We start from the raw sequence: 56,647 nt of genomic DNA on the forward strand, positions 1-56,647 counted from the left end.
TTCTTGGAGAAGGTCAGATCGGCCAGAGCCTTGTCGACCTTCTTGCCGCGGATCATCGCTGCAACGAGATTCAGTTTCTGCGGCGAGGTGCGAAGCATGCGCGATTTTGCCATTGCTTCGTTATCCGCCACGCGGCGCGGATTCTTTTCCTTACCCATGACGATTACTTCCTCTTGGCTTTCTTGTCAGCAGCGTGACCGTAATAGGTACGGGTCGGCGAATATTCACCGAACTTCTGACCGATCATTTCCTCGGTCACGGCGACCGGGATGTGCTTCTGACCATTGTAGACCCCAAAGGTGAGGCCAACGAATTGCGGCAGGATGGTGGAGCGGCGCGACCAGATCTTGATCACTTCGCCTTTGCCCGACTCGCGTGCTTTCTCTGCTTTTTTCAGCAGATAGGCATCGACGAAGGGGCCTTTCCAAACAGAACGAGACATATGTTAGCGACCCTTCTTCTTCGCGTGACGCGAGCGCAGGATATATTTATCCGTCGACTTGTTCGAACGGGTGCGTTTGCCCTTGGTCGGCTTGCCCCACGGGGTAACCGGATGACGGCCACCGGAGGTCCGGCCTTCACCACCACCATGCGGGTGGTCGATCGGGTTCATTGCAACACCGCGAACGGTCGGGCGGACGCCCATGTGACGCTTACGACCTGCTTTACCGAGGTTCTGGTTCGAGTGGTCATGGTTCGACACGGCACCGATGGTGGCCATGCATTCCTGACGCACAAGACGCAGTTCGCCCGAAGAAAGACGGATCTGAGCGTAGCCACCATCACGACCCACGAACTGGGCATAGGTGCCAGCTGCGCGCGCGATCTGACCGCCCTTGCCGGGCTTCAGCTCGATGTTGTGAACGATGGTACCAATCGGCATACCCGAGAACGGCATTGCGTTACCCGGCTTGATGTCGACCTTTGCACCCGAAACGACCTTGTCGCCGAGGGCGAGGCGTTGCGGTGCGAGGATATAAGCGGCTTCGCCATCTTCGTAGCGGATCAGCGCGATGAACGCGGTCCGGTTCGGGTCGTATTCGATACGCTCGACGATAGCCGAAACATCAAATTTGCGACGCTTGAAGTCAACGATACGGTAGAGACGCTTGGCGCCACCACCCTTGTGCCACATCGTGACGCGTCCGGTGTTGTTCCGGCCACCAGTCTTCGTCAAACCCTCGGTGAGGGCTTTGACCGGACGGCCTTTCCAAAGCTCCGAACGGTCGATCAGAACCAGCCCACGCTGGCCCGGCGTAGTCGGTTTATACGACTTAAGTGCCATGCTTTCTGTCTTCCGTTAGCTGAAGGCGGGTTGTACCGCCTTATGTGAAGGGCCCCTAAGGTCCCCAGATAACAACGCGATTTGACCCCGGACGAATCCGAAGCCTCTGGCGATGGGCGTAGCTACCAAATCAAACGCAATCCGTCTACTGCTGAATCCGATGTTTTGGCGCTTTCGGCCCTTATATTTAAGGACGCGGCCCAAAGGATTGAAGCATCTGGATTTTCCGGCACTCCGAGCCCGCCCAAAGCAAAAGCCCCCGCGACAGCAGGGGCTTTCGGTAGTCTTAAGGATCAACAGATCACAGACCGGTGGTCACGTCGATCGTGTTGCCCTCTTCGAGGGTCACATAGGCCTTCTTCACGTCCGAGCGCTTGCCCGCGATGCCGCGGAAACGCTTGGTCTTGCCTTTGGTGATCGTCGTGTTGACGGCTTTCACCTTGACGTTGAAGAGGGTTTCAACCGCTGCTTTGATCTCGGGCTTCGAGGAGTCTTTCGACACTTCGAAAACCACGGCACCGTTTTCCGACGCGAGCGTCGCTTTTTCGGTGATGATCGGCTTGACGATTACGTCGTAATGTTCGGGTTTCGCGCTCATTTCAGGCGAGCCTCCAGTGCTTCGACACCCGCTTTGGTGAGAACCAGGGTCTCACGCTTGAGGATGTCATAAACGTTGGCGCCCATCGACGGCAGAACATCGATACCTTCGATGTTGCGAGCTGCTTTCGCGAAGTTGTCGTTCACGTCTGCACCGTCGATGATCAGGACCTTTTTCCAGCCCAGTTCCTTAGCCGCTTTGGCCAGCGCTTTGGTTTTCGATTCGCCGAGGTTGATGTCCTCGAGAACCACCAGATTGCCGGTTGCCGCTTTGGACGACAGAGCATGCTTCAGACCCAGTGCACGGAACTTCTTCGTCAGATCGTGGGCGTGCGAACGCGGGGTCGGACCCTTGTACACACCACCGTGACGGAAGATCGGAGCCTTCTTGGAACCGTGACGTGCGCCACCGGTGCCTTTTTGGCGGTAGATCTTCTTGGTCGAGTAGGACACGTCCGACTTGCCCAGCGTCGAGTGCGTGCCGGCTTGTGCACGCGCACGCTGCCAGCGAACAACGCGGTGCAGAATGTCTGCACGCGGCTCGAGACCGAAGATGTCGTCAGCCAGATCGATATCGCCAGCTTTGCCAGCGTCGAGCTTGATCACATCAAGTTTCATGCTTCACCCCCTTCTGCCTGAGCTTCCTCGGCAGGAGCAGCCGCGCCTTTCAGAGCCGCCGGCATCGGAACGTTCTCGGGGAGCGGTTTCTTGACCGCATCCTTGATCGTGACCCAACCGCCTTTGGAACCCGGAACCGAACCCTTTACCAGGATCAGACCGCGCTCGGAATCGGTGCGAACGACTTGCAGGTTCTGGGTGGTCACACGCACGGCACCAAGATGGCCAGCCATCTTTTTGCCTTTGAAGACCTTGCCCGGATCCTGACACTGACCGGTCGAACCGTGCGAACGGTGCGAGATCGACACACCGTGCGATGCACGCAGACCGCCGAAGTTGTGGCGCTTCATCGCACCAGCAAAACCTTTACCGATGGAGGTGCCCGCGATGTCCACGAACTGGCCTTCATTGTAGTGGCTTGCTGCGATTTCCGAACCGACTTCGATCAGGTTTTCTTCGGATACGCGGAATTCGGCAACCTTGCGCTTGGGCGCAACGGAAGCTTTCGCGAAGTGACCACGCACAGCCGCGCTTACGCGCTTGGCTTTTGCGTCGCCTGCACCCAGCTGCACAGCAACGTAACCATCGCGATCGGTGGTACGTTGGGCAACGACCTGCAGGTTGTCGAGTTGAAGAACGGTAACAGGAACCTGCTTGCCGTCTTCAAGGAAAAGCCGGGTCATGCCCAGCTTCTTGGCGATAACACCAGTCCGCATCGTGACCTCCCTTATACCTTGATCTCGACGTCAACGCCGGCGGCGAGGTCGAGCTTCATCAGTGCGTCAACGGTTTGCGGGGTCGGGTCGACGATGTCGAGCATACGCTTATGCGTACGGATTTCCCACTGGTCGCGCGACTTCTTGTCGATGTGCGGACCACGGAGAACCGTGAATTTCTCAACTTTGTTCGGCAGCGGGATGGGGCCGCGAACCTGTGCACCCGTGCGCTTGGCGGTGTTAACGATTTCCTGCGTGCTGGCATCCAGTACGCGGTAATCGAACGCCTTCAGCCGGATGCGGATGTTTTGACCGTTCATATGTCATGCCTCTCGCATGGCGTGAAGGTTGAGAGGCAGACAGCACCGGATGTGACGCCTGCTTCGAACCTAAGATCTGATGGGTAGATCGAGCTGCGCGAATAGGCCGCCTGAAGGATTCTGTCAACCCATGCTGGGCGATTAGCGGTGATTTTCTCGTCTGGCCCCACCCTGCCCTGTGGACGGAGGGTCTCACGCGACCTTGAGGCGCAGAAAAGGAACAGTTTCAGGCCCGAGGTGTTGTGCCCCCAACGAACGCAGCTGGGGCATACACCCTATCTGATACCATATTCAAAGGAGGACACCATGCCGAAGATTACCGACAGCAAGATCCTGATTATTGCCACCGATGGCTTCGAGAAGACCGAGCTGACCGTTCCGCGCGACAAGCTGCGCGAGGCGGGAGCGACAGTCGATATTGCCTCGCTCGATGGTGCCCCGATCCGCAGCTGGGACGAAACTGACTGGGGCGAGATGGCGCAGGCCGAGCTTAGGATTTCCGATGCCAATGTCGACGACTATGACGCCATCATCCTGCCGGGCGGCCAGATCAACCCCGACGTTCTGCGCACGAAACCCGAGGCCGTCGATCTGGTGCGGGACTTCTACAACGCCAAGAAAATCGTCGCCGCGATCTGCCATGGGCCTTGGATGCTGGTTGAAGCCGGTGTTGTGAAAGACCGCAAACTGACCTCCTACCCCTCGATCAGGACCGATATCCTGAATGCTGGTGGTCACTGGGAGGACAAAGAAGTGGTCAATGATCAGGCACTGATCACCTCGCGCAATCCCGGCGATCTTGACGCTTTTGTCAACAAGATCATCGAGGAGGTTGAGGAGGGCCGCCACACCCAGCGCAGCAAAGCCGCCTGACCCAAAGCGCGCCGCCTCCCCGGGGTGGCGCGCCCTTATTGGCGCCCCATCGTCAGCAGCCGCCACATGAACAAAAGCTGCACCATGACCAGCCCGACGCACCAGAGACAGAGCCACATAAAGGCGTTGTCGCTGTTCAGTCCCGGCATGCCCCCGATATTGACCCCGAAGAGTCCCGTCAGGAAGCCCAGCGGCAGGAAGATTACCGAGACCACCGATAGGACAAAAGTATTACGGTTCACGCGGTCCGAAAGCTGGGTCGACAACTCCTCGCGCAGCACCTGCGCTTGATCACGCAGCTCGTCCATGTCCTCCGAGATTCGGGTCATTTTCACTGCTTCCTCTTCCAGCTCGCGCCGGACCTCTTCGGTTACCAAAGCACATTGCGCTTGGGAGGCCTTCAGTAGCGCCTCGCGTTGCGGCCCCAGATAGCGTCGCACAGCGATGACCTGAAGCCGCAGATCCAGCACATCGCGGCGCAGATGGTCCCCACCCTGCCCGTAGACCTTATCCTCGAGAGCTTCGGCATGCTCGTCGAGCTCGCTTTGGAAGGCGCCGATACGGCCAACGATATCCTCCGTCAGCCGCACGACGAAGAGCCCGGCATTCTCCGGCACTTGTCCCGACCGGATCGCGTCGTCCATACGTTCGATCGCCCGCACCCGCTTGCGCGCAATCGTTACGATCCGCTTGCTATCTGCATAGATGCGAAGGGACACCATATCCTCGCGATCCTCACCCTCGTTGAAATTGATCCCCCGCAGGATGATCAGCATCCCCTCTCCGATAACCGTCGTGCGCGGACGGGTATCGCGGTCCAGCAGTGCTTCGACAGCCTGCGGTTCAAGATAATCCAGCTCCTGCCGGATCCAGCTCTGCGCCTCGGGATGGGTGCCGTCCAGATGGACCCAAGCCAGCCGGTCATCGCGCAGCGCTGCAACGATATGGGCCTCGTCGGCATGTAGGAGGTCATTCGCGGAGGGATGGCCTGTCAGGATATGGGAAAGCTTGATCGGGCTGGTTGTCATACGGCGCGCTCCTTGGATCGTGGCGCATAGCTAGCGCCGGGCCCTGTTGGAGACAATCTCTTTTGCCCCTGCCCTCGCATAGCAAAAGGGCGGCCCTAGGGCCGCCCTTCCGTAAATCACATGATCCGCGTGGGATTATGCGAGGATTTTCGACACAACGCCTGCACCAACGGTACGGCCGCCTTCGCGGATTGCGAAGCGCAGACCATCTTCCATGGCGATCGGGGCGATCAGTTCGACTTCGAACTTCAGGTTGTCGCCCGGCATAACCATCTCGGTGCCTTCCGGCAGCGTAACGGTCCCGGTGACGTCCGTGGTGCGGAAGTAGAACTGCGGACGGTAGTTCGCGAAGAACGGCGTGTGACGGCCACCTTCCTCTTTGGTGAGGATATAGGCTTCTGCTTCGAACTTGGTGTGCGGCTTGACCGAACCCGGCTTGCACAGAACCTGACCACGCTCAACGCCTTCACGGTCAATACCGCGCAGCAGGGCGCCGATGTTGTCGCCTGCTTCACCACGATCCAGCAGCTTGCGGAACATTTCCACACCGGTGCAGGTCGTTTTCTTGGTGTCGCGGATACCGACGATTTCGAGTTCGTCGCCAACGTTGATCACGCCGCGCTCGACACGACCGGTCACAACGGTACCACGGCCCGAGATCGAGAACACGTCTTCGATCGGCATCAGGAAGGGCTGGTCAACAGCACGTGCCGGGGTCGGGATGAAGTCGTCAACGGCTGCGATGAGCGCGCGGATCGAGTTCTCGCCGATTTCCGGATCGCGGCCTTCGAGGGCTGCAAGTGCCGAACCTTTGACGATCGGAATATCGTCGCCGGGGTAGTCGTAGGACGACAGAAGCTCGCGGACTTCCATCTCGACCAGATCCAGCAGCTCTTCGTCGTCAACCTGGTCAACCTTGTTCAGGTAAACAACCATGGTCGGGATGCCGACCTGACGGCCGAGCAGGATGTGCTCGCGGGTCTGCGGCATCGGGCCGTCAGCTGCGTTCACAACGAGGATCGCGCCGTCCATCTGTGCCGCACCGGTGATCATGTTCTTAACATAGTCAGCGTGGCCGGGGCAGTCGACGTGCGCGTAGTGGCGGTTTTCCGACTCATACTCGACGTGTGCGGTCGAGATGGTGATGCCGCGTGCTTTTTCTTCCGGTGCGCCGTCGATCTGGTCGTAGGCCTTGAAGTCACCGAAATACTTGGTGATTGCTGCGGTCAGCGTGGTTTTGCCGTGGTCAACGTGGCCGATCGTGCCGATGTTAACGTGCGGTTTGTTACGTTCAAACTTTGCCTTTGCCATAATGGCCTCCTGTCACAGGCTACTGATCTAAGGGGTGCGCCCGCGGAGCTACCGCGGACGCATATCAGATCAGGCGTATTGTTTCTGGATTTCGTCCGAGATGTTCTGCGGAACGGCTTCGTAATGCGCGAAGATCATCGTGAACACTGCGCGGCCCGAAGACATGGAACGCAGGTTGTTGATGTAGCCGAACATGTTGGCGAGCGGAACGAAGGCGTTGATGACATTCGCGTTGCCGCGGGTGTCTTGCCCTTGAACCATACCACGACGCGAGGTCAGGTCGCCGATGATCGAACCGGTGTATTCTTCCGGCGTCACGACTTCCACTTTCATCATCGGCTCGAGCAGCTTTGCGCCGGCCTTACGAAGACCTTCGCGCATTGCGGCACGGGTTGCGATTTCGAAGGCGAGAACGCTCGAGTCGACATCGTGGAAGGCACCGTCAAGCAGAGCAACCTTGAAGTCGATAACCGGGAAGCCTGCCAGCGGACCGGAGTCCATAACCGACTGGATGCCCTTCTCGACGCCCGGGATGTATTCCTTCGGAACAGCACCACCGACGATTTTCGATTCGAACGAATAGCCTTCGCCCGGCTCGGTCGGAGTGATCGCCAGTTTCACGCGCGCGAACTGACCGGTACCACCGGTTTGTTTCTTGTGCGTGTAGTCGATCTCTGCCGCTTGCGAGATGGTCTCGCGGTAAGCCACCTGCGGAGCACCGATATTCGCCTCAACCTTGAATTCGCGCTTCATGCGGTCAACAAGGATGTCGAGGTGAAGTTCGCCCATGCCCTTCATGATCGTCTGACCGGATTCGAAGTTGGTCTCGACGCGGAAGGACGGGTCTTCTGCTGCCAGGCGAGCCAGGGCGATGCCCATTTTCTCTTGGTCAGCTTTGGACTTCGGCTCCACGGCGATCTCGATCACCGGCTCCGGGAAGGTCATCGTTTCGAGAACGACGGGCTTCGAGCTGTCACAGAGGGTATCACCGGTGGTGGTCTCTTTCAGACCGGCCAGCGCGATAATGTCGCCTGCAAACGCTTCTTCGATCTCTTCACGGTTGATCGCGTGCATCATCATCATACGACCGATGCGCTCTTTCTTGCCCTTCGTTGCGTTCAGGACGGAATCGCCCTTCTTCAACACGCCCGAATAGATACGGGTGAAGGTCAGCGAGCCCACGAAGGGGTCGTTCATGATCTTGAACGCAAGACCCGAGAAGGGTTCTGCATCGTCCGCGTGACGTTCGATGTTACGCGTTTCGGTCTCGTCGTCGGGTGCGAAGCCGGTATAGGCGGGCACGTCGAGCGGCGAGGGAAGGAAGTCGATAACCGCGTTCAGCAGCGGTTGGACGCCCTTGTTCTTGAAGGCCGAACCGGCGAAGACCGGAACGAACGAGAGCGACAGGGTGCCCTTACGGATCAGTTTCCGCAGGGTGTCCTCGTCGGGCTCGTTGCCTTCGAGATAGGCTTCCATGGCCGCGTCGTCTTGCTCTACAGCAATCTCGACGAGGTTGGCGCGCCACTCGTCTGCCATGTCCTGAAGATCGGCACGGATCGGTTCACGAGCCCAGCTTGCGCCGAGGTCTTCACCTTTCCAGACCCATTCTTCCATCTTGATCAGGTCGATGATGCCTTCAAGTTTATCTTCTGCGCCGATCGGCAGACACACGGGAGCCGGAGTGGCGCCGGTGCGGTCCTTGATCATCTTGACGCAGTTGAAGTAATCCGCGCCGATCTTGTCCATCTTGTTGACGAACACGATCCGCGGAACCTTGTAGCGGTCAGCCTGACGCCAAACGGTTTCGGTCTGCGGTTCAACGCCTGCGTTGGCGTCGAGAAGGCAGACTGCGCCGTCGAGCACGGCCAGCGAACGCTCGACTTCGATAGTGAAGTCAACGTGGCCGGGGGTGTCGATGATGTTGAAGCGGTACTTGGTGTCCGAGGTGCCTTCTGCGGTCGGATCTTCCTGACGCTGCCAGAAAGTCGTGGTCGCAGCAGACGTGATCGTGATGCCGCGTTCCTGCTCCTGCTCCATCCAGTCCATGGTTGCGGCGCCGTCGTGGACTTCGCCGATTTTGTGGGACTTGCCGGTGTAGTAGAGGATCCGCTCGGTCGTGGTCGTCTTGCCCGCGTCGATGTGGGCCATGATCCCGAAGTTGCGGTACCGCTGAAGGGGATAGTCGCGTGCCATAGGGCGTCCTTCCGTTGGATTTACCAGCGATAATGGCTGAACGCTTTGTTCGCGTCGGCCATCTTGTGCGTATCTTCACGTTTCTTAACTGCAGAACCGCGCGAATTCACCGCATCCAGAAGCTCGCCTGCAAGGCGCTCTTCCATGGTGTTTTCGTTACGACCACGTGCAGCCGAGATCAGCCAGCGGATTGCCAGCGCCTCGCGGCGTGCCGGACGAACTTCGACCGGAACTTGGTAGGTTGCACCACCCACACGACGCGAACGGACTTCAACAGCCGGCTTCACGTTGTCGAGGGCTTCGTGGAACACTTCGATCGGCTCGCGCTTGAGCTTACCTTCGACGCGGTCCAGCGCGCTATAAACGATGCGTTCGGCGGTAGATTTCTTACCGTCGATCATCAGGTTGTTCATGAACTTGGTCAGAACGCGGTCACCAAACTTGGCGTCCGGGAGAACTTCGCGCTTCTCAGCGGCGTGACGACGAGACATATGTGTATCCCTTTCCTACGATCACTTCGGACGCTTCGCGCCGTACTTGGAGCGACGTTGACGACGATCTTTAACACCTTGGGTATCCAGCACACCGCGCAGGATGTGGTAACGGACACCCGGAAGGTCTTTCACACGGCCGCCGCGGATCAGAACAACAGAGTGCTCTTGCAGGTTGTGCTTTTCGCCCGGGATGTAGGAAATGACCTCGAAGCCATTCGTCAGACGCACTTTGGCGACTTTACGCATAGCGGAGTTCGGTTTCTTCGGCGTGGTGGTGTACACACGCGTGCAGACGCCACGTTTTTGCGGGCACTGCTGGAGGTGCTGCGACTTAGAGCGCTGCACTTTCGGCTGACGCGGTTTGCGGATCAGCTGCTGGATTGTCGGCATTCGGTTCCCCGTTCGCTTTCTATCAGGTTGTCAATACTCGCCACCGGGATGATGGCGCCACTTCTCGACAGCGTCATGCGCCCATTCGCACAAACGCCAAATCGCAACCTTCGCGGGCTTTCGGCCTTCGAAGACTGCGTGCGAAACAAGGGGGGTCGGACATGGGTCCGGCCTAGGACCACCGCTGTTTCTGTCTCCCGCACGGTTTTCAAGCCCGAGGGGATGGGCGGCGTATAGGCTCTTGCCCCGCCCTTGTCAACTCGGACGATGTTACCCTGCGGGACTGTCCGTTTTGTCTGCTGCGGCCTTGCCTTCACGATAGTCCGTGCCGAGCTTCAGCATGCCCCAGAGCGCCCATGCGATTGTCAGCGAGATAAGGGCCGCAAAGGTCACATCCGACAGGAAATGCCGCCCCGTCACGACCCGCTGGGCCAGAACGAAAACCGACAGGGCCCACGCGATGCCGGTCGCCCATCCCTGCCCGCGCGGCCCGCACCAGCGTTTGGCCACAAACCAGACCGCCAGCGACAGAATCACGACCGCCGCCCCCTCGCCCGAGACAAAAGAGCAGTTGCGCGAGCACTGGTCGGCAAAGTGCCATGCGGGGGTGAAGAGATGCTCGCCGCCGAAATCGACAGTGCTAGCGGGACGAGCGCGGCCGGAATAGGTCTTGAAAAGCCCGTTCACAAGAATGACGGAGCCGAGGAAATAGCCCAGCGTGATCCACGCCCAATCCCGCAAACCCAGCCGCAAGACGGGCTTGCGCAGCACCGCACAGACCGGAACCATCACCAGCGAGACCAGCGCAAGGATCACCGACAGGTTCCAGATGCGTTGGCGCAGGAATTCGAGCACGGGGTCCAGCCAGCCGGCGGTGAACCCCTCCCCCGCCGTGTAGAAGAGGCCCGACACCCAGAGATCGAACCGGGGCGCCGCCTCGAAGAGGCAGACGGCCACCGCCCATGCGCCCAACAGCCAGAACCCTGCTCCACGATAGGATTCAATGCGCATAGAGACACTCCGCATTCACCGTCCAGGCTTTCACGTCATAGCGGGTCCAGTAGCCACCACGCGGCAGATCACGGGTCTCGCTCGGGCTGCAGCCCTCGGGCAGATCGCGATCCACCAGAACCACCTGCCCCAGCCCGGCGGGCATCGGGAACATCTGCTCGTAATAGCTGCCCGGACGGCCTTTGGACGGAACGGCATAGACCGGCACATCGCCATCGCGGTTCTGGTAGAAGAGATCCGCCAGGATATCGCGGTTTTCCGAAACGACCGGCAGGCCCGTCTCATGCCCGATCGCGAGAGCGGCGTGGCTCAGTTCGGCCCGCCCCAGATAGCGCTGCAGAAGCGGCTTGCCATCAATCACCGGCCACGGTGCCAACACGGTCAGCAGAGGCAGAAGGATACAGGGGATCAGGTTGATCGCCAGCGAGATCCGGCGCATACGCGGGCCAAGGACCGACACCGCAAGGATGGTCCCCGCGAAATAGGCGCCCACCGCCCAATTGGCATAGGCCCGGTCCAGAAGCGCCTGCACCAGCACCACTGCAAGCGCGGGCACCGACAGGAAGGCAAGCCCCGCCCGTGCGGAGGTGCCGCCGCGCAGATACCCCCACAGAAGCGCCACCATGGCAACCGGACCGAACACCCCGAACTGGCTGGCAAAGAACGTGCCCAGCGAGGCCCAGTTCAGATGTGCGCCCGTGCGGACCCAGCCCGCATTATCCATCGTGTGTTCGACCGTGGTCAGATCGTGGGTCAGGTTCCAGATCACATTTGGCGCGATCATCAGCCCGAAGGCCACCAGCATCAGCACGGCATTGCGCCAACCGGGACGGAAATCACGCAGGAACAACGCCGCCAGAAGCGCGCCGGGGATCAGATAGATCGCAGCATATTTCGCCATGAACCCCGCCCCTGCGCAGAGCCCTGCCAGAATGGCACTTCCTGCGCCGCGGGTCTGGCAGGTCTTCACGAAGAACAGGATCGCACCCGCAAAGAAGGGCGCCATGACCGTATCGGTCGAGATCAACAGCGATCCCAGCGCCACAAAGGGCAGCGTGACATAGGTCAGCGCCGTCCAGAACGCGGTGCGCGCATCGAAGAGCCGCGCCGCGGTCAGCCCCAGAACCAGAGCCGTGATCCCATGCAGCACCGATCCGGGCATCCTCACCCAGAAGGGGCTCGAACTGCCCGCCAGATCGGTCACGGCCCGGATCAGCCAGCCGATCAGTGGCGGTTTGGAATAATATCCGAAGTCGAAATTCTGGCCCCAGAACCAGTATTGCGTCTCGTCGACGAACAGCTCGGCCTTGTTGAAGGCCAGCGCCACCAGCCGCAGCGCCGTAATCAGCGCAACGATAGCAAAGGCTTGCGGTAGCCAGCCGCGTTCAGGCGTTCCGACGACGTTTCGCATAGATCAACCACAGATTCCGGGAATAGATCACCACGCCGAGCGACTGGCCCAGCACAAAGACGGGATCATGACGATAGATCGCGTAGGAGAGCAGCATCACCCCGCCCAAGAGCGAGAAATACCAAAAGGTCACCGGCATCACCGAATCCTGAGCCTTCTCGGACGCGATCCACTGGACCAGAAACCGCGCGGTAAACATCAGCTGCGCGGCAAGACCGAACAGGACCCATGCCAGCTCGGTGCCGTTATCGACATGGAACAGCTTCAACAGATGATCGATCATTGCGTCTCCTCCGCAACGGAAACTTCAGTCGGGCGAGCGGTCTTCTTACGCTTGAGAAGCCATGCGACGCCGCACAGATCGACAATTCCCACCATCGCCCGTTGGAAATTATTATAATTCGACTGTCCACCCAGACGTGCACGGTGCGTCACATCCACCAGAATGATTTTCAGCCCATCGCGCTTGAAGAGCGCGGGCAGATAGCGGTGCATATGGTTGAAGAAGGGCAGCGCCATGAACGCCTCACGGCGGAAGGCCTTGAGGCCGCAACCGGTATCGCGCGTGCCATCCTGCAGCACCCGCGCCCGCAAACCATTGGCGAATTTCGAGGCATAACGCTTGGACCATGTGTCCTGACGCCCGACCCGCTGCCCGGCCACAAGAGACGCTTGCGGATCGTTCAGTAGGGCATCCACCAGCTTCGGGATATTCTCGGGCGGGTTCTGGCCATCGCCATCAAGTGTGCAGCAGATTGCCCCGCGCGCGGCCAGCACGCCGCTATGGACCGCGGCACTCTGTCCGCCGGATCGGTCATTGGCCAGAAGGCGCAGACGGTGATCCACCGCCAGACGCTCGGTCAGGATACGCCGCGTGGCATCGGTCGAGCCGTCATCGATCACGATCACCTCGTAATCGTATCGCGCATCGCAGAAAGAGTGAATCTCCTCCACCAGCGCGGCGATGTTCTCGGCTTCGTTCTTAGCGGGAATTATTATTGTTAGCTCTGTCATCTACCGCAGCATTCGTCTCGTATCTGGGTTGTGCCACACCCTCGTAACAACGGGGCGACAGCGATCTCGTCGTGGATTCGCCCTGTGTCTAGCCGTCTGGCGGCGCTGGGGCTAGACACTTTAACGACAAAGGGCCCCGCTATTATAGCGGAGCCCCTTATTTCTTTCAGTCAGACGCGTCTTAGTCGCGGCTTTCCGGCGTTTCGACAACACCGAAATCGGCACCGGTATCGGTGTCGGCCGGTGCGGCAAGAGCCACGGCTTGTTCGGCCTCGGCGCGCTTGGCCTCGATCACGACGCTGTCGCGCTCGGTCGCCACACGACGGACCTGGCTGGTTGCCCCACCAGTCCCCGCCGGGATCAGACGACCCACGATAACGTTCTCTTTCAGGCCGACCAGCTTGTCGCGCTTACCTTGGACAGACGCCTCGGTAAGAACGCGGGTGGTCTCCTGGAAGGATGCCGCCGAGATGAACGAACGGGTCTGCAGCGAGGCCTTGGTGATCCCCAGAAGGACAGGCTCGCCATGTGCCGGACGTGCACCGCGTGCAAGCGCCTTGGCATTGACCTCTTCGAACTCGACCTTGTCGACATGCTCGCCCTTGAGCAGCGTGGTCTCGCCCGAATCCAGCACCTCGATCTTCTGCAGCATCTGGCGCACGATCACTTCGATATGCTTATCGTTGATCTTCACGCCTTGCAGACGATAGACGTCCTGCACCTCGTTGATGAGATACTCGGCCAGTGCCTCGATCCCCATGATGCGCAGGATGTCATGCGGTGCGGGGTTCCCGTCCATGATGTAGTCACCCTTCTGCACGAAGTCGCCTTCCTGCACCGGGATGTGCTTGCCTTTCGGCACCATGTATTCGACGGGCTCCAGACCTTCGTCGCGCGGGTCGATCGCGATGCGGCGCTTGTTCTTGTAGTCTTTCCCAAAGCGCACATAGCCATCGATCTCGGCAATGATCGCGTGATCCTTCGGACGGCGTGCCTCGAAGAGTTCGGCAACACGCGGCAGACCACCGGTGATGTCCTTCGTCTTCGCGCCTTCACGCGGGATACGCGCAACCACGTCACCTGCACGGACGTCCTGCCCCTCTTCGACCGACAGAATTGCGTCGACCGACATCGGGTAGGTCACCGGGTGGCCCATATCGTTACGGACGGGTTCGCCATTCGCATCAACGATGATGATCTCCGGTTTCAGGTCCTTCGCACGGGCGGAGGAGCGCCAGTCCGACACGATCTTCTGTGTCATACCGGTCGCGTCATCGGTGTCCTCGCGCAGCGAGATACCCGCGAGCAGGTCCACCAATTTGGCCTTACCGGCCTTCTCGGCGATGATCGGCAGGGTATAGGGGTCCCATTCGAACAGCTTGGTGCCGCGTTTGACGCTTTCGCCCTCTTTCACGAAGACATGGGTACCGTAACCGACCTTGTGGCTGGCCAGCTCCTCGCCATGATCGTTGACGATCACGATCTGCATGTTCCGGCCCATGATGATCTGCTCACCATTGGCGTTTTCAAGCAGCGACGGGTTGCGGAACTCGATCTTACCCTCTTGGCTTGCCTCGAGGAAGGATTGCGAGCCACCCTGTGCGACGCCGCCGATGTGGAAGGTCCGCATCGTCAGCTGGGTACCGGGTTCACCGATGGACTGGGCCGCGATGATACCGACAGCCTCGCCCTGGTTCACCATGGTGCCGCGCGCAAGGTCACGACCGTAGCAGAGTGCGCAGACGCCCTCATCGGCCTCACAGGTCAGAGCCGAACGGATACGGATCGACTGGACGCCAGCCTGTTCGATCTGGTCGGCTTTACGCTCGTCGATCAGCTCGTTACGGCGCACCAGCACCTCGTCGGAGCCCGGAACCAGAACGTCATCTGCAGCCACACGGCCCAGAACACGCTCGGATAGCGGTGCCACGACCTCACCGTCATTGACGGCGGCCGATGCGGTGATCGCGTTCTCGGTGCCACAATCATGCGCACGCACGATGCAGTCCTGAGCCACGTCCACCAGACGACGGGTAAGATACCCCGAGTTTGCCGTCTTCAACGCGGTATCCGACAGACCCTTACGGGCGCCGTGGGTCGAGTTGAAGTATTCAAGAACGGTCAGACCTTCCTTGAAGTTCGAGATGATCGGCGTCTCGATGATCTCGCCGTTCGGCTTGGCCATCAGGCCGCGCATCCCGCCCAGCTGCTTCATCTGCGTGACCGAGCCCCGTGCACCGGAGTGGGCCATCATATAGACAGAGTTCGGTTCCATTTCGGCGCCGTTCTCGTCGAACTTGGACGCAGAGATGGTCGACATCATGGCTTCGGTGACCTGATCGTTACATTTCGACCACGCATCGACAACCTTGTTGTACTTCTCGCCCTGAGTGATCAGGCCGTCCATATACTGCTGTTCGAAGTCCTTGACCTGATCGCGCACGTCATTGACGATTTCCCACTTGCTATCGGGGATAACCATATCGTCCTTGCCGAACGAGATACCTGCCTTGAACGCTTCCTTGAAGCCCATCGACATGATCTGGTCGCAGAAGATCACCGACTCTTTCTGGCCGCAATAACGGTAGACGGTGTCGATGACGTTCTGAACGTCTTTCTTCCGCAGCAGACGGTTCACCAGATCGAAGGGTGCCTTCGCGTTCAGCGGCAGGAGCGCGCCAAGACGCAGACGGCCCGGCGTGGTCTCGAAGCGGATGAACACCTCGTTGCCGGTTTCGTCGATCTGTTTCACACGGGCGTGGATCTTGGCGTGCAGATGCAACTCGCCTGCATTCAGCGCGTGCTCCATTTCCTCGATCGAGCCGAAGACCATGCCTTCGCCCTTCATGCCCTTACGCTGCATGGTGAGGTAGTAGAGCCCCAAGATCATATCCTGCGACGGAACGATGATCGGTGCGCCGTTCGCGGGCGACAGAACGTTGTTCGTCGACATCATCAGGACGCGCGCTTCCAGCTGGGCCTCGAGGCTCAGCGGAACGTGCACAGCCATCTGGTCACCGTCGAAGTCGGCGTTGAAGGCCGAGCAGACGAGCGGGTGCAGCTGGATGGCCTTACCTTCGATCAGCGTCGGTTCGAACGCCTGGAAGCCCAGACGGTGCAGCGTCGGTGCGCGGTTCAGGAAGACCGGATGCTCGCGGATCACCTCGTCGAGGATATCCCAGACTTCCGGACGCTCTTTTTCAACGAGCTTCTTCGCCTGTTTCACGGTGCTCGACAGACCTTTGGCCTCGAGACGCGAATAGATGAAGGGCTTGAAGAGTTCGAGCGCCATCTTCTTGGGCAGGCCACACTGGTGCAGCTTGAGCTCCGGACCGGTCACGATAACCGAACGGCCCGAGAAATCGACGCGCTTACCGAGCAAGTTCTGACGGAAGCGACCCTGCTTACCTTTAAGCATGTCCGAAAGCGATTTCAGCGGGCGACGGTTGGTGCCCGTGATCACGCGGCCACGACGGCCGTTATCGAACAGTGCATCGACCGATTCCTGCAGCATACGCTTTTCGTTACGCACGATGATATCGGGCGCACGCAGTTCGATCAGACGCTTCAAACGGTTGTTCCGGTTGATGACGCGGCGATACAGATCGTTCAGATCCGAGGTCGCGAAACGGCCACCATCGAGCGGAACGAGCGGACGCAGTTCCGGCGGGATCACCGGAAGAACGGTCAGCACCATCCATTCGGGACGGTTGCCCGACTCGAGGAAGGATTCAACGATCTTCAGACGCTTGATGATCTTCTTCGGTTTCAGCTCGCCGGTCGCTTCTTTCAGCTCCTCGCGCAGGGTCTCTGCGGTGGCTTCCAGATCGATCCCTGCCAGCATCTCGCGGATCGCTTCAGCGCCGATATTGGCGGTGAAGGCGTCTGCGCCATACTGGTCCTGCGCGTCGAGATACTCTTCTTCGGTCATCAGCTGGCCATACATCAGGTCGGTCAGACCCGGCTCGATGACAACGTAGTTTTCGAAGTAGAGGATGCGCTCGAGATCGCGCAGCGTCATGTCCAGCATCAGACCGATGCGCGAGGGCAACGATTTGAGGAACCAGATATGGGCGCAGGGCGCGGCCAGCTCGATATGGCCCATACGCTCGCGACGGACCTTTTGCAGCGTGACTTCCACACCGCATTTCTCGCAGACAACGCCGCGATATTTCATACGCTTATATTTGCCGCACAGGCATTCGTAGTCTTTGATCGGGCCAAAGATACGCGCGCAGAACAGACCGTCACGCTCGGGTTTGAACGTGCGGTAGTTGATAGTTTCCGGCTTCTTGATCTCGCCATAGGACCACGAGAGGATCCGTTCGGGCGATGCCAGAGATACCTTGATCTCGTCAAACTGCTTGGGCTGTGCCAGCGGATTGAACGGATTGGTAGTGATTTCCTGGTTCATCTGAAAATCCTTGTTAGAGGGCAGCAGAGGCGGGGGAAGTAAGGGGGAAGCCCCCCTTACTCGTCATCCTCCGCATCCAGGAGTTCCATGTTGAGGCCAAGGCCCCGGACCTCTTTGACGAGAACGTTGAACGATTCCGGCACGCCGGCCTCGAAGTTGTCCTCACCTTTGACGATCGATTCATAGACCTTCGTCCGGCCTGCCACGTCATCCGACTTGACGGTGAGCATCTCTTGCAGGGTGTAGGCGGCGCCGTAAGCTTCCAGAGCCCAGACCTCCATCTCCCCGAGACGCTGACCACCGAACTGCGCCTTACCACCGAGCGGCTGCTGGGTGACGAGCGAGTACGGACCGGTCGAACGGGCGTGCATCTTGTCATCGACGAGGTGGTGAAGCTTCAGGAAGTATTTCACACCCACGGTGACCTTACGAGCAAACTGCTCACCGGTCCGACCGTCGAAGACCACCGACTGACCCGAAGTGTCGAAGCCTGCACGACGCAGGGCGTCGTTGATGTCTTCTTCCTTCGCACCATCGAAGACCGGCGTTGCAATCGGAACACCCGTGCGCACGGCTTCCGCCGATTCCACGAAGCGCTCGTCTTCCATTGCCGCGAACTCTTCCTCGTAGGTCTCGTCGCCATAGCCATAACGCATTGCGTCACGAACAGGCGTCAGATCGCCAGACTTGCGATAGTCTTTCAGCGCTTCGTCGATGCGAAGGCCCAGACCGCGCGATGCCCAACCCATATGGGTTTCAAGGATCTGACCGACGTTCATCCGCGAAGGCACGCCCAGCGGGTTCAGAACGAGGTCAACCGGCGTCCCATCCGCGAGGAAGGGCATATCTTCGGCCGGAACGACCTTCGAGACCACGCCTTTGTTCCCGTGGCGGCCTGCCATCTTGTCGCCTGCCTGAAGCTTGCGCTTCACAGCCACGAAGACCTTGACCATCTTCATTACGCCCGGAGGCAGATCGTCGCCCTGACGGACTTTCTCGACCTTGTCTTCGAAACGCAGATCCAGCGCCTTCTTCTGCGCCTCGAACTGATCGTTGAGTGCCTCGACTTCTTTCGCGTCGGCCTCATCTTCCAGTGCGAGCTGCCAGTATTGGCCGCGCGAGAGGGTTGCCAGAAGGTCAACAGTGATCTCGGAACCCGGCTTGACGCCTTTGGGACCCTTGACCGCCGTCTTGCCGATGATCAGCGAGCGCAGACGTGCGTAGATGTTCCGCTCGAGAATGACGAGTTCGTCGTCACGGTCGCGGGCCAGACGCTCGACTTCTTCACGCTCGATCTGCAGCGCACGTTCGTCTTTGTCCACACCATGACGGTTGAAGACGCGGACTTCCACGATGGTCCCATAGGCACCCGGCGGCAGACGCAGCGAAGTATCGCGCACGTCGGACGCTTTCTCACCGAAGATGGCGCGGAGGAGTTTCTCTTCCGGCGTCATCGGGCTCTCGCCCTTCGGCGTGATCTTACCCACAAGAATATCACCCGGGCCGACTTCGGCACCGATATAGACGATACCGGCTTCGTCGAGGTTGCGCAGGGCTTCCTCACCGACGTTCGGGATATCGCGGGTGATTTCTTCCGGACCAAGCTTCGTATCACGCGCCGCGACTTCGTATTCATCGATATGGATCGAGGTGAACACGTCGTCTTTGTGGATACGCTCGGAGATCAGGATCGAGTCTTCGTAGTTGTAGCCATTCCACGGCATGAAGGCCACGACCACGTTCCGGCCAATGGCCAGATCGCCGTGATCGGTGGAGGGACCGTCAGCAATGACCTGACCCTTCACGACCGCTTCGCCCACTTTCACCAGCGGGCGCTGGTTGATGGTCGAGGACTGGTTCGAACGCTTGAACTTGCGCAGACGGTAGATGTCGACGCCCGGATCGCCCGGCTCGAGGTCTTCGGTCGCACGGATAACGATACGCGCCGCATCGACCTGGTCGATGATGCCCGAACGGTCCGCCGAGATCGCAGCCCCCGAATCGCGTGCCACGGTCGCTTCCATACCGGTGCCCACGAAGGGTGCCTCGGCACGGATCAACGGCACGGCCTGACGTTGCATGTTCGCCCCCATCAGAGCGCGGTTGGCGTCGTCGTTTTCAAGGAACGGAATCAGTGCCGCACCGACCGAAACCAGCTGTTTCGGCGAAACGTCGATCAGGTCGACGGCTTCGTTCGGGTTGAGCATGAATTCGCCCGACTGACGGGTCGAAACGAGTTCGTTCTTGAAGCGCCCTTCCTCGTCGAGGTCGGCGTTGGCCTGAGCCACGGTGTGGCGCATCTCTTCGGTCGCCGACATATAGACCACGTCATCCGTGACCTTGCCGCCTTCAACCTTGCGATACGGGGTTTCGATGAAACCGTATTTGTTCACACGGGCGAAGGTTGCGAGCGAGTTGATCAGACCGATGTTCTGACCTTCCGGCGTCTCAATGGGACACATCCGGCCATAGTGGGTCGGGTGAACGTCGCGCACCTCGAAGCCTGCACGTTCGCGCGTCAGACCGCCCGGGCCGAGGGCCGAGAGACGACGCTTGTGCGTGACTTCCGAAAGCGGGTTGGTCTGGTCCATGAACTGCGACAGCTGCGAGGAGCCGAAGAATTCACGCACCGCTGCCGCTGCCGGTTTCGCGTTGATCAGATCCTGCGGCATGACCGTATCGATCTCGACCGAGGACATGCGTTCCTTGATCGCGCGTTCCATGCGCAGCAGACCGACGCGATACTGGTTTTCCATCAGCTCGCCGACAGACCGCACACGACGGTTACCGAGGTGGTCGATATCGTCGATCTCGCCTTTACCGTCGCGCAGCTCCACCAGACCCTTGATGCAGGCCACGATGTCTTCGTGACGCAGCGTGCGCTGGGTGTCCGGCGCATCAAGGTCGAGGCGCATGTTCATCTTCACGCGGCCAACAGCCGAGAGATCGTAGCGCTCACTATCGAAGAACATCGAATCGAAGAGATTCGACGCGGCTTCGACAGTCGGCGGCTCGCCCGGACGCATGACGCGATAGATATCCATGAGCGCGCCGTCGCGGCCCATGTTCTTGTCTGCGGCCAGCGTGTTGCGGATGTAGGGACCGACGTTGATGTTATCGATATCCAGCACCGGAATCTCGGTGATGCCGTTATCGATCAGCGTCTTGATCGACCCGCCCACGAGGTCGCCGTCACGGTCGTATTCTGCGGTCAGCTCGTCGCCTGCCTCGATATAGATGAAGCCGGTCTGGTCGTTGACGATGTCCTTCGCGCAGAAGCGGCCCAGAATGTGATCGAAAGGCACGAGCAGGTCGGTGACTTGACCTTCGTCCTTGATCTTCTTGACCATGCGCGGGGTCATCTTGTCGCCCGCTTTGCAGATAACCTCGCCCGAGTCCGCATCGACCAGATCGAAGGTCGGACGGGTTCCGCGAACGCGGTCGGGGAAGAACTTGGTGACCCAGCCCTGACGCCCCTTGGAGGTGTAGGAGACCGTGTCGTAATAGGCATCCATGATGCCTTCCTGATCCATGCCGAGCGCATAGAGCAGCGTCGTCACCGGAAGCTTCCGGCGGCGGTCGATCCGTGCGAACACGAGATCCTTGGCGTCGAATTCGAAGTCGAGCCACGAGCCGCGATAGGGAATGATGCGGCAGGCGAAAAGCAGCTTACCCGAGGAGTGCGTCTTGCCGCGGTCATGGTCGAAGAATACGCCCGGCGAACGGTGCATCTGGCTGACGATCACGCGCTCGGTGCCGTTCACGATGAACGTCCCGTTCTTGGTCATCAGGGGCATATCGCCCATGAACACGTCCTGTTCCTTGATGTCCTTCACGGAACGCGCACCGGTGTTCTCGTCGACATCGAACACGATGAGGCGCAGAGTGACCTTCAGCGGGGCGCTATAGGTCATATCGCGCTGCTGGCATTCCTCAACGTCGTATTTCGGCTTTTCGAGCTCGTATTTCACGAACTCCAGAATAGCGTTGTCATTGAAATCTTTGATCGGGAAGACCGATTGGAAGACCCCTTTGATGCCTTCGCCATCCAGATGACCTTCCCCTTCGCCGGAGCGCAGGAACAGGTCGTAGGATGCCTTTTGAACCTCGATGAGGTTCGGCATTTCGAGGACTTCGCGGATCTTACCATAGTAGCGGCGAATGCGCTTTTGACCAACGTAAGCTTGAGCCATGCTCGTCGTCACCTTTCGTCTTTTCGCGTGCGGCACTATGTCGGGGCCCATGGTGCGCGCCTGGCGATAAGGGGGGCGGCTCCATACCTGCCGACCGTCCCACCGGTCAGCTCCCGAGCCGCGAACGCCGCCTTGGAGAGCGCTTTATCAAAAAGCCCTCTCCGAGACAGGTTCGGCTGGGCCCGGAAACTCCGGACCCAGCCCAATCTCAAACTCGATGCGTGCGCACCGAACCCAATTACTTGAGTTCGATCTTTGCGCCTGCTTCTTCGAGCTTTTTCTTGATTTCTTCGGCTTCTGCTTTTGCAGCGCCTTCTTTGACTTTACCGCCGGCCTCAACGAGGTCTTTGGCTTCTTTCAGGCCGAGGCCGGTGATGCCGCGGACTTCTTTGATGACGTTGATTTTCTTGTCGCCTGCATCGACGAGGATCACGTCGAATTCGGTTTTCTCTTCAGCTGCTTCAGCAGCTGCTGCCGGGCCAGCCATCATGACGGCGCCACCGGCTGCCGGCTCGATGCCGTACTCGTCTTTCAGGATGGTTTTCAGCTCTTGTGCTTCCAGCAGCGTGAGAGCAACGATTTCTTCGGCGAGTTTTTTCAGATCAGCCATTTTACTCAGTTCCTAAGATTAGGGTTTGGTTTCCAACGTCGGACTTCAAGCCACGACGAAGGCCATAACAGTTTGCTTACGCAGCTTTCTCTTCGATGGTCGAGAGAATGCCCGCGATGTTCGAAGCAGGCGCGCCAATGGCACCGGCGATGTTCGAAGCGGGTGCACCCAGGCACGAAACGATCTGAGCGATAAGCTCTTCACGCGACGGCATGGCTGCCACGGCTTTAACACCGGCGACGTCAAGTGCATCATTCCCCATTGCGCCGCCGAGGATCGAGAGTTTCTCGTTCTTCTTGGCGTATTCCACGACCACTTTCGCCGCAGCGACCGGATCTTCGGAATAGGAGAGCACCGTCATGCCCGTGAGGTACTGAGCGATGCTTTCGCACGGCTTGTCCGCAAGGGCGATCTTGGCGAGCTTGTTCTTGGCAACGCGCACAGACCCGCCCGCTTCACGCATTTTCGCGCGCAGGTCCTGCATTTCAGCAACCGTCAGGCCTTCGTAGTGGGCAACCACCACGACGCCAGAGCTTTCGAAGATCTGGCCGAGTTCCTCGACCACTTTCTCTTTCTGGGCTCTATCCACAGTTACACTCCAAGTTGGGAGGTTTGACCCTCCGGCTCATTTTGCCGGGGCACTTGCCCCGACTCGGGGTCCGCAACGGTCCGTCCAAGATCACCTTTGGGGCTTCATGCAAAGCACCTAGGAAATCTGTCCTTCCCGCCTCAGGCAGGATTTACCAGGCTCGCGCCTCACCCACCGTCTCGGACGAATCGTTCCACCTTGACCAAGCGGTCAGCGGTGCAACAGGCTGCGTTCCTACACCTGAACGCAGCTTTTGTGAAGCCTTAATTTCTCAGCTCACGGATGTTTTCAAATAGAAAGGGCGGCCCGAGGACCGCCCTTCCCTATCCGATGCAACCCGGGCTTAGTTGCCGGTTGCCGAAGCGAGGTCTACCGATACGCCCGGACCCATGGTCGAGGAGATCGAGACTTTCTTCATGTAGTTGCCTTTGGCGCCCGCGGGCTTCGCTTTGGCAACTGCCTCGACGAATGCACGAACGTTCTGGACCAGTTGCTCTTCGGTGAAGGAGATCTTGCCGATACCGCCGTGGATTACACCGGCTTTCTCGACTTTGAACTGGACTTCGCCGCCCTTGGCTGCTTCCACGGCCGCTTTCACGTCCATGGTCACGGTGCCGACTTTGGGGTTCGGCATGAGGTTGCGCGGGCCGAGGATCTTGCCCAGACGACCGACGATCGGCATCATATCCGGGGTCGCGATGCAGCGATCGAATTCGATCTTGCCCGACTGGATGGTTTCCATCAGGTCTTCTGCGCCAACGATATCCGCGCCAGCTGCTTTGGCTTCGTCGGCTTTCGGGCCGCGAGCGAAGACAGCAACACGGACCGTTTTACCGGTGCCGTTCGGCAGCGAGACCACGCCGCGGACCATCTGGTCTGCGTGACGCGGGTCAACGCCGAGGTTCAGAGCGATTTCGAGCGTCTCGTCGAATTTCGCTTTTGCATTGGCTTTCACCAGTGCAACGGCGTCTTCAACCGAGATCAGTTCTTTGCCTGCGAATGCTTCGCGAGCGGCTTTGGTGCGTTTACCGAGCTTTGCCATGACTTAGCCTTTCACCTCGATACCGATCGACTTCGCGGAGCCGAGGATGATGTTCATCGCGCCTTCGATGTCGTTGGCGTTCAGATCAGACATTTTTGCTTCAGCAATCGCGCGCACTTGTGCGGCGGTGATGGTGCCAGCAACTTCACGACCCGGTGCAACCGAACCCTTCGGGCGGTTACGCTTGCCAACCGGCTTCAGGCCAGCGGCTTGCTTGATGAAGAAGGACGCAGTCGGTTGTTTCACTTCGAAGGTGAACGACTTGTCGGCATAGTAGGTGATGACCGTCGGGATCTTCGCCTGCTTGTCCATTTCCTGCGTCTTGGCGTTGAACGCCTTGCAGAATTCCATGATGTTGATGCCGCGCTGACCCAGTGCCGGGCCGACGGGCGGGGACGGGTTCGCGGAACCCGCTGCGATTTGCAGCTTCAGCTGCCCAATCACTTTCTTAGCCATTTGGCTTCTCCTTCATCACTCTGCCCCACGGGGGCAAGTTTAGTGGTCGCGGCGCGGGCTCATTCCCGACACCTCCCACATCCCTCAGGCGATTTTCTGCACCTGAGTGAATTCCAGTTCGACCGGGGTCGGACGACCGAAGATCGAGACCGTCACCTTCAGGCGGCTCGCAGCGTCGTCAACTTCCTCGACCATACCCGAGAAGCCCTCGAAGGGCCCGTCGGTCACATTCACATTCTCGCCCACCTCGAAGGTGATCAGGCTGCGCGGCTCGGCCTTCTCGGAAGAGGCACTGCCACCACGGTTCAGCATCCGGTCCACCTCGGCGTCCGACATCGGCATCGGCTTACCCTGATGACCGAGGAACCCGGTCACCCGGTTGGTCGAGTTGATCAGGTGGTAGCCCTGATCCGTCATATCCATACGCACGAGCACATAGCCCGGCATGAAGCGGCGCTCGGAGGTGACTTTCTTGCCACGGCGCACTTCGATCACTTCTTCGGTCGGAACGAGGACTTCCTCGATCTCTTCCTCAAGGCCCTTCTCGACAACAGACTGCCGGATCTGCTCGGCAACCTTCTTCTCGAAATTCGAGAGAACCATTACCGAATACCAACGCTTCGCCATGCTCGAGCCTGCCTTTTCCTTAACCGGCGCTTCGAACGCCGCGAATTCCCATTTTGCCCTGCCCCAGCCAACTGGCCCAGACGCGACACCGAAACAAAACGAGCGCGCACGATCCGAATCGATGCACGCCCTTTTCCGGAGAGTCATGCTCCCATACAGACGCTACGGGAGCTTTTCAACCCCATAGCGCCCGGAGTGGAGGATCAGCCGATCAGCTGACCGACACCAAGCCGGATCACGAAATCCACGCCCGAGAAGAACAACGCGGTCAGCGCCGTCAGCACGAGCACCATGACCGAAGTCAGCACCACTTCACGACGCGAAGGCCACGAAATCTTGGCCGTTTCAGAACGCACTTGCTGCAAGAACCGAAGGGGATTTGCCATTATGCCATCTTCCTCTAGTCGCCCGAAACAGGCGGGCTACATTCACGCGTCGCTACGTTCCCGTAGCGCCGACCGTCACCAGCCTGCCTACATGAGCGCTTCATCGAAGGAAAGGACTGGCAGGGGCAGAGGGACTCGAACCCGCGACCCTCGGTTTTGGAGACCGATGCTCTACCAACTGAGCTATACCCCTAGGCCGTGAGCGGGAGATACAGACCCGCAGAGAGGAAAGCAAGGGGGTATTTCAAGGTTTTCGACCAATCCCCGAAATTCTTTTTCCCGCAGGTCCCGCCTTCGCCAAGCGCCTCGGAAAAAACACTAATCCCCTGCCCGTTCGCATCAGCAGGGCGGGCAAAGCAAAAGGGCGGCCTGTTGGCCGCCCTTCCGTAGATCACATGATCCGCGTGGGATTATGCGAGGATTTTCGACACAACGCCTGCACCAACGGTACGGCCACCTTCGCGGATTGCGAAGCGCAGACCATCTTCCATGGCGATCGGGGCGATCAGTTCGACTTCGAACTTCAGGTTGTCGCCCGGCATAACCATCTCGGTGCCTTCCGGCAGCGTAACGGTCCCGGTGACGTCCGTGGTACGGAAGTAGAACTGCGGACGGTAGTTCGCGAAGAACGGCGTGTGACGGCCACCTTCCTCTTTGGTGAGGATATAGGCTTCTGCTTCGAACTTGGTGTGCGGCTTGACCGAACCCGGCTTGCACAGAACCTGACCACGCTCAACGCCTTCACGGTCAATACCGCGCAGCAGGGCGCCGATGTTGTCGCCTGCTTCACCACGATCCAGCAGCTTGCGGAACATTTCCACACCGGTGCAGGTCGTTTTCTTGGTGTCGCGGATACCGACGATTTCGAGTTCGTCGCCAACGTTGATCACGCCGCGCTCGACACGACCGGTCACAACGGTACCACGGCCCGAGATCGAGAACACGTCTTCGATCGGCATCAGGAAGGGCTGGTCAACAGCACGTGCCGGGGTCGGGATGAAGTCGTCAACGGCTGCGATGAGCGCGCGGATCGAGTTCTCGCCGATTTCCGGATCGCGGCCTTCGAGGGCTGCAAGTGCCGAACCTTTGACGATCGGAATATCGTCGCCGGGGTAGTCGTAGGACGACAGAAGCTCGCGGACTTCCATCTCGACCAGATCCAGCAGCTCTTCGTCGTCAACCTGGTCAACCTTGTTCAGGTAAACAACCATGGTCGGGATGCCGACCTGACGGCCGAGCAGGATGTGCTCGCGGGTCTGCGGCATCGGGCCGTCAGCTGCGTTCACAACGAGGATCGCGCCGTCCATCTGTGCCGCACCGGTGATCATGTTCTTAACATAGTCAGCGTGGCCGGGGCAGTCGACGTGCGCGTAGTGGCGGTTTTCCGACTCATACTCGACGTGTGCGGTCGAGATGGTGATGCCGCGTGCTTTTTCTTCCGGTGCGCCGTCGATCTGGTCGTAGGCCTTGAAGTCACCGAAATACTTGGTGATTGCTGCGGTCAGCGTGGTTTTGCCGTGGTCAACGTGGCCGATCGTGCCGATGTTAACGTGCGGTTTGTTACGTTCAAACTTTGCCTTTGCCATCTCGCGGGACGCCTCTGGTTTGGGGGGCCGTCTGAAGGCCCGTGACAATATCGCGGGCTAGATATTTCCCTACAGCAGAAAAATCAAGCGCGATAAGCAGATTCCCGTCGCTTTCACCGATAGTTTTCCTGCGCCTGAATGGGCGCGGATACCGAGTCAGGGCAGCGCTTGGAGAGCGGGCGCGACAAAAGCGCGCGGGCGGGCGCGGACGCATAGGCGTAAACGCCACCAATTTGGCCATCGCTGCCTGATCTTTGAGCATAATGGCCAAAAATACCCCGTAAATGGCAGCTTTCCGCGTAGCAGCCGCGCCACACACCCACTCAGCAGGAACCCGACCCGCTGACTTTTGGTAGGTCCCGACATAGACTCGTTACATGTGACACTGCAGGAGGCCATCATGTCATTCGTCGGAACACTCGCCAAGGTAACGCTCGGGATCGCCCAAGCGAAAGGCGGCTCGAACCTTGCCCGTGCGGCCAGAGGCGAGTTGGGCGGATCGGGTGGTCTTTTGAACGGCGATGCGCAGGGCGATTTCGAAGAGCGCCTCGCCGCATTGCTGGGTGGCAAAATAAACCACCTCTACCAGTTCAGTGGCTATAGCATGGGTGCCATGCTGGAGCGGCTCGGGCGGAGCGCCTCGCTGGTGCGCCACCGCTCCAGCTCGGCCGGAAGCGGCGGCATGTCCGACGCGATCTCGCAACTCGCGCGTGACATGTGCGGCAAGCGCGGCGGTCTGGGCAAGCTTCTCGAGCAGCTCTCCGAGACCACCAGTAGTGAATGCCTTGGCAAGACGCCCGCGCAGCGCGTGACGTCCGAACGTTCCTTTGGCGAGGAACTGAACGCGGCCTTCGCAAGCGGCTCGGAACCGTGGAAAAAGCCTTCGCCCGCCCAGAATGTTGCCGCCGCCGTTCTGGTGAAGGCATTGCTGCAAGCCGCCAAGGCCGACGAGGTGATCGACCAGCCCGAGCGCGACAAGCTTTTGGCCAAGCTCGACGGCATGCATGGCGACGAGCGGGCCTTCGTGAAACATATCCTCGAAGCGCTGATCGACATCGAGCGCCTGAGCCTGAAGGTGCCCTCGGGCCTTGAGCCGCAGGCCTACGCGATGTCGGTCATGGCCATCGACCCCGACCAGCCGAAAGACATCGCCTATCTCGAAGCGTTTGCAGATGCGCTCGGCCTGCCCGAGGCGGTCATCGAAAAGGTCCATAAAGAGCTGGGCGTAGCCCCCCTTCTGGTTGCGGCCTGAAGAGCCGACCGATACGACAAATAAAAAGGCGGCCCGAAAGGCCGCCTTTTCCACATCCATCCGAGACATGTCCTCAGTTGAACTTGTTGTCGCGCGGGAAGCCGCGCGGGGCCATACGGCCCGCGGTTGCCCGCTTGGCTGCCCATTCCGAAAGATCGCTCTCGCTCCGTGTGCGCCCCGCCGGATCCTTCCAGCTCAGACCGTCGGCTGCGTTGAATGTGCGGATATCGGACAGGCCGCCATCCTTGTATTTCTGCAGCCGCACGCCCTTGCCCTTGGACATCTCGGGCAGCTCGTCGATCGGGAAGACTAGCACCTTGCGATTCTCGCCCACCACGGCAACCATATCGCCTTCGACAAGCTTACAGGCCGCAGTCTGATCGGGTGCCTTGACATTGAGCACCTGCTTGCCGCTCTTGGTCTGGGCAATCAGTTCTTCGGCAGGACAGATGAACCCGTCCCCTGCCGATGAGGCCAGCAGATATTTCTCGCCCTCTTTCGGCACCAGAACATGGGTAATCTCCACCTCGTTCGGGATGTCTGCCATCAGGCGGACAGGCTCGCCCATACCCCGCCCGCCGGGGAGATTGGCCCCCAGCACGGTATAGGCGCGGCCATTGGCCCCCAGCATAACGATCCGGTCGGTGGTCTCGGCATGGAGCGCGAAGCGCGGCCCGTCACCGTCCTTGAACTTCACCTCCGCATCAAGGGCGTTATGCCCCTTCATGGCGCGGATCCAGCCCATCTTGGACAGGATCACGGTGATCGGCTCGCGCTCGATCATCGCCTCGATCGGCACCTCCTCGACCTCGCCTGCCGCGCCGAAATGGGTGCGGCGCGCGCCGATCGCAGTGCCTTTGCCGAAGAGCTTGCGCATGTCCTTCAGTTCGGTGCCGATGGCTTTCCACTGCAACTTCTCGGAGCCCAGCAGTTCCTCGAGCCCCGCCCGTTCGGCCAGAAGGTTGTCGCGTTCCTGCCGCAGCTCCATCTCCTCGAGACGACGCAAGGACCGCAGGCGCATGTTCAGGATCGCCTCGGCCTGCACTTCCGTCAGGAACACCGCTTCTCCATCGGTCACGGCCCAGTTCTCGCGCATGAGCGCGGGCTTGGCCTCGTCCTCGGTGCGGATGATCTCGATCACACGGTCGAGGTTGAGATAGGCGATGATATAGCCGTTGAGCACCTCGAGCCGGTGCGCGATCTTGTCCAGACGATGCTGGCTGCGGCGGCAGAGCACATCGCGGCGATGGTCCAGAAACGCCCGCAGCACTTCCTTGAGCGAGCAGACCTTGGGCACCCGCCCGTCGATCAGCACGTTCATGTTCATCGAGAACCGGACCTCGAGATCCGAGTTCCGGAACAGCATCCCCATCAGCATCTCGGGCGCGACGGTCTTGGTCTTGGGCTCCAGAACGATGCGGATATCCTCGGCGGATTCGTCGCGCACATCGGCCAGCGCCGGCACTTTCTTGGTCTGGATGACTTCGGCCAGACGCTCGATGAGCTTGGATTTCTGCACCTGATAGGGGATCTCGGTAACGATCACCTGCCATTGGCCACGGCCAAGATCCTCGACCTCCCATTTGGCCCGCAGCCGGAACGCGCCGCGCCCCGTGCGATAGGCGGTCAGGATATGCTCCTTGGGCTCGACGATCACGCCGCCCGTCGGAAAATCCGGCCCCGGAATGTAATCGACCAGCCGGTCATCCTCGATATCCGGCTTGCGGATCATCTCGAGGCAGGCATCGACCAGTTCGTCGAGATTATGCGGAGGGATATTGGTTGCCATCCCCACGGCAATCCCCGAGGCGCCATTGGCCAGCAGGTTCGGGAAGGCGGCGGGCAGGACCACCGGCTCTTCCAGCGTGCCATCGTAATTGGGACGGAAATCGACCGCGTTCTCGGCCAGCCCTTCAAGAAGGCTTTCCGAGGGCTTGGCCATCCGCGCTTCCGTATAGCGCGAGGCAGCGGGGTTATCGCCATCGATATTGCCGAAGTTCCCCTGGCCATCGACAAGCGGGTAGCGCATGGCAAAATCCTGCGCCAGACGCGCCATCGCATCATAGATCGCCGCATCGCCATGGGGGTGATAGTTGCCCATCACGTCACCGGAAATCTTCGCCGATTTCCGGAACCCTCCGGTGGAGGACAGTTTCAGTTCGCGCATCGCATACAGAATGCGGCGATGCACGGGTTTCAGCCCGTCTCGTGCATCGGGCAGCGCCCGGTGCATGATCGTGGACAGCGCATAGGTCAGATACCGGTCGCCGATTGCACGGCTTAACGGCTCGGAGGACAGCGCCGAAGGAATCTCATCATCATGCTCGCTCATGGGAAAAATCTCTAAAGCGGTGATGACCTCCGGTCCAGCAGCAAATTTTCGCCGATGCGGAACCGACGGTGGGTTGACGCGTTGCTCCCCCGAACAGCTTCACGGGCACGTTATTCTCGCCGAGGGTAGATAACCCTCTGGCGAAAGGGGGAAATTCTTATGTTGAAACTCGTCGTCAACACGTTGGTCGCATTTTTTCTGGTGCTTGTCATTTTTGGTCGTGACGACGATCCGGCCGCACCACAACCCGTGCTACAGGCCAGCGCAAGCGACAGCCAGACAAACCCCGTGCTGATCCAGAAAGCCGTTGCCACCGAAGAGAGCAACCGCGCGACGCTGATCACGGCCGCTGCGGCGGCAACCCTACCCGATAGCGAATCCCTTGATGCCCCCGCGCCCACCCCACACGCGGCGGTCGCGGCACCGCAAGAGCCCGCCATCACCCGCACCTTCCCGAAAGTGACCAACGCCTCCGCCCTGCGCAGCTCGCCGCAATACCGCAGCGCCGAGCCCGAGACCGCCGCTGCACCTGCCGGTGCCCTCTGGCGGGTGACCGCGGCCGCGCTGAACGTGCGCTCGGGTCCCGCGACCTCCTATCAGCGCGTGGATGGCGTCACGCGCGGCGAGGAAGTCCTGATCGTGGCGCAAAAAGGGAATTGGGCGCATATTCGGATCGAGGGTGACGGCGTCAATGGCTGGGTCTCCAAGAAATTCCTGAGCCCCTCGAACTGATATCCCGACCATTTCCTACTCCCCCGACCCGCTCCGCAAGCCGCAGATACTCTCTGCGGCTTTCTCTTGCGCCATGCCTCCCCAGTCCCTACTCCTTAGCTTCCAAGGGAGACACGCAATGACAAAGACAATCCTCATCACCGGCTGCTCGTCCGGTATCGGCTATGACGCCGCGCACGGGCTGACAGCCGCGGGCTGGAAGGTCATCGCCAGCGCGCGCAAAACCGAGGATTGCGAAAGATTGCGTCAGGAAGGTCTGAGCTGCGTGCAGATGGACATGGCCGACCCCGCCTCCATCGACGCCGGCTTCGCACAGGCGATGGAACTGACCGGCGGACGGCTCGACGCGCTCTATAATAATGCAGCCTTCGCCTGCCCCGGCGCGGCCGAGGACCTGCCCGCGGGCGCCCTGCGCGAAATCTTCGAAACCAATCTCTTCGGCCTGCACGATCTGACCTGCCGCGCCATAAAGGTGATGCGCCAGCAGGGGAGCAATGGCGAAGGCCGGATCCTGCAATGCTCCTCCGTGCTGGGGCTGGTCGGGGTGCGCTGGCGCGCGGCCTATGTCTCGACGAAATTCGCCCTTGAAGGCCTCACCGATGTCATGCGGCAGGAAATGAGGGATACGGGGATCAAATTCATCCTGATCGAGCCGGGCCCGATCACTTCGCGCATCCGCGCCAATTCCATCCCGCATTTCGAGCGCTGGATCAACTGGCGTGCCTCGCCCCGACGCGCGCAATACGAGGCGAGCCTGCTCAAGCGCCTCTACGAGCCGAAAAAGGACCCCGACCGGTTCGAGCTCCCTGCATCGGCCGTGACCGCAAAAATCCTGCAGGCGCTCGAGGCCCCCCGCCCCCGCGCACGCTACGCGATCACTGTCCCGACCCACATCATGGCAATTGCACGGCGCATTCTACCGGTTAACGCTCTGGACTGGCTTGCAAGCAAGGGCTGATCTCTCGTATAGATTCGCTACGGATTTGATCAAAAAGAGGCACTTTATGGTCGTTCTGAATAAAATATACACACGCACGGGTGATGATGGCGAAACAGCGCTCGTTGATGGACAACGTGTTGCCAAATCATCGGCCCGCGTGAACTGCTACGGCACGGTCGACGAACTGAACGCCGTTCTGGGCCTTGCGCGGCTGCATGCAGAGGGCGGGCTTGAGACGCAGATTGCCCGCATCCAGAATGATCTCTTCGATCTGGGCGCCGATCTGGCCCGCCCTCACCCCGAGCTGGACAACGAGGCGGGATATGAGGTTTTGCGCATTACGGCCCAGCAGACCGACAGGTTGGAGACCGAAATCGACGCGATGACCGCAGTGCTGGAGCCACTCAAGAGCTTTATCCTGCCCGGAGGCACGGCCTGCGCTGCACATCTCCATCACGCACGCACCGTCGCGCGCCGCGCAGAACGCGAAGCCGTGGCCCTGATGGCAGAGGCCACGCTCACCCCTGATTGCCTCAAATATCTCAACCGGCTTTCGGACTGGCTCTTCGCGGCATCGCGCATGGCCAATGATGAGGGGCGCGCAGATATCCTCTGGGTTCCTGGCGCCAACCGGTGAAACATGCCGCGGAGAGGCCATGGTCAACCCATGCCGCAGCGAAGCTCTGGGGGGTCGGTTTTCCCCTGTTTCTCTGTATCACCGCGTTGTAACACTACCCATGAAACTCCACGAAGCCCCGCAAGGGATTATTAAATAAAGGGAGCACCACGCTTATGAAGGTCCTCGTACCCGTCAAGCGCGTGATTGATTATAACGTGAAAGTCCGCGTGAAGGCGGATGGGAGCGGTGTCGATCTTGCGAATGTGAAAATGTCGATGAACCCGTTCGACGAGATTGCCGTGGAAGAGGCGATCCGTCTGAAGGAGAAGGGCGCGGTCTCGGAGATCGTGGTGGTCTCCGTGGGCGTGAAGCAGGCGCAGGACACGCTACGCACGGCGCTGGCGATGGGGGCGGATCGCGCGATCCTCGTGGAAGCGGCCGATGACGTGCATACCGACATCGAGCCGCTGGCCGTAGCCAAGATCCTTGCCAAGGTGGTGGCCGAAGAGGCCCCGGGTCTGGTGATCGCCGGCAAGCAGGCCATCGATAACGACATGAACGCGACGGGCCAGATGCTCTCGGCCCTGCTGGGCTGGTCTCAGGCGACCTTTGCGTCGTCGGTGGAGATCACCGGTGACGAAGCACAGGTCACGCGCGAGGTCGATGGCGGGTTGCAGACCATCAAGGTCAAGCTGCCGGCGATCATCACTGCCGATCTGCGCCTGAACGAGCCGCGCTATGCCTCGCTGCCCAACATCATGAAAGCCAAGAAAAAACCGCTCGAGGCAAAGACCGCCGCCGATTACGGCGTCGATGTTGCCCCGCGTCTGGAGATCGTGAAGACCGCCGAGCCTGCGGGCCGTGCGGCGGGCGTCAAGGTCGGGTCGGTTGACGAGCTGGTGGCGAAACTCAAAGAAGCGGGAGCTCTGTGATGGCTGTTCTTCTGATCGCGGAAATCGCGGGTAAAGAGGTTGCGCTCGACGCGACCGCCAAAGCGCTGACGGCCTCTGCGGCTCTGGGCGAAGTGACTGTTCTCGTGGCGGGTTCCGGCGTGGACGCGGCCCCTGTGGCGGGCCTGTCGGGCGTGGCGAAAGTGCTCAATGTCGATGATGCGGCCTATGCCCATGGTCTGGCCGAGCCGCTGGCTGATCTGGTCGTCAGCATGGCGGGCGGGTTCAGCCATATCGTGGCGCCCTCGACCGCCTCGGCCAAGAACGTGCTGCCGCGTGTGGCCGCCCTTCTGGATGTGATGGTGATCTCGGATGTGACGGCGGTGGTTGACGCCGACACCTTCGAGCGCCCCGTCTATGCGGGCAATGCCATCCAGACGGTGAAATCGAAAGACGCGACCAAGGTGCTGACCGTGCGCACGGCCTCGTTTGACGCAGTCGCAGCCGGTGGCGCGGCGCCGGTCGAGGCAGGTCAAGCCGCTGGCGACAAGGGCCTGTCGTCTTGGGTCGAGGACCGCGTGGCGGCCTCGGACCGCCCCGAACTGACAAGCGCCAAGATCGTCGTCTCGGGTGGCCGTGGCGTGGGTTCGGAAGAGGACTTCGCCATCATCTCAACGCTGGCGGACAAGCTGGGGGCGGCTGTTGGCGCCTCGCGCGCGGCCGTCGACTCGGGCTTTGCCCCCAACGACTGGCAGGTGGGCCAGACCGGCAAGGTCGTGGCCCCCGATCTCTACATCGCCTGCGGCATCTCGGGCGCGATCCAGCACCTTGCCGGCATGAAGGATTCCAAGGTGATCGTCGCGATCAACAAGGATGAGGAAGCCCCGATCTTCCAGATCGCCGATTACGGCCTCGTGGCAGATCTCTTCGCCGCCGTGCCGGAATTGACCTCCAAGGTCTGAGACAAGAAAGGGGGCCGAAAGGCCCCCTTTTGACTGCGCCGGTCAGTGCCTGCGCTTAGATCATTTTTGCCAGAACCGGCGCCAGAGCCTCGGCAATCTCTTCATGCACAAGCGGGCCAGGCATCGTCAGAGCCGCGGGCTCTTCCATAGCTGCAAAATGCATACCTTCCGTGCCAGACCGCCGCGCTTTCATCGACGGTTCGATCGCCACGACCACATCTGCACGACCGCGTATCTGATCCAGCATCTCGGGTGAGACCAGCAGCGGCTCCGGTCCAAGCGAGTCCCCTTGCGAGGGGTCGGTGTAATCATGCAGCGACAGCAGCACCTTACGGCCCGGGATACGGTCCAGAAGCTTGTTCATCCGCGACACCCAAGCCATCTGCAACTCTTGCGCGAGCGCCTCGAAACGGTCCGGCGCACGGCGATGCAGAGCTGTCAGCATATGCCGGGTGAAGTTGAATTCCGTAAAGTCGATATCATTGAAAACCGCGCGCATCAGATTCGACGCCCGCAGGAAGCGATCGTTCCGACGGGGATGCACGGCATAGAAGCGGTTCGACATATTCTGCGCGCCCATCAGCTGGATCACACTCACATGCGACTTCTGAAGGATTTCGCTCATCTGCGGCTCGTGCAAGAACACATCGACCCCCGCATTCAGATAGCCGAAATTCACGACCTGCATGCCGATTTTTTCTTCGACAAGCTCCGGCCATGGATTTTCCACGAACTTGCCGTAGGTTTCGGAGCCGCCGATTGCAGAGACAAAAGGCACATCCAGCCGTCGACGTGGCCCACGGAACAATAGTTTGGATTTCCCGTAACGGCACGGGAAGTAATCTAGGGCGCCCTCGCCCGGATATTCAAAGGCCATCTCCCACCTCAGTCTCAAAATCACCCAAAGGCAGTCTGCAATAAACCCATTACCAAACCACTAAGGTGAAAATTTGGCATAGAGGGTTGACCATAAGCTTTCCCCTTGCGGCGAAAGCCCTCGCCGCCCTACTGTGCAGGTGCAGAAGAGAGAGGGAGATCGCCATGACGATTCAGACAGTTGGCATCGTAGGCGCGGGACAGATGGGCAACGGGATCGCCCATGTTTTCGCGCTTGCCGGATTTGACGTGCTGCTGAACGACATTTCACAGGACGGTCTGGACAAGGGGATCGCCACGATTCGCAAGAATCTCGACCGGCAGGTTTCACGTGAAAAAATTTCCGCCGAGGAGCGTGATGCAGCCCTGTCGCGTGTCACGACGACCCTCACCCTGACCGATCTCGGACCGATGGATCTGATTATCGAGGCCGCGACCGAGCGCGAGTCGGTGAAATCCGCGATTTTCGAGGATCTCGTGCCGCATCTCGCACCGCATACCATCCTGGCCTCGAACACCTCCTCGATCTCCATCACGCGGCTTGCCTCGCGGACCGACCGCCCCGAGAAATTCATGGGCGTGCATTTCATGAACCCGGTGCCGGTGATGCAACTGGTCGAGCTGATCCGCGGCATCGCGACCGATGAAAAGACCTTCAATGCCCTGAAAGAGGTCGTTGATAAACTTGGCAAAACCCATGCCAGTGCCGAGGATTTCCCTGCCTTCATCGTCAACCGTATCCTGATCCCGATGATCAACGAGGCGGTCTATGCGCTCTATGAGGGCGTGGGCAATGTGATCTCCATCGACCAGTCGATGAAGCTCGGTGCCGCCCATCCGATGGGCCCGCTGGAGCTTGCGGATTTCATCGGGCTCGACACCTGTCTGGCGATCATGAATGTGCTGCATGACGGGCTGGCCGATACCAAATACCGCCCCTGTCCGCTTCTGACGAAATATGTCGAGGCCGGCTGGCTCGGCCGGAAATCCGGTCGCGGGTTCTATGATTACCGCGGCGAGACACCCGTCCCGACCCGCTGAACAAAAGCCCGGCTCTGGCCGGGCTTCATTCTTTCAGCGAGAGCACCTCCTCACGCATATCGGCGAGCCATTGGCGCGGAGTCTTCAGCGCATCCGCCATCTCCTCGGGTGATCTGACATGGCCGATGATCGGGCGCTGCGGCTTGTTGAAGGCGGCACGGATCTCGTAAAGAAGCAAAGATTGACGTAGCGTCGCCGATAGCTGGTTCGCGATCTGGTAGAGCCGCGAGTTATGCGTCGGGAAACGGACCGGCAGAACCTGCGCCCTGGACCGTGCGACCATCTTGGCGGTAAACGGGTTCCATTCCTTCTCGACCACCGGCCCGAAAAAGCTCTCGGAGGCCGCCACAGACCCTGCGGGAAATAACACGATACAGCCGCCGCGCTTGAGATGCAGCATTGCATCCGCGCGCATCTTCAGCCCTTCCTCCCGCGCATCCGCCTCATGGGCAAAGGGCACAGGGATCATGAAAGGCGCGATTTCTGGCAGGCCTGTCAGAAGGTTGCGTGTGAGGATCTTGTAATCGGTGCGCACCCGCCCGATCACCTCGGCCAGCACCATCCCATCCACCAGCCCATGCGGATGGTTCGCCACGATCACCAGAGGGCCAGTGGGGGGAATTCGCATGATCTCCGCCTCGGGAGTGGTGACAGTGATCCCCATGACATCGAGCGCCTGCGCCCAGAACGCCTGTCCTTCGGGGATGCCGCGCGCCTCGAACTTGCGGATTATACGCAGGATATGCAGCTTGGCGGTGCCCCATTCGATTGTGCGGATCACCGCGCGTTTGAATGGGTTGGTGAAGGTGCCCGCATAGGACAGACGGCGTTTGTCATAGGGTTTCTGAACGGTCTGGAAACCGTCATCTGTCCGGATATCCTGCGCTGCACTCCCCGAGGACAGGACCGATCTGCCTTTGCCATCATCAGGCGTTTGTAAATCGGTCTGTTGCATCTGGTTCACGACAGGCCTCTTCGTCAGGTGGCGGGGTCAGAACCCCTCGCCGAAATAATCGGCAACCAGTTCCGCAAGAGCCGTCATCAGCGCCTCGGCTTCGGCTCCCGTTGTGGTGACCTCGATGGACGTTCCACGTGAAGCAGCCAGCATGAGAAGCCCCATGATCGAGTCGCCCGACACGCTCATGCCATCTTTGGACACTTCGGCCCGAGCGTCAAATCTTTCAACGATCTCAACGAATTTTGCCGAGGCCCGCGCGTGCAGCCCCTTCTCGTTGATGATCTTAAGCTCCTGATGCGCCATGCATTCCTTCCCTGCTCCCATAGGCAGAGTAACTATTGATATATTTGCGTCCTGCATCAAGTGCTGCCTCCACCGCGGCGTGTACGCCGAGGCTTCTGGACTTCGCAAGCTTGATCAATAGTGGCAAATTCGCACCATAAATGATCTCGCGCTCGCAATTCTCACAGGCTTTCAGGCTGAGATTGGATGGCGAGGCCCCAAACATATCGGTTACGACCACGACCCCGAAACCGCTATCCACCGCATCGGCTGCCGCCCTGATCTCGATCTGTTTTTCGGCCCGATCATGGCCATCCTCGATGGTGATGGCACGGATGCCCTGCTGGGGCCCCACGACATGCTCCACCGCCGCGAGATACTCGCGGGCCAAACCACCATGAGCGACAATCACGATTCCGATCAAGCGCCGTTTCCCGTTCCAGAGGCGGGCAGTTCGAGCCCGCGCCGTTCCAACTCTCTGTGCCGTTTAGACACATGCCAACCGGCCTCTGCAAGAGCACCAGAAACCGATTCCGTAAGGGCAACAGAGCGATGTTTACCCCCAGTACATCCAAAGCCTACAGCCAAATGTGTTTTTCCTTCCTCAACATGGGCAGGCAAAGTGAAAAGAAGAAGCCCCATCACCCTGTCGAAGAATTCACGATAGCGTGGATCATGTGTGACATAGTCCGCCACCGCAGCATCGCGCCCGTCCTTTGGGCGCAGTTCGGGCTGCCAATGCGGGTTGGCCAGAAACCGGCAATCGAACATGATATCGAGCCCTCGCGGCACGCCACGTTTGTAGCTGAAACTATGCACCGATACCGCCAGCCCCGCCGTCTTGCGCTGATCGAACAGCTGGTTGATCTCGGCGCGTGCATCATGGACCGTCATCGCCGAACTGTCGATGAGGATATCGGCACGGGCGCGGATCGGCACCAGAAGGTCGATCTCGCGCAGGATGCCCTCTTCGGGCGCATCATCGGGCGAGAGCGGATGACGCCTGCGCGTTTCGGAATAGCGCCGCTGCAGCACATCGGGCCGCGCATCCATATACAGAACTTCCAGCTGGATCTTCGGCTCCCGCGTCAACCGGTCGATCAGCTCGATAAGGCGCGTCGCGCTGAACTCGCGGTTGCGTACATCGATCCCCAGTGCGATGGGCTGCAATACCGGCCCGTCAAGCACTCTTGGCACCATCGAGAGCGGCAGGTTGTCGATAGTCTCGTAGCCCAGATCCTCCAGTGCCGCGATCACGGTCGACCGCCCTGCCCCGGAGGGGCCGGTGACCAGCACAACGCGCTGGCTCAGATCTTCGGTGTCACATTCGGCGTGGTGGGTCACGCAACTCTCCCGGCTTTGAGATATTGCCAGATTGCTGCATCAAGATGACCATGTTGCAAGCGCAGCACAAGGGGCAGCGACACCCCATAAAGAGAGATATTTCGCAGCGGCGGCAGTCTTTCCGTCTCGGTCCGGTCAAGATCCACAACCAGTGAGATAAAAGCCTCCTCCAGCACATCCGCCGCAAGAATACCCACACCGCGCGCCTCGATCCGCCCGCGGATCGCTGCTGGCGCGCGCGCCAATAAGCCACCATCCCTAAACGTCAGATCGGTGCGGTCATCGGCCACAAGCTGCCCGCCAATGGCCATCAGCTTGAGCGCCAGCGTGGATTTCCCTGTACCGGATGCCCCGAGGATCAACACCGCACGCTGCGCATCGAGCGCGACACAACTGGCGTGCAGGATGTGCCGGACGCTCATGGATCAGAACGGAAGCCCGACCACGAAACGCGCGCCAAGCGGTTCGGAGGTCACATCGGCATCGGTCGGGCGGATATTCTCGGCCCAGATCACGCCGCCATGCGCCTCGACGATCTGCTTGGAAATCGCCAGACCGAGCCCCGAATGATCCCCGAACTGGCCCTCGGGCCGCTGCGAGTAGAAGCGTTTGAAGACCTTCGACAGAGCCTCTTCCGGAATGCCCGGACCGGTATCCTCAACCACCACCAGCACCCGATGATCGCGCCTGCGGGCCCAGACACGCACCGCATCTCCCTCTTCGCTGAAGGAAATGGCATTGCTGATCAGGTTCACGAAGACTTGCGCGAGGCGGCCCTCCAACCCGTTGATCACGATAGGATCGGCGGGCAGATCGATGATGAAATCCACGCCTTTCTGCTTTGCCTGATCGCCCAGATACTGCGCGAGATTATCGACCATATGGATCAGGTCGAAGGGCTCTTCCTCCTCCTTGACCAGCTCGGAATCAAGCCGCGAGGCATTGGAGATATCGGACACCAGACGGTCGAGACGGCGCACGTCGTGGTCGATCACATCGAGAAGCTTCTCGCGGTGCTCTTCCTTCTTCACCATCCGCAGCGAGGCCACGGCAGAGCGCAGGCTCGCCAGCGGATTCTTGATCTCGTGGCTGACATCTGCCGCAAACTGCTCGTTGGCATCGATCCGGTCATAAAGCGCCGTCACCATCCCGCGCAGCGCACCAGACAGACGTCCGATCTCGTCGGGGCGGGCGGACAGATCGGGGATGCGGACCCGCGCGGGACTGACCTTGCGGGCATGGCGCTCGCCGCCGATCTCGGCCGCCGCCGCCAGATCGGAGATAGGGTTGGCGATCGTCGAGGCCAGCACCAGCGACAGACCGATCGAGACGATGATGGCGATGACAAACATCTGCAGCACCTGCTCGCGTTCCACGCGCACCAGATGGTCAATCTCGCCGGCAGCCGAGGTCAGCGCGATAGAGCCCACGATCCGATCGCCCTGGTAAATCCCTGTTGCAACAGAGAAAATCGTAGCGCCGGACGTATCGCGGCGTGTATCCATGCGGGTAACACCGGGACGCAACTCGGCATTGAGATCCTGCGCGATGACCTGCGTGCTGACCTTCGCACCCTCCTCATCGCCATGGATGAGCGAGGACGCCCATCCCCAGCCACGGCTCAGGAGATCGGTCAACAGGGTCGAGCGCGTATCGTCATGTCCGCCGGTCACATCGGCAGGGGGAGCGGTCACCACGTCATCCGAGCTGATCAGCAGGTTACCCGCCGCATCGAAGACATAAAGCGAAGAGCCCGAGGGAAGCTGGATACCCGAAAGCGTATCCACGACATCGATCCCGTCGCCTGCCGCCAGATTGACGGGCGCGGTCTTGGGCAGACGCGCCTCGAACACATCGGCAACCAGCTCGGCCTCGACCACGATCGCATTCTCGCGTTGGACCACAAGGCTGTCACGGAACGGATTGAGATAGAGCACCCCCGCCACGAGAACGACCATGGCCAGAAGATTGAAGATGATGATCTTTCGCGCAAGCGGCGAGCGGTTGAGCGAGATCAGGTTACGTGTCTCGCGGCGTTTGCTCACGCTCTCGTCGACGGCGCCCTTGCCCGCGACCAAGTCCTCGCCCGGATCGACAGCCACCGTATCCCTGTTCCGTTTCCTGGCACTCATTCCAAGGCTCAACCCGATCCGTCCTGCGATACTCATTCTTCGTTATAACGATAGCCGATGCCATACAGCGTCTCGATAGCCGAGAAATCCTCGTCGACGCTGCGCATCTTCTTGCGCAGACGCTTGATATGGCTGTCGATCGTGCGATCATCGACATAGACCTGATCGTCATAGGCCACATCCATCAGCTGATCGCGCGATTTCACGAAACCCGGACGCTGTGCCAGCGCCTGAAGAAGCAGGAACTCGGTGACCGTCAGAGTCACATCCTTACCCTTCCAGCTGACCGAGTGGCGCAGCGGATCCATGACCAGCGCCCCGCGCGTGATCGTCTTGGTCTCTTCGGTCTGCACCGTCTCCACGCGACCCTCCAGCGCATCCTGACGGCGCAGGAGCGCCCGGATACGCTCGACCAGAAGCCGCTGGCTGAAAGGCTTTTTTACATAGTCGTCGGCGCCCATCCGCAGGCCCAGAACCTCGTCGATCTCGTCATCTTTCGAGGTCAGGAAGATCACCGGCATCTGGGTCTTCTGGCGCAGACGCTGCAGCAGGTCCATCCCGTCCATACGCGGCATCTTGATATCAAGAACGGCCATATCGGGCAGGCGTTTATTGAACGCATCCAGCGCCGATTGCCCGTCATTATAGGTCTCCACATCGAACCCTTCGGCCTCGAGAGTCATGGCAACCGAAGTAAGAATATTGCGATCATCATCGACCAAAGCAATCCGCGACATGTGCCTGCACCCTCATTCTTCCGGACGGTTATACTTAATGGCCATCATCGACGCCCCTGCGAGAAGAATCAACACGAAGCTCAATCCCGCAGCAATTCCGCCCTCCATTGCATCCGAAAAGCCTCAATTTAAGATTAACTGCAAAGATTGCGTCCTTCTGTCACATAAGTGATTGCGCTAAAGTGTAAATGATAACGCTAACGGTAGCGCACCCTGTGTTCCCTAAAGATTTCAGCGTGATATATGGTCGATTATCCGGTGCATCTCTGGCACCGAAGGCGATCCGGCCAAGGCCCGGCAGGATCGGGAGGATTCCATTGAACCGCCGCACCACGACGGCATTCGGGAGCAACAGATGATCATCGGACACGTGAACCCGGCACAGCGCCTGGAAGATCAAGGCATTTCTGGACTGGGCAATGTCTATTACAACCTGATCGAGCCGGCGCTCGTCGAAGAAGCGCTGAAACGCAATGAAGGCACGCTTGGCAAAGGCGGCGCATTCTATTGCACCACCGGCGCCCATACCGGCCGTTCGCCCAAAGACAAGTTCGTCGTCCGCACCCCCGAAGTCGAAGACACCATCTGGTGGGAAAACAACGCGCCCATGGAGGAGGACAAGTTCGACCTTCTCCATGCCGATATGCTCGAGCATATGAAAGGCCGCGATTACTTCGTGCAGGATCTCTTCGGCGGTGCCGATCCCGAACACCGTCTCGACGTGCGCGTTGTGACCGAGCTCGCCTGGCACAACCTGTTCATCCGCACCATGCTGCGCCGTCCCGAGCGCTCCGAACTGGACGATTTCATCCCCGAATTCACCATCGTGAACTGCCCCAGCTTCAAGGCCGATCCCGAGCGTCACGGTTGCCGCTCGGAAACGGTCATCGCGCTCAACTTCACCAAGAAGCTGATCCTGATCGCCAATACCCAGTATTCGGGCGAGAACAAGAAGGGCGTCTTCACCCTTCTCAACTATATCCTGCCCGGCAATAACATCATGGCGATGCACTGCTCGGCCAACCATGCCATCGACAACCCCGACGACAGCGCGATCTTCTTCGGCCTGTCGGGCACCGGCAAGACGACGCTTTCGGCAAGCCCCTCGCGCACGCTGATCGGCGATGACGAGCATGGCTGGTCCGACAAGGGCATCTTCAATTTCGAGGGCGGCTGCTACGCAAAGACGATCAATCTCTCGGCCGAGGCCGAGCCGGAGATCTACGCGACCTGCTCCATGTTCGGCACCGTGGTCGAGAACATGACCTTCGACCCCGAGACGCTCGATCTCAATTTCGAAGACAACTCGATCACCGATAACATGCGCTGCGCCTACCCGCTGCATTACATCTCGAATGCCTCGGAAGACTCGGTGGGCGGCAACCCCAAGCATGTGATCATGCTGACCTGCGATGCCTATGGCGTCCTGCCCCCCATCGCGCGCCTGACACCGGCACAGGCCATGTATCACTTCCTGTCGGGCTTCACCTCGAAGACCCCTGGCACCGAGATCGGTGTGGTGGAACCCATCCCGACCTTCTCGACCTGCTTCGGTGCACCCTTCATGCCGCGTCGTCCGGAAGTCTATGGCAAGCTTCTGGCCGAAAAGATCGCCAAGAACGGCGCCTCGTGCTGGCTGGTGAATACCGGCTGGACCGGCGGCAAGTTCGGCGAAGGCAAGCGGATGCCGATCAAGGCCACCCGCGCCCTTCTGGATGCGGCTCTCGACGGCTCGCTCGAGGCGGTCCAGTTCCGCAAGGATCCGAATTTCGGCTTCGACGTTCCGGTTCTGGTCGATGGCGTGGACACCAAACTACTGAACCCGCGCGACACCTGGGCGGATGGCGCTGCCTATGACGCACAGGCCGCCAAGCTGGTGAAGATGTTCTCGGACAATTTCGAGCAATACGTGCCCTATATCGACGACGAAGTGAAAGCCGTCGCGATCGGCTGATCCGACCAGCCCCGCAAAACATCGGAGATCCCGCCATAAAAAGTGGCGGGATCTTTTCATTCTGGGGTTGAATTCCTCTCGGCCAACAATTTCTCAAAACACTTGTTGCCCCAAGGTAAACATCAGGCATTCTTATCTCCACGAGCATTTCACACATTTTGGAGACATAGAATTGCGCCTGAGACATATCAGACATTTTGCGCTCTACGCAGCGCTTGCCCTGCCGGTTCTGACAGCTCCGGTCCATGCGGCCAGCACCTATGCCGAAGTAAGCACGTTTGAAGGCAGCGCATATTGCTATGTAAGCTGCACGGATATAACGCTCACCAATCCCCGCAACTACATCACCTACAACACCTATACAGGCTATGGCAGCCGGGGCGCGGTTGCAGGGCAGGAAACCTCTTCGGTCGCGATTGATGGGTCCACCGGTGCCATTACAAGCAGCACCAGCTACCTCCAAGGCGATATGCCTGTCGAGGAACAGCCCTTTGGGAACTGGTATAGCAATGATGATGTCAGCGACGATCCGACGACCGAGGCCTATGAATACAGTGGCTGGGGCGCCTATGCCGGTGCCAGTATCTATGGAGCTCTGACGGCTTCCGGCAGCGGCTATCTGACCGCCTCCGCCACTTTCAGCGGGGATGTGGCCATGACCTACTACCAGCGCCTGAATTCGACCTATACGGACATCTCGGCCATTGCCGGCCTCACGCTCTACACATCGGATTATCTGTCGGACGGGGCCGAGAGTTTTTCATCGGATAGCGCCAGCTATTATCAGTATCTCGATACCTATTCCTTCTCCGATGACGGGATACTGGCGGATGGCAGCTATGATTTCGGCGATACGTTCAGCTTCGACCTGACCACAACGATCTGGCTTGAAGATGGCGAAACCGCATTTCTGGATCTTTGGACCTATCTCTCTGCTTGGGGAGCAACCACAGCGACATCCACCCTTGCGCTGGCATTCGCAACCACCGAGGGTCTAACCGTCTCCTCCGATAGCGATCTCTTTTCCGCGGTCCCCGCGGTTCCCCTTCCCGCAAGTGCCCTGTTACTTCTATGCGCGATTGCGGGACTGCCTCTATTGCGTCGGCGCGAGAGGACACCCCTTCCCGCAGCCTGATCCGTCTTCGTCAGGGCCGGCTTTCCGGCCCTTTTCCTTTGACGGCCACGGACTAGGTAATATCCGTAACAAGCCCGTGGTGACCTATGCTCTTTGCTTTATTCGCGATTTTAGCCATCGCGCTGATTTTCCTATGGCGGATCACGCGTTTGCCTACCCGTCCCGACCTCTCGCCCGATCATGTCACCACACCCGATGGAACCCGTCTCGGAAAGATGTGGCCGGATCTCGAGACCACGGGGCTTTTGCCCCTGCCCGACGGGATCGAGGCTTTTGCCACGCGGCTCAAGCTCGTCGAGCAGGCCGAGCATAGTCTTGATGTGCAATATTACCTCTGGCGTCCGGATGCCTGCGGCAGCCTGATGTTTAACGCATTACGCCGCGCGGCCGATCGCGGGGTAAAGGTCCGCATCCTGCTCGATGACAATGCGACCAAGCGCATTGATCCGCGCATCGTCTGGATGGACGCCCATCCGCAGGTGGAGGTCAGGCTCTTCAACCCCTTCCCGCTGCGCGGCATGCGGCTTTTGGGCTATGCGATGGATTTCGCCCGCCTCAACCGGCGGATGCACAACAAGGCGCTGGTTGCCGATGGTCGCGCCGCCGTGCTGGGCGGGCGCAATATCGGGGACGAATATTACAACGATCTTGCCCGCATGGGCACATTCATGGATTTCGACGCGCTGGTGATGGGCAAGGCCGCGCAAGAAGCCCGCGAGGAATTCGAGACCTACTGGAATAGCGAGCCCACATGGCCCGCAAGCGCGATCCTGCCGCAGCGGTTACTGAAAGACGAGACCACCGGCGGGACGCAGAATGCCGAATGTCTAACCAGCGAGGGCGCGCAGAAATTCGCGGCCCTTCTGGAGCAAACGCCCACCACCGACGAGCTGGAAGCCGATCGTCCCACCCTGCGTCAGGCAGAGGTCAAGCTCCTCTATGATGCGCCCGAGAAAGTGCTGGGCCGCGCGCGCCGCCGCAATCTCCTGTTTCCCAATATGCATATGGCGATGGGCACGCCGACCAAGAGCTTCGATATCATCTCCCCCTATTTCGTGCCCCGCAATGCGGGCCGCCGGCAGCTGATCAAACTGGCCAAAGCGGGCGTGAAGGTCCGCATCCTCACCAACTCTCTGGCCTCCTCGGACAAGCCGATCGTCCATACGGGTTATGCCGGCCAGCGGCGCAAGCTTCTCTCGGGCGGGGTGGAGATTTTCGAATTCGCCCATGACGAGCATGTCAAGTTCCGCCGCGGGCTGATCGGGCATCACCGCCGCGGGACCTCGCCCTTCGCGCGGACCAAACTGCATGCCAAGATCCTTTCGGTCGATGTCGAGAAGGTCTTTATCGGCACGTTCAATTTCGATCCGCGCTCGCTTCTGCTCAACACCGAGATGGGGATCGTGATCCATGACAAGAAATGGGCGGAAGACCTGCATAAAGGCTTCGAGACCGTCATCCCTGCCGCCGCATGGCAGCTGACGCGCGAACATAAGCGCATCCGCTGGGAGCGGCAGGTTGACGGACAAGGCACCGAGGTCTGGCACCACGAGCCCTATACCTCGTGGTGGCAGAGATCGCTGATCGTGGCAGGATCTCTTCTGCCGATCGAGTGGTTACTTTGACTTCCGCTCGCGCTTGACCTTGCGGGTCTTGGCGCGGGCTTTGGCCTTGAGCGCCCCGATCTTGCGCGGCGCCGAGGTGCCGGGCCGCCCCTTACGCCTTGCGCCGCGACGCGAGCTGGGCAGTTCTGCCCCTTCCAGCTGCAGCAGGTCCAGCAGCAGGCCACCCGTCACCGGCACGGCTTCCACCAGACGCACCAGAACCCGCATGCCAGCGGTGATCTCTATGCCGGTATCAGCGCCGGTCAGGGTCTGGGCCTCGCGGTCGAAATGGAAGAACTCGTTGCCGATGGCACGGATCGGGATCATGCCATCCGCCCCCGTCTCATCGAGCCGGATGAACAGGCCGAACCCCTGCACGCCCGACACGCGCCCCGTAAACTCGTTGCCCACGCGTTCGGACAGATAGGCCGCCAGATAACGGTCGGTCGTGTCGCGCTCGGCCGCCATCGAGCGGCGCTCGGTATCCGAGATCTGCTTGGCCGTCTCTTCCAGATGCTCGACATCCCATTGGCTGAGCCCGTCATCGCCCCATTTATGCCCCGCAATCAATGCGCGATGCACGATCAGGTCCGAATAGCGGCGGATCGGCGAGGTGAAATGCGCATAGGATTTCAGCGCCAGACCGAAATGCCCGAAATTCTGCGGGTAGTAATAGGCCTGCGTCATGGTCCGCAGCGTAGACATATTGATCAGCTCGTTGAAATCGCTGTCCAATGCCTGCTCCAGCAGGTGGTTGAGATGCGAGGTCCGCAGGACCTGCCCCTTGGCCAGCTTGAAGCCCGAGGCCTGTGCCACCTCGCGCAGGCTCTCGAGCTTGTCCTGGCTCGGTTCCTCGTGGACACGATAGAGCAGCGGGCGTTTCAGGCGCTCGAGTTCCTCGGCAGCGGCCACATTGGCCAGCACCATGAATTCCTCGATCAACTTATGCGCATCCAACCGCTCCTTGAACTGGATCGACAGCACCTTACCCTCATCCGAGAGCACGATCTTGCGCTCGGGCAGATCGAGGTTCAGCGGCTGGCGACGCGCCCGCGCGCGCAAAAGCGCGGCATAGCAGTCGTAAAGCGGCTCGATCACCTCCTCCATTAGAGGTTCGCATTGCGCGTCGGGATTGCCATCCTGCGCGCGCTGCACCTGGGCATATTCCAGCGAGGCCACCGATCTGATCATCGCGCGGTGGAAGCTGTGGCGGACCTTGTTGCCATCGGCGTCGATGGTCATCTTTGCCACCAAGACCGCGCGCGACACGCCTTCGTGCAAAGAGCACAGATCGCCCGAGAGGCGATCGGGCAGCATCGGCACCACACGGTCGGGGAAATAGCTCGAATTGCCGCGCATCCGCGCCTCGCGGTCGAGCGCGGAATTGGGCGTCACATAATGCGCCACATCGGCAATCGCGACCCAAAGGATGGTGCCATCCTCATTGGCAGGGTCCTTGTCATATTCGACGAAACAGGCATCGTCATGGTCGCGCGCATCGCCCGGATCGATGGTGACGAAGGGCATATGCGTGAGGTCCTCGCGGCCTTCCATGCCCGCGGGCTTCGCGGCATCGGCCTCGGCGATCACCTCATCGGGGAAACGGTCCGGGATACCATGCTGGTGGATCGCGATGAGCGACACGGCCTTGGGCGCGGTCGGGTCACCCAGACGCGCGATGATCCGCGCGAGCGGCAGACCCATGCGGCCACGCGGGCCGGTCTGTTCCGCCTCGACCAGCTCGCCATCGCGGGCCTCCATCGCGGCGGCATGCGGCACATGCCATTCCTTGTCCTGCCCCTTGTCGATCGGCACGATCCGCCCGCCCTCGGCGGTTTTGCGGAAGATACCCACAACGACCTTCTTGGCCGCCGAACCGATCTTGCGGATCGGGCGCGCCTCGTAATCATATTGCTCGTCGGGCGTCTCGGTCAGCCGTGCCAGCACGCGGTCATGCGGACCCAGCGCCTCTTCGCCCGCTTTGGGGATGATCAGGATCAGAGGCTCTGCCCCCTCACCTTCCCATTCGAGGGGCTTGGCCCAGAGATCGCCCATACTGTCGGGGCGCAACACCTCGAGCACGGTCACGGGCGGCAGCTTCGAGGGCTCGCGGAAGGACTTGCGACGGCGCTCGACCAACCCCTCGTCCTCCATCTCGCGCAGGATGCGCTTCAGCTCGATCTTGCCTTGGCCTTTGATCCCAAAAGCACGGGCAATATCACGCTTGGAGGTCGTGGTCGGGTTATCATTGAGCCAATCGAGGATTTGGCTGCGGGACGGAATCTGTGTTGTCATGATTTTTGCCTAGCACGGCGCGCCAATTCCGTCACGCGGGAAAGATCAAAGGGGGGCAACCATATCGCGATGGGGCACATGGCCGTCGGGATAGGGGGCGCCATAGGCCACATAGCCGAGCTTTTCGTAGAAGGGGATCGCCTGCACCTGTGCGCTGAGTTTGGCTTTGGTGCAGCCCCTCGCCTTGGCCCGCGCCATGGCATCGCGCAGGATCTCGGCCCCGAGACCCAGACCGCGATGCGATTTCGCCACGCAGATCCGGCCGATCTTGGCGGTATCGCCCTCGGTGAACACCCGCGCGGAGGCAATCGGCTGATCCCCCTCGCGCATCAGGATCTGCATCGCCTCCGCGTCGCGGCCATCGAATTCATCGGCCTCGGTAAAACCCTGCTCGTCGATGAAGACCGCGCGGCGCAAGGCGTAGACTTCGGTCAGATCGGTCACTTCCTCGCAGGTTCTCATGCGAAATAGCCTTTCAGGATACGGGTATAGACGGCCTTCAACTGGGTGATCTGGGCGATCTCGATCCGCTCGTCGACCTTATGCATGGTCTTGCCGACCAGACCGAATTCGAGCACCGGACAATGGTTCTTGATGAACCGCGCATCCGAGGTGCCGCCCGAGGTCGAGAGTTCTGGGCGAATGCCGCATTCGGCTTCAATCGCATCGGAGACCAGATCCACGAAAGGCCCCGGCGCGGTGTAGAAGCTCTCGCCCGAGATCGACGCCGTCAGGCCGATCTTCACGCCCGTTGCCCCAGCCACCTCCGCCACCAGACCCTCGGCCCATTCGGTCAGAGACGCCCCGCTATGGGCATCATTGAAGCGGATATTCACGCGCGCCGTGGCCCGTGCAGGCACCACATTGCTCGCAGGATTGCCACAATCGATGGTGGTCATCTGCAACGATGTCGGGTCAAAATGCGCCGTGCCATTATCCAGCGGCTGGGCATTCATCCGGCCCAAGAGATCCACCAGAGCATGGAGCGGGTTCTTGGCGCGATGCGGATAGGCCACATGCCCCTGCACGCCCTCGGCGACAAGGTCAAAGGTCACCGACCCGCGCCGCCCGATCTTGATCATATCGCCCAAAACCTCCGGAGAGGTCGGCTCGCCCACCAGACAGACAGACATCGTCTCGCCTTGGGCCTCCATCCAGTCCAGCACAGCCACGGTGCCATCCTTGGCAGGGCCTTCCTCATCGCCGGTGATGACAAAGACAATCGCACCTTCAGGGGGCGTGTCCTTCACGAAATCCACGGCGGCCGCGACAAAGGCCGCCACCCCCGTCTTCATATCGGTGGCCCCGCGGCCCCAGAGGACACCCTCCTCGATCAGGCCGGAGAAGGGCGGCTTGGACCACGCGGCCTCATCGCCCACCGGCACCACATCGGTATGGCCGCCGAAGCCGAAGGTTTTAGCCGCGTTCTTCGCGCCCCAGCGGGCAAAGAGGTTCGACACCCCGCCGCGATCCACGCGGGTGCAGGCAAAGCCCGCCTCTGCCAGCATCCCTTCCAGCAGCACCAACGCGCCCCCCTCTTCCGGCGTCACGGAAGGGCAACGGATCAGCCGGGCGCTCAGGTCGACGGGATCAATGGGCATGGGTTGGGCTCCTGTCAGGGGTTTTGCTCGGCATAGCGCGAAGACAGCCGAGGCACAACATCAGCCCATGAAGGCCTTTCGCAGCAGGTTCATCCCCGTCAGCATCAGAACGAACAGTGTCGCACGGCGGAACATCACCGCATTCAGGCGGTCATGCGCCCGAAAACCCAGCCACAGCCCGACAAAGGACGGGATCACCAGAAGCGCCGACATCGGGAATGTATGGGCATTCATCACGCCGGTCATCAGATGCGCGCCGGTCAGCATGACACCACCGGCAAAGAACGACACGCCCATAATCCGCATGGCCTCCGTCTTCTCGACCTTCATCGACATCAGATAGGCAATCAGCGGCGGCCCCCAGATACCGGAGATCCCGCCAAAGAGACCGCCCACAACGCTCGACCAGAACTCGAACTGCTTCGCGTGGCGGGTATGCAGGCGGAACCCGTATCCGAGGATCTCGGAGACCGAATAGAGGATGATGGGCCCGCCCAGAAGCGCATAGGCCACAGCCTGCGGCAGGATGGTGACGAAATTGGCGCTGATCGCGATACAGACCAATAGCGTGATCAGATGCAAGCGGTATTGCACCGCCGTCTCCCATGCCGCCCGCCAGCCCTGCCGCAACGCCTGTGCCACATTGGTGGCCGTGACCGGCAGGATCAAGAGCGCCAGCGCCGTGTCGGCATCGAAAATCGACGCGTAAACCGAGAGCATGATCATCGGCAGCGCGAAGCCGATTGCCCCTTTGACGAAACCCGCAAGCACCGCCACCCCGACAGCCACAGCCAGCTGCCAGATCTCCATCCCGAACATCACACTCTCCCCCCAGAGGTTTCGCCCCAGACTTACAACCCGTGGAAGACATTGAATAGACAGAACTATCCAATCCGTATGGTAACTTTAAATCAAATTATAACGCTCTTTTGTGTTTTTATTGCGCTGCGACTGCGAAGGGATTATGCTGCAGGCGAGAGAGGGAGGACTGATTCATGGCGCATGACGGGGCGGAGATGAGCATGAAGGGTATTATGGCGGGGCTGACCGGGCTGACAGGGGCGACGCTCCCCGAGATCGCCGTTCTGGTGGCCGAGGCCAAGGACGCTTTGCGCGCCAAGGTCACCAAAGACGGGCGCATCTCAGCCGCAGCACTGGAGGACCACCAGTTCCAGGCCCATGCGCTGGCATGGCTTGCCACCTATGAGGAAAGCCTCAAACAGCTCCATGCTTGGGCCGCGCGCGCAGCCGAAACCGGCCTGAGCACGATGGATGCGCTTCTGCTGCAGATCGGCTTTGGCGAATATCTCAACCAGATCGCGGGCGGCATCCCGATGAGCCAAGGCGAGATCGCGCGCCTGTCGGATCTGGAGATCAGCTGGACCCCTTCGGCCGAGGCGCGCGAGTTGATGGCGCATGGCAATAGCCCGCAAGCGCGCCAGACGCTCGTGGCCGAGTTGCGCGAGCTGCAAGGGCGCTCGATCTTCGGCACCTCCGGGCTAGACGAGGAACTGGAGATGGTCCGTGAGCAGTTCTACCGCTATGCCGAGGAAAAGGTGAAACCTTTTGCCCATGAATGGCACCTGAAGGACGAGCTGATCCCGATGGAGACGATCGGGGAACTGGCAGAGCTCGGCGTGTTCGGCCTGACCATCCCCGAGGAATATGGCGGTTTCGGCATGTCCAAGGCGGCGATGGCCGTCGTGACCGAGGAACTGTCGCGCGGCTATATCGGTGTGGGCTCTCTGGGCACGCGATCGGAGATCGCGGCAGAGCTGATCCTTTGCGGCGGCACCGAGGAGCAGAAACAGAAATGGCTGCCCGGTCTGGCTTCGGGCGAGATCCTGTCCACTGCCGTCTTTACCGAACCGAATACCGGCTCCGATCTGGGCTCCCTGCGCACCCGCGCGGTGAAAGAAGGCGATGACTGGGTGATCACCGGCAACAAGACATGGATCACCCATGCGCAGCGCACCCATGTGATGACGCTTCTGGCCCGCACCGACCCCGCCACGAGCGACTATAAGGGCCTGTCGATGTTCCTCGCCGAAAAGACGCCGGGCACCGATGACACCCCCTTCCCCACCGAGGGCATGACCGGCGGCGAGATCGAGGTGCTGGGCTATCGCGGCATGAAGGAATACGAGCTGGCCTTTGACGGCTTCCGCGTGAAGGGCGAGAATCTTCTGGGCGGCGAAGAGGGCCGTGGCTTCAAGCAACTGATGGAGACGTTCGAATCCGCCCGCATCCAGACCGCCGCGCGCGCGGTGGGCGTGGCGCAATCGGCCTGCGAGGTGGCGATGCAATATGCCATCGACCGCAAACAGTTCGGAAAATCGCTGATCGAGTTCCCGCGCGTGGCCGGCAAGATCGCGATAATGGCCGCCGAGATCATGATCGCCCGCCAGCTGACCTATTACTCGGCTTGGGAAAAGGATCACGGCCATCGCTGTGACCTTGAGGCGGGTATGGCGAAACTGCTGGGTGCCCGCGTCGCATGGTCCGCCGCCGATAACGGATTGCAGATCCATGGCGGCAACGGTTTCGCACTGGAATACCAGATCTCGCGCATCCTGTGTGACGCCCGCATCCTCAATATCTTCGAGGGTGCCGCAGAGATCCAGGCGCAAGTGATTGCCCGCCGCCTTCTGGGCTGATCATGATCGCTCGGGGCTTTCTGGCCCCGATTTTCATTGCAAACCGGCTTCATCCGCGCAATCTGGGCGGAAAAAGAAGGGATATGCCATGATCCGAGACGCGCGTGCGACTGACGCCGAAGATATTCTGGAAATCTACAATGACGCGGTCCAGACCACGACCGCGATCTGGAACGAGATCCTCGTCGATGCCGAGAACCGCCGCGCATGGATTGCCGAGCGTCAGGCCGCGGGGTTTCCGGTCTTTGTGACAGAGATCGACGGGAAGGTGATGGGCTATGCCAGCTATGGCCCTTATCGCCCCCATGATGGCTATGCGCTGAGCATCGAGCATTCGGTCTATGTGCACCCGTCGATGCGCGGGCGCGGGCTCGGCACGCCGATGCTCGAGGCGTTGATCACCCATGCACGCGCGGCAGGCAAACATGTGATGGTCGCGGCAATTTCGGAAGACAATCCCGGATCGATCCGCCTGCATGAACGGCTGGGCTTTGTCGAGACGGGACGGATGCCGGAGGTCGGGCGCAAATTCGGGCGCTGGCTCAATCTGGTGCTGTTGCAGCTAAAGCTGGATGACCGGCCCGCGCCCTGAAGGGGCGATATCACAAGCGGGCGAGGGCCTCGACCAGACGGGCGCGGGCCGCAGGCAGTGGACGATGGCCCAAAGCGGGGGCCAGATGCGCGTTCAGGAAATGGCCCGTCAGCCCCAGACCCGCCTCGACCTCGGCCAGCGATGCAGGCCCCTGCCCCAACAGGAACTGCGGCAAGGGCAGAAGGCGCGGTGCCCAATCGCCCGCGCCCGCGCGGCTAACCGCGCGGCCCGTTTTGGGGCTGACAAAGGCCAGATCGTCAAACGAACCGGTGACCGCGCAGCGCGTCAGATCCAGCCCGTAACCCAGATCTTCCAGCAGGCTCATCTCCCAGCGCAGGTAATCAAGTATCCACCCCTCATGGGCCTGACCGATGACATCGAAAAGCGGCTCGGAGCGATGATAGAGCACGGGATGCGCCTCGCGGTCGGGAAGTGCGAAGGCCAGCAGAGCGCAGGTCGAATTGAGCCCCAGAAGCGCCATCCTGTCCGCCATAGCGCCCGCGCGGGATTTCAGAGGCTCTACAGTGAAGGCCCCCAACTGATCGGCCAGACGTGCCCGCCACGTCACGCTTACATGGCTTCCGGGCTGCAGATGCGCGGCCATCTTGCGCGAGGCCCCGCCCCGCACGATGCCCGCATGACGACCGTGATCACGGGTAAACACCTCGATCAGGCGCGAGGTCTCGCCCTGAGGACGGCTGGTCAGGATGGTGCCTTGATCAACCCAATCCATCTCAATCCATCAAACCGTCTTCATCCAGCAGCGTGACGCCCTCGCGGCTCTCGATCTCGATCACCCATAGGTCACGATCAAAGCTACGCTGTTTGCGGATCGAGGCATCGACATCGGGCTCGGGGCCCGACACCAGAGACATCCATTTGCGCGCGCCGGTCATCAGATCGAAACTGCGCTGAAAAGCCTCGGCGGTGCCATCAAGGCGGGCGCATTTCACCAGCACCGCGCCCGAGGCATCATTGCCATGCGCCGTCACATAGGCCGGAATATTCGCAAGCTCGAGCCGTTTGAGATAGGCCTTCACCCAGAATTCCGCCGTCAGCATCAATCGCCGTCCTTGAAATCCAGCCCCATCTCGGAATAGCGGTCGCGCTCTTCGAGCCAGTTCGGACGCACCTTTACCTGCAAGAAGAGATGCACGGTCTTGCCGAGGAATTCGCACAGATCGGCACGGGCGGCGGTGGACACGCCCTTGATGGTCTCGCCCCCCTTGCCCAGCACGATACCCTTATGGCCGTCGCGCGCGACATAGATCACCTGATCGATACGGGTGGTGCCATCCTCGCGATCGGTCCAGTGATCGGTCTCGACGGTGAGCTGATAGGGCAGTTCCTCATGCAGGCGCAGGGTCAGCTTCTCGCGGGTAATCTCGGCGGCGATCATCCGCATCGGCAGATCGGCGATCTGGTCCTCGGGATAGAGCCACGGGCCTGCAGGAACCTCTCCTGCCAGCCATTCGCGCAGATCCTCGACCCCATGGCCGCGCTCGGCAGAGATCATGAAGGTCTTCACAAAGGGGAAAGCGTCGTTGAGTTTCTGGGTCAGCGCCAGAAGATCCTCGGATTTCACCTTGTCGATCTTGTTGATCGCCAGTGCGACTGGCTGGTCGCCCCCGCGTTCCTTCAGCGCCTCGATGATCGCCTCGACACCACCGGTAAGACCGCGATGGGCCTCGACCAGAAGCACCACCACATCGGCATCCGCAGCCCCACCCCAAGCGGCCTTAACCATCGCGCGGTCCAGACGACGGCGCGGGCGGAAGATACCGGGGGTATCCACGAAGACGATCTGGCTCTGGCCCGCCATCGCCACACCACGGATACGCGCGCGGGTGGTCTGGACCTTATGCGTGACGATCGACACTTTCGCGCCCACCATCCGGTTCAGCAGCGTCGATTTACCGGCATTGGGCTCGCCGATCAGGGCAACAAAGCCTGCGCGGGTCTCTTCGGTCATGCTTTCTTCTCCATCCGGTCGAGCAGGGCTCGGGCTGCGGCCTGTTCGGCCTGACGTTTTGCACGGGCCTTGGCACGGGCGCTTTCGCCATTTTCAAGTTGGGCTTCGATCTCGAAGACGGGCGCGTGGTCCGGCCCGTCCCGCGAGATGGTAACATATTTCGGCGGTGCGAGGTGACGGGCCTGCGCCCATTCCTGCAACGAGGTCTTGGCGTCACGGCTATCGGCATCCACGCTGTCGACACGGTCTCCCCAAAGACGCAGCACCAGATCGCGCGCGACCTCGAAACCGGCATCCAGATAGACGGCGGCGATCACGGCTTCCATCGCATCGGCCAGAAGAGCCTCCTTGCGGCGGCCGCCGGTCATCATCTCGGAGCGTCCGAGTTTGAGCACCGCACCCAGATCGATCTGGCGGGCCACTTCGGCGCAGGCTTCCTTGCGCACCAGCGCGTTGAAACGCGGCGCAAGCTGGCCTTCGGTGGCGGCTTTATCGGCAGAAAACAGTGCCTCGGCCATTGTCAGCCCCAGAACGCGATCGCCCAGAAACTCCAGCCGCTGGTTGTCGGGCCGGGTC

55 protein-coding genes and 1 tRNA gene (2 of these 56 cut by a window edge) are annotated in these 56,647 nt (G+C 60.3%); 13 read left to right on the forward strand and 43 right to left on the reverse strand.

From position 1 onward, the window contains the following. The 7 genes from rplV to rpsJ form a co-directional block, all read right to left on the reverse strand. Positions 1-158, reverse strand: partial view of a 50S ribosomal protein L22 gene (rplV, locus tag ABEB22_RS02760; protein WP_339114376.1) — the 5' portion only. 223 nt of this gene lie to the left of the window's left edge; only the first 158 of its 381 coding nucleotides appear in the window; the start codon lies at positions 156-158; the stop codon falls past the left edge of the window. 5 nt (positions 159-163) lie between these two features. After that, a complete protein-coding gene (rpsS, locus tag ABEB22_RS02765) occupies positions 164-442 on the reverse strand; it encodes a 30S ribosomal protein S19 (protein WP_339114375.1) in 279 nt (92 codons plus the stop codon). Between the two features lie 3 nt (positions 443-445). After that, positions 446-1,285, reverse strand: coding sequence for a 50S ribosomal protein L2 (gene rplB / locus ABEB22_RS02770; protein ID WP_339114374.1), 840 nt, complete (start codon positions 1,283-1,285; stop codon positions 446-448). Positions 1,286-1,586: 301 nt separating this feature from the next. Then, on the reverse strand, positions 1,587-1,883 hold the full coding sequence (locus ABEB22_RS02775; RefSeq protein WP_339114373.1) for a 50S ribosomal protein L23: 297 nt from the start codon (positions 1,881-1,883) through the stop codon (positions 1,587-1,589). Then, positions 1,880-2,500, reverse strand: a complete 621-nt coding sequence (gene rplD, locus ABEB22_RS02780; RefSeq protein WP_339114372.1) for a 50S ribosomal protein L4 — start codon at positions 2,498-2,500, stop codon at positions 1,880-1,882. Before rplD ends, ABEB22_RS02775 begins: the two co-directional genes overlap by 4 nt. Further along, positions 2,497-3,216, reverse strand: coding sequence for a 50S ribosomal protein L3 (gene rplC / locus ABEB22_RS02785; protein ID WP_339114371.1), 720 nt, complete (start codon positions 3,214-3,216; stop codon positions 2,497-2,499). Before rplC ends, rplD begins: the two co-directional genes overlap by 4 nt. 11 nt (positions 3,217-3,227) lie before the next feature. Further along, complete coding sequence (rpsJ, locus tag ABEB22_RS02790) at positions 3,228-3,536, reverse strand: 30S ribosomal protein S10 (RefSeq protein ID WP_339108089.1); 309 nt, start codon at positions 3,534-3,536, stop codon at positions 3,228-3,230. Positions 3,537-3,842: 306 nt separating this feature from the next. On the opposite strand from rpsJ, the gene ABEB22_RS02795 reads away from it, so the two are divergent. Beyond that, on the forward strand, positions 3,843-4,409 hold the full coding sequence (locus ABEB22_RS02795; RefSeq protein WP_339114370.1) for a type 1 glutamine amidotransferase domain-containing protein: 567 nt from the start codon (positions 3,843-3,845) through the stop codon (positions 4,407-4,409). Positions 4,410-4,444: 35 nt separating this feature from the next. On the opposite strand, the gene ABEB22_RS02800 is transcribed toward ABEB22_RS02795, so the two are convergent. From ABEB22_RS02800 to tuf (ABEB22_RS02890), 19 genes are all read right to left on the reverse strand, one after another. After that, positions 4,445-5,437 (reverse strand): zinc transporter ZntB, encoded by a 993-nt coding sequence (locus ABEB22_RS02800; RefSeq protein ID WP_406870773.1) that lies wholly within the window; start codon positions 5,435-5,437, stop codon positions 4,445-4,447. A 135-nt stretch (positions 5,438-5,572) separates the two neighbouring features. Beyond that, on the reverse strand, positions 5,573-6,748 hold the full coding sequence (gene tuf / locus ABEB22_RS02805; RefSeq protein ID WP_339114354.1) for an elongation factor Tu: 1,176 nt from the start codon (positions 6,746-6,748) through the stop codon (positions 5,573-5,575). Between the two features lie 69 nt (positions 6,749-6,817). Continuing rightward, complete coding sequence (gene fusA, locus ABEB22_RS02810) at positions 6,818-8,941, reverse strand: elongation factor G (protein ID WP_339114368.1); 2,124 nt, start codon at positions 8,939-8,941, stop codon at positions 6,818-6,820. Positions 8,942-8,961: 20 nt separating this feature from the next. Further along, positions 8,962-9,432 (reverse strand): 30S ribosomal protein S7, encoded by a 471-nt coding sequence (gene rpsG / locus ABEB22_RS02815; RefSeq protein WP_339114367.1) that lies wholly within the window; start codon positions 9,430-9,432, stop codon positions 8,962-8,964. Between the two features lie 21 nt (positions 9,433-9,453). Continuing rightward, positions 9,454-9,825 (reverse strand): 30S ribosomal protein S12, encoded by a 372-nt coding sequence (gene rpsL, locus ABEB22_RS02820; protein ID WP_096433949.1) that lies wholly within the window; start codon positions 9,823-9,825, stop codon positions 9,454-9,456. Between the two features lie 270 nt (positions 9,826-10,095). Beyond that, on the reverse strand, positions 10,096-10,836 hold the full coding sequence (locus ABEB22_RS02825; RefSeq protein ID WP_406870774.1) for a phosphatase PAP2 family protein: 741 nt from the start codon (positions 10,834-10,836) through the stop codon (positions 10,096-10,098). Further along, a complete protein-coding gene (locus ABEB22_RS02830) occupies positions 10,826-12,247 on the reverse strand; it encodes an ArnT family glycosyltransferase (protein WP_406870775.1) in 1,422 nt (473 codons plus the stop codon). The genes ABEB22_RS02825 and ABEB22_RS02830 overlap by 11 nt, the downstream gene beginning before the upstream one ends. Beyond that, positions 12,222-12,530, reverse strand: coding sequence for a lipid-A-disaccharide synthase N-terminal domain-containing protein (locus ABEB22_RS02835; RefSeq protein ID WP_339114364.1), 309 nt, complete (start codon positions 12,528-12,530; stop codon positions 12,222-12,224). Before ABEB22_RS02835 ends, ABEB22_RS02830 begins: the two co-directional genes overlap by 26 nt. Continuing rightward, positions 12,527-13,261 (reverse strand): glycosyltransferase family 2 protein, encoded by a 735-nt coding sequence (locus ABEB22_RS02840; RefSeq protein ID WP_339114363.1) that lies wholly within the window; start codon positions 13,259-13,261, stop codon positions 12,527-12,529. Before ABEB22_RS02840 ends, ABEB22_RS02835 begins: the two co-directional genes overlap by 4 nt. 181 nt (positions 13,262-13,442) lie before the next feature. Next, positions 13,443-17,675 (reverse strand): DNA-directed RNA polymerase subunit beta', encoded by a 4,233-nt coding sequence (gene rpoC, locus ABEB22_RS02845; RefSeq protein WP_339114362.1) that lies wholly within the window; start codon positions 17,673-17,675, stop codon positions 13,443-13,445. Between the two features lie 56 nt (positions 17,676-17,731). Next, positions 17,732-21,868, reverse strand: coding sequence for a DNA-directed RNA polymerase subunit beta (gene rpoB / locus ABEB22_RS02850; RefSeq protein WP_339114361.1), 4,137 nt, complete (start codon positions 21,866-21,868; stop codon positions 17,732-17,734). Between the two features lie 238 nt (positions 21,869-22,106). Next, on the reverse strand, positions 22,107-22,478 hold the full coding sequence (gene rplL / locus ABEB22_RS02855) for a 50S ribosomal protein L7/L12 (RefSeq protein ID WP_339114360.1): 372 nt from the start codon (positions 22,476-22,478) through the stop codon (positions 22,107-22,109). A 76-nt stretch (positions 22,479-22,554) separates the two neighbouring features. Then, positions 22,555-23,067: a 50S ribosomal protein L10 gene (gene rplJ / locus ABEB22_RS02860; protein ID WP_339114359.1), complete on the reverse strand. Its 513-nt coding sequence runs from the start codon at positions 23,065-23,067 to the stop codon at positions 22,555-22,557. A 343-nt stretch (positions 23,068-23,410) separates the two neighbouring features. Beyond that, positions 23,411-24,109: a 50S ribosomal protein L1 gene (rplA, locus tag ABEB22_RS02865; protein ID WP_406870776.1), complete on the reverse strand. Its 699-nt coding sequence runs from the start codon at positions 24,107-24,109 to the stop codon at positions 23,411-23,413. Between the two features lie 3 nt (positions 24,110-24,112). Then, a complete protein-coding gene (gene rplK / locus ABEB22_RS02870) occupies positions 24,113-24,565 on the reverse strand; it encodes a 50S ribosomal protein L11 (protein WP_339114357.1) in 453 nt (150 codons plus the stop codon). An 84-nt stretch (positions 24,566-24,649) separates the two neighbouring features. Then, positions 24,650-25,192, reverse strand: coding sequence for a transcription termination/antitermination protein NusG (nusG, locus tag ABEB22_RS02875; protein ID WP_339114356.1), 543 nt, complete (start codon positions 25,190-25,192; stop codon positions 24,650-24,652). 203 nt (positions 25,193-25,395) lie between these two features. After that, complete coding sequence (gene secE / locus ABEB22_RS02880; protein ID WP_339114355.1) at positions 25,396-25,578, reverse strand: preprotein translocase subunit SecE; 183 nt, start codon at positions 25,576-25,578, stop codon at positions 25,396-25,398. 117 nt (positions 25,579-25,695) lie between these two features. Further along, a tRNA-Trp gene (locus tag ABEB22_RS02885) sits at positions 25,696-25,771 on the reverse strand. 217 nt (positions 25,772-25,988) lie between these two features. Continuing rightward, a complete protein-coding gene (gene tuf, locus ABEB22_RS02890; RefSeq protein ID WP_339114354.1) occupies positions 25,989-27,164 on the reverse strand; it encodes an elongation factor Tu in 1,176 nt (391 codons plus the stop codon). A gap of 400 nt (positions 27,165-27,564) precedes the next feature. Here tuf (ABEB22_RS02890) and ABEB22_RS02895 point away from each other — a divergent pair, with 400 nt between their 5' ends. After that, positions 27,565-28,416, forward strand: a complete 852-nt coding sequence (locus ABEB22_RS02895) for a DUF533 domain-containing protein (RefSeq protein WP_406870777.1) — start codon at positions 27,565-27,567, stop codon at positions 28,414-28,416. A 73-nt stretch (positions 28,417-28,489) separates the two neighbouring features. On the opposite strand, the gene parC is transcribed toward ABEB22_RS02895, so the two are convergent. Beyond that, positions 28,490-30,748 carry a DNA topoisomerase IV subunit A gene (parC, locus tag ABEB22_RS02900; RefSeq protein ID WP_406870778.1) on the reverse strand — a complete coding sequence of 753 codons (2,259 nt, stop codon included), beginning with the start codon at positions 30,746-30,748 and terminating at the stop codon, positions 28,490-28,492. Positions 30,749-30,907: 159 nt separating this feature from the next. Between parC and ABEB22_RS02905 the strand changes: the two genes are divergently transcribed. The 5 genes from ABEB22_RS02905 (at position 30,908) to ABEB22_RS02925 (ending at position 34,891) form a co-directional block, all read left to right on the forward strand. Further along, on the forward strand, positions 30,908-31,480 hold the full coding sequence (locus ABEB22_RS02905; RefSeq protein WP_406870779.1) for an SH3 domain-containing protein: 573 nt from the start codon (positions 30,908-30,910) through the stop codon (positions 31,478-31,480). Positions 31,481-31,598: 118 nt separating this feature from the next. Then, entirely contained in the window at positions 31,599-32,438 is an 840-nt protein-coding gene (locus tag ABEB22_RS02910) for an SDR family NAD(P)-dependent oxidoreductase (protein ID WP_406870780.1), read from the forward strand. A 46-nt stretch (positions 32,439-32,484) separates the two neighbouring features. Then, a complete protein-coding gene (locus ABEB22_RS02915) occupies positions 32,485-33,057 on the forward strand; it encodes a cob(I)yrinic acid a,c-diamide adenosyltransferase (RefSeq protein WP_339114349.1) in 573 nt (190 codons plus the stop codon). A gap of 155 nt (positions 33,058-33,212) precedes the next feature. Then, positions 33,213-33,971 carry an electron transfer flavoprotein subunit beta/FixA family protein gene (locus ABEB22_RS02920; protein ID WP_339115380.1) on the forward strand — a complete coding sequence of 253 codons (759 nt, stop codon included), beginning with the start codon at positions 33,213-33,215 and terminating at the stop codon, positions 33,969-33,971. Beyond that, positions 33,971-34,891: an FAD-binding protein gene (locus ABEB22_RS02925; RefSeq protein ID WP_349295286.1), complete on the forward strand. Its 921-nt coding sequence runs from the start codon at positions 33,971-33,973 to the stop codon at positions 34,889-34,891. Before ABEB22_RS02920 ends, ABEB22_RS02925 begins: the two co-directional genes overlap by 1 nt. Positions 34,892-34,946: 55 nt before the next feature. Here the strand turns inward: ABEB22_RS02925 and ABEB22_RS02930 are convergent, their stop codons facing one another. Next, positions 34,947-35,768: a DUF6473 family protein gene (locus ABEB22_RS02930; protein WP_406870781.1), complete on the reverse strand. Its 822-nt coding sequence runs from the start codon at positions 35,766-35,768 to the stop codon at positions 34,947-34,949. Between the two features lie 164 nt (positions 35,769-35,932). Here ABEB22_RS02930 and ABEB22_RS02935 point away from each other — a divergent pair, with 164 nt between their 5' ends. After that, positions 35,933-36,808, forward strand: a complete 876-nt coding sequence (locus ABEB22_RS02935) for a 3-hydroxybutyryl-CoA dehydrogenase (RefSeq protein ID WP_339114345.1) — start codon at positions 35,933-35,935, stop codon at positions 36,806-36,808. Positions 36,809-36,833: 25 nt separating this feature from the next. Here the strand turns inward: ABEB22_RS02935 and ABEB22_RS02940 are convergent, their stop codons facing one another. Genes ABEB22_RS02940 through ABEB22_RS02970 form a run of 7 tightly spaced genes read right to left on the reverse strand, consistent with a single transcriptional unit; the run spans position 36,834 to position 42,261 of the window. After that, positions 36,834-37,763 carry an acyltransferase gene (locus tag ABEB22_RS02940; RefSeq protein WP_339114468.1) on the reverse strand — a complete coding sequence of 310 codons (930 nt, stop codon included), beginning with the start codon at positions 37,761-37,763 and terminating at the stop codon, positions 36,834-36,836. A gap of 36 nt (positions 37,764-37,799) precedes the next feature. Further along, positions 37,800-38,069 (reverse strand): HPr family phosphocarrier protein, encoded by a 270-nt coding sequence (locus ABEB22_RS02945; protein WP_350936174.1) that lies wholly within the window; start codon positions 38,067-38,069, stop codon positions 37,800-37,802. Beyond that, entirely contained in the window at positions 38,050-38,472 is a 423-nt protein-coding gene (locus ABEB22_RS02950; protein WP_339114343.1) for a PTS fructose transporter subunit IIA, read from the reverse strand. Before ABEB22_RS02950 ends, ABEB22_RS02945 begins: the two co-directional genes overlap by 20 nt. Further along, positions 38,469-39,392, reverse strand: a complete 924-nt coding sequence (gene rapZ, locus ABEB22_RS02955) for an RNase adapter RapZ (protein WP_339114342.1) — start codon at positions 39,390-39,392, stop codon at positions 38,469-38,471. Before rapZ ends, ABEB22_RS02950 begins: the two co-directional genes overlap by 4 nt. Beyond that, complete coding sequence (locus ABEB22_RS02960) at positions 39,389-39,814, reverse strand: serine kinase (protein ID WP_339114341.1); 426 nt, start codon at positions 39,812-39,814, stop codon at positions 39,389-39,391. Before ABEB22_RS02960 ends, rapZ begins: the two co-directional genes overlap by 4 nt. Before the next feature lie 3 nt (positions 39,815-39,817). Beyond that, positions 39,818-41,524 (reverse strand): sensor histidine kinase, encoded by a 1,707-nt coding sequence (locus tag ABEB22_RS02965; RefSeq protein ID WP_339114340.1) that lies wholly within the window; start codon positions 41,522-41,524, stop codon positions 39,818-39,820. A gap of 32 nt (positions 41,525-41,556) precedes the next feature. Continuing rightward, a complete protein-coding gene (locus tag ABEB22_RS02970) occupies positions 41,557-42,261 on the reverse strand; it encodes a response regulator transcription factor (protein WP_339114339.1) in 705 nt (234 codons plus the stop codon). A 355-nt stretch (positions 42,262-42,616) separates the two neighbouring features. Here ABEB22_RS02970 and ABEB22_RS02975 point away from each other — a divergent pair, with 355 nt between their 5' ends. From ABEB22_RS02975 to ABEB22_RS02985, 3 genes are all read left to right on the forward strand, one after another. Next, positions 42,617-44,215, forward strand: a complete 1,599-nt coding sequence (locus tag ABEB22_RS02975; RefSeq protein WP_406870782.1) for a phosphoenolpyruvate carboxykinase — start codon at positions 42,617-42,619, stop codon at positions 44,213-44,215. A 172-nt stretch (positions 44,216-44,387) separates the two neighbouring features. Beyond that, positions 44,388-45,350 (forward strand): VPLPA-CTERM sorting domain-containing protein, encoded by a 963-nt coding sequence (locus ABEB22_RS02980; protein WP_406870783.1) that lies wholly within the window; start codon positions 44,388-44,390, stop codon positions 45,348-45,350. Positions 45,351-45,499: 149 nt separating this feature from the next. Further along, the gene (locus tag ABEB22_RS02985) at positions 45,500-46,975 is read left to right on the forward strand and encodes a phospholipase D family protein (protein ID WP_350936182.1); all 1,476 of its coding nucleotides are present in this window, start codon (positions 45,500-45,502) and stop codon (positions 46,973-46,975) included. Here ABEB22_RS02985 and rnr read toward each other — a convergent pair. The 4 genes from rnr to ABEB22_RS03005 are packed head-to-tail and all read right to left on the reverse strand — an operon-like array spanning position 46,967 to position 51,669. After that, positions 46,967-49,249, reverse strand: coding sequence for a ribonuclease R (rnr, locus tag ABEB22_RS02990; RefSeq protein ID WP_406870784.1), 2,283 nt, complete (start codon positions 49,247-49,249; stop codon positions 46,967-46,969). The genes ABEB22_RS02985 and rnr overlap by 9 nt on opposite strands. A 45-nt stretch (positions 49,250-49,294) precedes the next feature. Further along, positions 49,295-49,711: a GNAT family N-acetyltransferase gene (locus tag ABEB22_RS02995; protein ID WP_339114334.1), complete on the reverse strand. Its 417-nt coding sequence runs from the start codon at positions 49,709-49,711 to the stop codon at positions 49,295-49,297. Next, positions 49,708-50,850, reverse strand: a complete 1,143-nt coding sequence (dapE, locus tag ABEB22_RS03000) for a succinyl-diaminopimelate desuccinylase (protein WP_406870785.1) — start codon at positions 50,848-50,850, stop codon at positions 49,708-49,710. Before dapE ends, ABEB22_RS02995 begins: the two co-directional genes overlap by 4 nt. Positions 50,851-50,910: 60 nt before the next feature. Beyond that, complete coding sequence (locus ABEB22_RS03005; protein ID WP_406870786.1) at positions 50,911-51,669, reverse strand: sulfite exporter TauE/SafE family protein; 759 nt, start codon at positions 51,667-51,669, stop codon at positions 50,911-50,913. 176 nt (positions 51,670-51,845) lie between these two features. On the opposite strand from ABEB22_RS03005, the gene ABEB22_RS03010 reads away from it, so the two are divergent. Further along, a complete protein-coding gene (locus ABEB22_RS03010; RefSeq protein ID WP_406870787.1) occupies positions 51,846-53,507 on the forward strand; it encodes an acyl-CoA dehydrogenase family protein in 1,662 nt (553 codons plus the stop codon). Between the two features lie 88 nt (positions 53,508-53,595). Beyond that, entirely contained in the window at positions 53,596-54,099 is a 504-nt protein-coding gene (locus tag ABEB22_RS03015) for an N-acetyltransferase family protein (protein WP_406870788.1), read from the forward strand. A 10-nt stretch (positions 54,100-54,109) separates the two neighbouring features. On the opposite strand, the gene recO is transcribed toward ABEB22_RS03015, so the two are convergent. The 4 genes in view from recO to rnc are tightly spaced (at most 1 nt apart) and all read right to left on the reverse strand, a layout consistent with a single transcriptional unit that may run on beyond the window. Further along, a complete protein-coding gene (gene recO, locus ABEB22_RS03020; protein WP_406870789.1) occupies positions 54,110-54,832 on the reverse strand; it encodes a DNA repair protein RecO in 723 nt (240 codons plus the stop codon). A gap of 1 nt (position 54,833) precedes the next feature. Next, positions 54,834-55,160, reverse strand: a complete 327-nt coding sequence (locus ABEB22_RS03025) for a DUF1491 family protein (RefSeq protein WP_339114328.1) — start codon at positions 55,158-55,160, stop codon at positions 54,834-54,836. Further along, positions 55,160-56,071, reverse strand: coding sequence for a GTPase Era (era, locus tag ABEB22_RS03030; RefSeq protein ID WP_406870790.1), 912 nt, complete (start codon positions 56,069-56,071; stop codon positions 55,160-55,162). Before era ends, ABEB22_RS03025 begins: the two co-directional genes overlap by 1 nt. Then, positions 56,068-56,647, reverse strand: partial view of a ribonuclease III gene (rnc, locus tag ABEB22_RS03035; protein ID WP_339114326.1) — the 3' portion only. It continues 107 nt past the right edge of the window; only the last 580 of its 687 coding nucleotides appear in the window; the start codon falls outside the window, past its right edge; it ends in the stop codon at positions 56,068-56,070. Before rnc ends, era begins: the two co-directional genes overlap by 4 nt.

Origin of the sequence: Thioclava sp. 'Guangxiensis', from assembly GCF_045348365.1 — a bacterium.
Taxonomy (GTDB): Bacteria; Pseudomonadota; Alphaproteobacteria; order Rhodobacterales; family Rhodobacteraceae; genus Thioclava; species Thioclava kandeliae.

What these genes read in the sequence shown, in the direction of transcription:
- rpsG (WP_339114367.1), bottom strand. Translation starts at nt 9,432, where the DNA reads ATGTCTCGTCGTCACGCCGCTGAGAAGCGCGAAGTTCTCCCGGACGCC.
- tuf (WP_339114354.1), bottom strand. Translation starts at nt 6,748, where the DNA reads ATGGCAAAGGCAAAGTTTGAACGTAACAAACCGCACGTTAACATCGGC.
- ABEB22_RS02995 (WP_339114334.1), bottom strand. Translation starts at nt 49,711, where the DNA reads ATGAGAACCTGCGAGGAAGTGACCGATCTGACCGAAGTCTACGCCTTG.
- rplB (WP_339114374.1), bottom strand. Translation starts at nt 1,285, where the DNA reads ATGGCACTTAAGTCGTATAAACCGACTACGCCGGGCCAGCGTGGGCTG.
- ABEB22_RS03025 (WP_339114328.1), bottom strand. Translation starts at nt 55,160, where the DNA reads ATGCTGACGGCGGAATTCTGGGTGAAGGCCTATCTCAAACGGCTCGAG.
- ABEB22_RS02800 (WP_406870773.1), bottom strand. Translation starts at nt 5,437, where the DNA reads ATGACAACCAGCCCGATCAAGCTTTCCCATATCCTGACAGGCCATCCC.
- ABEB22_RS02905 (WP_406870779.1), top strand. Translation starts at nt 30,908, where the DNA reads ATGTTGAAACTCGTCGTCAACACGTTGGTCGCATTTTTTCTGGTGCTT.
- ABEB22_RS02975 (WP_406870782.1), top strand. Translation starts at nt 42,617, where the DNA reads ATGATCATCGGACACGTGAACCCGGCACAGCGCCTGGAAGATCAAGGC.
- ABEB22_RS02925 (WP_349295286.1), top strand. Translation starts at nt 33,971, where the DNA reads ATGGCTGTTCTTCTGATCGCGGAAATCGCGGGTAAAGAGGTTGCGCTC.
- era (WP_406870790.1), bottom strand. Translation starts at nt 56,071, where the DNA reads ATGACCGAAGAGACCCGCGCAGGCTTTGTTGCCCTGATCGGCGAGCCC.
- nusG (WP_339114356.1), bottom strand. Translation starts at nt 25,192, where the DNA reads ATGGCGAAGCGTTGGTATTCGGTAATGGTTCTCTCGAATTTCGAGAAG.
- ABEB22_RS02960 (WP_339114341.1), bottom strand. Translation starts at nt 39,814, where the DNA reads ATGAGCGTCCGGCACATCCTGCACGCCAGTTGTGTCGCGCTCGATGCG.
- rpsS (WP_339114375.1), bottom strand. Translation starts at nt 442, where the DNA reads ATGTCTCGTTCTGTTTGGAAAGGCCCCTTCGTCGATGCCTATCTGCTG.
- ABEB22_RS02920 (WP_339115380.1), top strand. Translation starts at nt 33,213, where the DNA reads ATGAAGGTCCTCGTACCCGTCAAGCGCGTGATTGATTATAACGTGAAA.
- ABEB22_RS02840 (WP_339114363.1), bottom strand. Translation starts at nt 13,261, where the DNA reads ATGACAGAGCTAACAATAATAATTCCCGCTAAGAACGAAGCCGAGAAC.
- rplD (WP_339114372.1), bottom strand. Translation starts at nt 2,500, where the DNA reads ATGAAACTTGATGTGATCAAGCTCGACGCTGGCAAAGCTGGCGATATC.
- ABEB22_RS02835 (WP_339114364.1), bottom strand. Translation starts at nt 12,530, where the DNA reads ATGATCGATCATCTGTTGAAGCTGTTCCATGTCGATAACGGCACCGAG.
- rpsJ (WP_339108089.1), bottom strand. Translation starts at nt 3,536, where the DNA reads ATGAACGGTCAAAACATCCGCATCCGGCTGAAGGCGTTCGATTACCGC.
- rpsL (WP_096433949.1), bottom strand. Translation starts at nt 9,825, where the DNA reads ATGCCGACAATCCAGCAGCTGATCCGCAAACCGCGTCAGCCGAAAGTG.
- ABEB22_RS02965 (WP_339114340.1), bottom strand. Translation starts at nt 41,524, where the DNA reads ATGAGTGCCAGGAAACGGAACAGGGATACGGTGGCTGTCGATCCGGGC.
- ABEB22_RS02940 (WP_339114468.1), bottom strand. Translation starts at nt 37,763, where the DNA reads ATGCAACAGACCGATTTACAAACGCCTGATGATGGCAAAGGCAGATCG.
- fusA (WP_339114368.1), bottom strand. Translation starts at nt 8,941, where the DNA reads ATGGCACGCGACTATCCCCTTCAGCGGTACCGCAACTTCGGGATCATG.
- rplA (WP_406870776.1), bottom strand. Translation starts at nt 24,109, where the DNA reads ATGGCAAAGCTCGGTAAACGCACCAAAGCCGCTCGCGAAGCATTCGCA.
- rplK (WP_339114357.1), bottom strand. Translation starts at nt 24,565, where the DNA reads ATGGCTAAGAAAGTGATTGGGCAGCTGAAGCTGCAAATCGCAGCGGGT.
- ABEB22_RS02935 (WP_339114345.1), top strand. Translation starts at nt 35,933, where the DNA reads ATGACGATTCAGACAGTTGGCATCGTAGGCGCGGGACAGATGGGCAAC.
- ABEB22_RS02825 (WP_406870774.1), bottom strand. Translation starts at nt 10,836, where the DNA reads ATGCGCATTGAATCCTATCGTGGAGCAGGGTTCTGGCTGTTGGGCGCA.
- ABEB22_RS02895 (WP_406870777.1), top strand. Translation starts at nt 27,565, where the DNA reads ATGTCATTCGTCGGAACACTCGCCAAGGTAACGCTCGGGATCGCCCAA.
- tuf (WP_339114354.1), bottom strand. Translation starts at nt 27,164, where the DNA reads ATGGCAAAGGCAAAGTTTGAACGTAACAAACCGCACGTTAACATCGGC.
- rplL (WP_339114360.1), bottom strand. Translation starts at nt 22,478, where the DNA reads ATGGCTGATCTGAAAAAACTCGCCGAAGAAATCGTTGCTCTCACGCTG.
- ABEB22_RS02910 (WP_406870780.1), top strand. Translation starts at nt 31,599, where the DNA reads ATGACAAAGACAATCCTCATCACCGGCTGCTCGTCCGGTATCGGCTAT.
- rplC (WP_339114371.1), bottom strand. Translation starts at nt 3,216, where the DNA reads ATGCGGACTGGTGTTATCGCCAAGAAGCTGGGCATGACCCGGCTTTTC.
- rpoB (WP_339114361.1), bottom strand. Translation starts at nt 21,868, where the DNA reads ATGGCTCAAGCTTACGTTGGTCAAAAGCGCATTCGCCGCTACTATGGT.
- rnr (WP_406870784.1), bottom strand. Translation starts at nt 49,249, where the DNA reads ATGACAACACAGATTCCGTCCCGCAGCCAAATCCTCGATTGGCTCAAT.
- ABEB22_RS02930 (WP_406870781.1), bottom strand. Translation starts at nt 35,768, where the DNA reads ATGGCCTTTGAATATCCGGGCGAGGGCGCCCTAGATTACTTCCCGTGC.
- ABEB22_RS02970 (WP_339114339.1), bottom strand. Translation starts at nt 42,261, where the DNA reads ATGTCGCGGATTGCTTTGGTCGATGATGATCGCAATATTCTTACTTCG.
- parC (WP_406870778.1), bottom strand. Translation starts at nt 30,748, where the DNA reads ATGAGCGAGCATGATGATGAGATTCCTTCGGCGCTGTCCTCCGAGCCG.
- recO (WP_406870789.1), bottom strand. Translation starts at nt 54,832, where the DNA reads ATGGATTGGGTTGATCAAGGCACCATCCTGACCAGCCGTCCTCAGGGC.
- ABEB22_RS03010 (WP_406870787.1), top strand. Translation starts at nt 51,846, where the DNA reads ATGGCGCATGACGGGGCGGAGATGAGCATGAAGGGTATTATGGCGGGG.
- secE (WP_339114355.1), bottom strand. Translation starts at nt 25,578, where the DNA reads ATGGCAAATCCCCTTCGGTTCTTGCAGCAAGTGCGTTCTGAAACGGCC.
- ABEB22_RS02830 (WP_406870775.1), bottom strand. Translation starts at nt 12,247, where the DNA reads ATGCGAAACGTCGTCGGAACGCCTGAACGCGGCTGGCTACCGCAAGCC.
- dapE (WP_406870785.1), bottom strand. Translation starts at nt 50,850, where the DNA reads ATGCCCATTGATCCCGTCGACCTGAGCGCCCGGCTGATCCGTTGCCCT.
- rpoC (WP_339114362.1), bottom strand. Translation starts at nt 17,675, where the DNA reads ATGAACCAGGAAATCACTACCAATCCGTTCAATCCGCTGGCACAGCCC.
- ABEB22_RS02795 (WP_339114370.1), top strand. Translation starts at nt 3,843, where the DNA reads ATGCCGAAGATTACCGACAGCAAGATCCTGATTATTGCCACCGATGGC.
- ABEB22_RS03005 (WP_406870786.1), bottom strand. Translation starts at nt 51,669, where the DNA reads ATGTTCGGGATGGAGATCTGGCAGCTGGCTGTGGCTGTCGGGGTGGCG.
- ABEB22_RS02945 (WP_350936174.1), bottom strand. Translation starts at nt 38,069, where the DNA reads ATGGCGCATCAGGAGCTTAAGATCATCAACGAGAAGGGGCTGCACGCG.
- ABEB22_RS02915 (WP_339114349.1), top strand. Translation starts at nt 32,485, where the DNA reads ATGGTCGTTCTGAATAAAATATACACACGCACGGGTGATGATGGCGAA.
- ABEB22_RS03015 (WP_406870788.1), top strand. Translation starts at nt 53,596, where the DNA reads ATGATCCGAGACGCGCGTGCGACTGACGCCGAAGATATTCTGGAAATC.
- ABEB22_RS02775 (WP_339114373.1), bottom strand. Translation starts at nt 1,883, where the DNA reads ATGAGCGCGAAACCCGAACATTACGACGTAATCGTCAAGCCGATCATC.